56 protein-coding genes (1 of these 56 cut by a window edge) are annotated in these 56,125 nt (G+C 64.1%); 21 read left to right on the forward strand and 35 right to left on the reverse strand.

Translation table 11 applies throughout. The features are described 5' to 3' along the window. Positions 1–915 precede the first annotated feature (915 nt). Positions 916–4,044, reverse strand: a complete 3,129-nt coding sequence (locus OIN59_RS20795) for a WD40 repeat domain-containing protein (RefSeq protein WP_274113448.1) — start codon at positions 4,042–4,044, stop codon at positions 916–918. 106 nt (positions 4,045–4,150) lie between these two features. On the opposite strand from OIN59_RS20795, the gene OIN59_RS20800 reads away from it, so the two are divergent. After that, entirely contained in the window at positions 4,151–5,086 is a 936-nt protein-coding gene (locus tag OIN59_RS20800; RefSeq protein WP_274113450.1) for a M14 family metallopeptidase, read from the forward strand. A 69-nt stretch (positions 5,087–5,155) separates the two neighbouring features. Here OIN59_RS20800 and OIN59_RS20805 read toward each other — a convergent pair whose 3' ends face one another. The 6 genes from OIN59_RS20805 to OIN59_RS20830 form a co-directional block, all read right to left on the reverse strand. Continuing rightward, the gene (locus OIN59_RS20805; RefSeq protein ID WP_274113452.1) at positions 5,156–6,067 is read right to left on the reverse strand and encodes a DMT family transporter; all 912 of its coding nucleotides are present in this window, start codon (positions 6,065–6,067) and stop codon (positions 5,156–5,158) included. Between the two features lie 224 nt (positions 6,068–6,291). Beyond that, positions 6,292–9,897 (reverse strand): response regulator, encoded by a 3,606-nt coding sequence (locus OIN59_RS20810; RefSeq protein WP_274113454.1) that lies wholly within the window; start codon positions 9,895–9,897, stop codon positions 6,292–6,294. A gap of 58 nt (positions 9,898–9,955) precedes the next feature. Continuing rightward, a complete protein-coding gene (locus OIN59_RS20815; protein ID WP_274113456.1) occupies positions 9,956–10,639 on the reverse strand; it encodes a histidine phosphatase family protein in 684 nt (227 codons plus the stop codon). A 3-nt stretch (positions 10,640–10,642) separates the two neighbouring features. After that, complete coding sequence (locus tag OIN59_RS20820; RefSeq protein ID WP_274113458.1) at positions 10,643–11,821, reverse strand: response regulator; 1,179 nt, start codon at positions 11,819–11,821, stop codon at positions 10,643–10,645. A gap of 187 nt (positions 11,822–12,008) precedes the next feature. Continuing rightward, positions 12,009–12,959, reverse strand: coding sequence for an NAD(P)H-dependent flavin oxidoreductase (locus OIN59_RS20825; protein ID WP_274113460.1), 951 nt, complete (start codon positions 12,957–12,959; stop codon positions 12,009–12,011). Between the two features lie 69 nt (positions 12,960–13,028). Further along, the gene (locus OIN59_RS20830) at positions 13,029–13,820 is read right to left on the reverse strand and encodes a pseudouridine synthase (protein WP_274113461.1); all 792 of its coding nucleotides are present in this window, start codon (positions 13,818–13,820) and stop codon (positions 13,029–13,031) included. A gap of 115 nt (positions 13,821–13,935) precedes the next feature. Between OIN59_RS20830 and OIN59_RS20835 the strand changes: the two genes are divergently transcribed. Next, the gene (locus OIN59_RS20835) at positions 13,936–14,271 is read left to right on the forward strand and encodes an ankyrin repeat domain-containing protein (RefSeq protein WP_274113463.1); all 336 of its coding nucleotides are present in this window, start codon (positions 13,936–13,938) and stop codon (positions 14,269–14,271) included. Positions 14,272–14,361: 90 nt separating this feature from the next. Here OIN59_RS20835 and OIN59_RS20840 read toward each other — a convergent pair whose 3' ends face one another. Continuing rightward, positions 14,362–14,841, reverse strand: a complete 480-nt coding sequence (locus OIN59_RS20840; RefSeq protein WP_274113465.1) for a tellurite resistance TerB family protein — start codon at positions 14,839–14,841, stop codon at positions 14,362–14,364. Between the two features lie 128 nt (positions 14,842–14,969). Between OIN59_RS20840 and OIN59_RS20845 the strand changes: the two genes are divergently transcribed. Then, complete coding sequence (locus tag OIN59_RS20845; protein WP_274113467.1) at positions 14,970–15,887, forward strand: DHH family phosphoesterase; 918 nt, start codon at positions 14,970–14,972, stop codon at positions 15,885–15,887. Between the two features lie 98 nt (positions 15,888–15,985). Here OIN59_RS20845 and OIN59_RS20850 read toward each other — a convergent pair whose 3' ends face one another. Next, complete coding sequence (locus OIN59_RS20850; RefSeq protein WP_274113469.1) at positions 15,986–17,281, reverse strand: MFS transporter; 1,296 nt, start codon at positions 17,279–17,281, stop codon at positions 15,986–15,988. 200 nt (positions 17,282–17,481) lie between these two features. Beyond that, the gene (locus OIN59_RS20855) at positions 17,482–17,916 is read right to left on the reverse strand and encodes a thermonuclease family protein (RefSeq protein ID WP_274113471.1); all 435 of its coding nucleotides are present in this window, start codon (positions 17,914–17,916) and stop codon (positions 17,482–17,484) included. A 414-nt stretch (positions 17,917–18,330) separates the two neighbouring features. Between OIN59_RS20855 and OIN59_RS20860 the strand changes: the two genes are divergently transcribed. Beyond that, a complete protein-coding gene (locus tag OIN59_RS20860) occupies positions 18,331–18,909 on the forward strand; it encodes a DUF2242 domain-containing protein (protein ID WP_274113473.1) in 579 nt (192 codons plus the stop codon). A gap of 79 nt (positions 18,910–18,988) precedes the next feature. Here the strand turns inward: OIN59_RS20860 and OIN59_RS20865 are convergent, their stop codons facing one another. Then, entirely contained in the window at positions 18,989–19,537 is a 549-nt protein-coding gene (locus tag OIN59_RS20865) for an RBBP9/YdeN family alpha/beta hydrolase (protein WP_274113475.1), read from the reverse strand. A gap of 138 nt (positions 19,538–19,675) precedes the next feature. On the opposite strand from OIN59_RS20865, the gene OIN59_RS20870 reads away from it, so the two are divergent. Beyond that, positions 19,676–20,113: an Lrp/AsnC family transcriptional regulator gene (locus tag OIN59_RS20870; protein ID WP_274113477.1), complete on the forward strand. Its 438-nt coding sequence runs from the start codon at positions 19,676–19,678 to the stop codon at positions 20,111–20,113. A gap of 67 nt (positions 20,114–20,180) precedes the next feature. Here the strand turns inward: OIN59_RS20870 and OIN59_RS20875 are convergent, their stop codons facing one another. After that, positions 20,181–20,753 (reverse strand): dihydrofolate reductase family protein, encoded by a 573-nt coding sequence (locus tag OIN59_RS20875; protein WP_274113659.1) that lies wholly within the window; start codon positions 20,751–20,753, stop codon positions 20,181–20,183. A 250-nt stretch (positions 20,754–21,003) separates the two neighbouring features. On the opposite strand from OIN59_RS20875, the gene OIN59_RS20880 reads away from it, so the two are divergent. From OIN59_RS20880 to OIN59_RS20895, 4 genes are read left to right on the forward strand one after another with little or no spacing between them, the layout of a single operon-like run. Then, positions 21,004–22,554 carry an acyl-CoA synthetase gene (locus tag OIN59_RS20880; protein ID WP_274113479.1) on the forward strand — a complete coding sequence of 517 codons (1,551 nt, stop codon included), beginning with the start codon at positions 21,004–21,006 and terminating at the stop codon, positions 22,552–22,554. 50 nt (positions 22,555–22,604) lie between these two features. Beyond that, complete coding sequence (locus OIN59_RS20885) at positions 22,605–23,744, forward strand: FAS1-like dehydratase domain-containing protein (RefSeq protein ID WP_274113481.1); 1,140 nt, start codon at positions 22,605–22,607, stop codon at positions 23,742–23,744. 8 nt (positions 23,745–23,752) lie between these two features. Continuing rightward, the gene (locus OIN59_RS20890; protein ID WP_274113483.1) at positions 23,753–24,955 is read left to right on the forward strand and encodes a CaiB/BaiF CoA transferase family protein; all 1,203 of its coding nucleotides are present in this window, start codon (positions 23,753–23,755) and stop codon (positions 24,953–24,955) included. Positions 24,956–24,987: 32 nt separating this feature from the next. Then, positions 24,988–25,962 (forward strand): Bug family tripartite tricarboxylate transporter substrate binding protein, encoded by a 975-nt coding sequence (locus OIN59_RS20895; RefSeq protein WP_274113485.1) that lies wholly within the window; start codon positions 24,988–24,990, stop codon positions 25,960–25,962. Between the two features lie 13 nt (positions 25,963–25,975). Here OIN59_RS20895 and OIN59_RS20900 read toward each other — a convergent pair whose 3' ends face one another. From OIN59_RS20900 to OIN59_RS20915, 4 genes are all read right to left on the reverse strand, one after another. Next, on the reverse strand, positions 25,976–26,377 hold the full coding sequence (locus OIN59_RS20900) for a hotdog family protein (RefSeq protein WP_274113487.1): 402 nt from the start codon (positions 26,375–26,377) through the stop codon (positions 25,976–25,978). 2 nt (positions 26,378–26,379) lie between these two features. After that, positions 26,380–27,192: an IclR family transcriptional regulator gene (locus OIN59_RS20905; protein ID WP_274113489.1), complete on the reverse strand. Its 813-nt coding sequence runs from the start codon at positions 27,190–27,192 to the stop codon at positions 26,380–26,382. 217 nt (positions 27,193–27,409) lie between these two features. After that, positions 27,410–27,823 (reverse strand): PaaI family thioesterase, encoded by a 414-nt coding sequence (locus OIN59_RS20910; protein ID WP_274113491.1) that lies wholly within the window; start codon positions 27,821–27,823, stop codon positions 27,410–27,412. A gap of 194 nt (positions 27,824–28,017) precedes the next feature. Further along, a complete protein-coding gene (locus OIN59_RS20915) occupies positions 28,018–28,911 on the reverse strand; it encodes a LysR family transcriptional regulator (RefSeq protein ID WP_274113493.1) in 894 nt (297 codons plus the stop codon). 113 nt (positions 28,912–29,024) lie between these two features. On the opposite strand from OIN59_RS20915, the gene gstA reads away from it, so the two are divergent. Both gstA and OIN59_RS20925 read left to right on the forward strand, forming a co-directional pair. Continuing rightward, the gene (gstA, locus tag OIN59_RS20920; protein ID WP_274113495.1) at positions 29,025–29,633 is read left to right on the forward strand and encodes a glutathione transferase GstA; all 609 of its coding nucleotides are present in this window, start codon (positions 29,025–29,027) and stop codon (positions 29,631–29,633) included. Next, entirely contained in the window at positions 29,630–30,343 is a 714-nt protein-coding gene (locus tag OIN59_RS20925) for a glutathione S-transferase family protein (RefSeq protein ID WP_274113497.1), read from the forward strand. The genes gstA and OIN59_RS20925 overlap by 4 nt, the downstream gene beginning before the upstream one ends. A 19-nt stretch (positions 30,344–30,362) precedes the next feature. Here OIN59_RS20925 and OIN59_RS20930 read toward each other — a convergent pair whose 3' ends face one another. The 3 genes from OIN59_RS20930 to OIN59_RS20940 form a co-directional block, all read right to left on the reverse strand. Then, positions 30,363–30,899 carry a pseudouridine synthase gene (locus tag OIN59_RS20930; RefSeq protein WP_274113499.1) on the reverse strand — a complete coding sequence of 179 codons (537 nt, stop codon included), beginning with the start codon at positions 30,897–30,899 and terminating at the stop codon, positions 30,363–30,365. A 95-nt stretch (positions 30,900–30,994) separates the two neighbouring features. Further along, positions 30,995–31,921, reverse strand: a complete 927-nt coding sequence (locus OIN59_RS20935) for a peptidoglycan DD-metalloendopeptidase family protein (RefSeq protein ID WP_274113501.1) — start codon at positions 31,919–31,921, stop codon at positions 30,995–30,997. A gap of 90 nt (positions 31,922–32,011) precedes the next feature. Next, positions 32,012–32,260 (reverse strand): hypothetical protein, encoded by a 249-nt coding sequence (locus OIN59_RS20940; protein WP_274113503.1) that lies wholly within the window; start codon positions 32,258–32,260, stop codon positions 32,012–32,014. A 407-nt stretch (positions 32,261–32,667) separates the two neighbouring features. Between OIN59_RS20940 and OIN59_RS20945 the strand changes: the two genes are divergently transcribed. Further along, entirely contained in the window at positions 32,668–33,453 is a 786-nt protein-coding gene (locus OIN59_RS20945) for a transporter substrate-binding domain-containing protein (protein WP_274113505.1), read from the forward strand. A 21-nt stretch (positions 33,454–33,474) separates the two neighbouring features. On the opposite strand, the gene OIN59_RS20950 is transcribed toward OIN59_RS20945, so the two are convergent. The 5 genes from OIN59_RS20950 to OIN59_RS20970 form a co-directional block, all read right to left on the reverse strand. Next, positions 33,475–33,957 carry an SRPBCC family protein gene (locus tag OIN59_RS20950; RefSeq protein WP_274113507.1) on the reverse strand — a complete coding sequence of 161 codons (483 nt, stop codon included), beginning with the start codon at positions 33,955–33,957 and terminating at the stop codon, positions 33,475–33,477. Between the two features lie 173 nt (positions 33,958–34,130). Further along, positions 34,131–34,448 (reverse strand): DUF2322 family protein, encoded by a 318-nt coding sequence (locus OIN59_RS20955; RefSeq protein WP_274113509.1) that lies wholly within the window; start codon positions 34,446–34,448, stop codon positions 34,131–34,133. Positions 34,449–34,601: 153 nt separating this feature from the next. Further along, entirely contained in the window at positions 34,602–34,931 is a 330-nt protein-coding gene (locus OIN59_RS20960) for a hypothetical protein (protein WP_015014990.1), read from the reverse strand. A gap of 60 nt (positions 34,932–34,991) precedes the next feature. Beyond that, a complete protein-coding gene (locus tag OIN59_RS20965) occupies positions 34,992–35,990 on the reverse strand; it encodes an FHA domain-containing protein (protein ID WP_274113512.1) in 999 nt (332 codons plus the stop codon). Next, positions 35,987–37,414 carry a S1 family peptidase gene (locus tag OIN59_RS20970; RefSeq protein WP_274113514.1) on the reverse strand — a complete coding sequence of 476 codons (1,428 nt, stop codon included), beginning with the start codon at positions 37,412–37,414 and terminating at the stop codon, positions 35,987–35,989. The genes OIN59_RS20965 and OIN59_RS20970 overlap by 4 nt, the downstream gene beginning before the upstream one ends. A gap of 99 nt (positions 37,415–37,513) precedes the next feature. Between OIN59_RS20970 and OIN59_RS20975 the strand changes: the two genes are divergently transcribed. Next, positions 37,514–38,455: a M14 family metallopeptidase gene (locus OIN59_RS20975; protein WP_274113516.1), complete on the forward strand. Its 942-nt coding sequence runs from the start codon at positions 37,514–37,516 to the stop codon at positions 38,453–38,455. Positions 38,456–38,510: 55 nt separating this feature from the next. Here the strand turns inward: OIN59_RS20975 and OIN59_RS20980 are convergent, their stop codons facing one another. The 8 genes from OIN59_RS20980 to OIN59_RS21015 all read right to left on the reverse strand — a co-directional run bounded on the left by OIN59_RS20980 (position 38,511) and on the right by OIN59_RS21015 (position 44,775). Continuing rightward, on the reverse strand, positions 38,511–38,801 hold the full coding sequence (locus tag OIN59_RS20980) for a hypothetical protein (protein ID WP_274113518.1): 291 nt from the start codon (positions 38,799–38,801) through the stop codon (positions 38,511–38,513). Beyond that, complete coding sequence (locus OIN59_RS20985; RefSeq protein WP_274113519.1) at positions 38,798–39,142, reverse strand: HepT-like ribonuclease domain-containing protein; 345 nt, start codon at positions 39,140–39,142, stop codon at positions 38,798–38,800. The genes OIN59_RS20980 and OIN59_RS20985 overlap by 4 nt, the downstream gene beginning before the upstream one ends. Beyond that, positions 39,132–39,440 (reverse strand): nucleotidyltransferase family protein, encoded by a 309-nt coding sequence (locus OIN59_RS20990; protein ID WP_274113521.1) that lies wholly within the window; start codon positions 39,438–39,440, stop codon positions 39,132–39,134. The genes OIN59_RS20985 and OIN59_RS20990 overlap by 11 nt, the downstream gene beginning before the upstream one ends. A gap of 103 nt (positions 39,441–39,543) precedes the next feature. After that, positions 39,544–40,083 (reverse strand): DUF924 family protein, encoded by a 540-nt coding sequence (locus OIN59_RS20995; protein WP_274113523.1) that lies wholly within the window; start codon positions 40,081–40,083, stop codon positions 39,544–39,546. A gap of 19 nt (positions 40,084–40,102) precedes the next feature. After that, positions 40,103–41,272 (reverse strand): DNA cytosine methyltransferase, encoded by a 1,170-nt coding sequence (locus OIN59_RS21000; RefSeq protein ID WP_274113525.1) that lies wholly within the window; start codon positions 41,270–41,272, stop codon positions 40,103–40,105. Then, positions 41,273–42,292, reverse strand: a complete 1,020-nt coding sequence (locus OIN59_RS21005) for a DUF262 domain-containing protein (protein WP_274113527.1) — start codon at positions 42,290–42,292, stop codon at positions 41,273–41,275. Further along, positions 42,273–42,842: a hypothetical protein gene (locus OIN59_RS21010; protein ID WP_274113529.1), complete on the reverse strand. Its 570-nt coding sequence runs from the start codon at positions 42,840–42,842 to the stop codon at positions 42,273–42,275. The genes OIN59_RS21005 and OIN59_RS21010 overlap by 20 nt, the downstream gene beginning before the upstream one ends. A 70-nt stretch (positions 42,843–42,912) precedes the next feature. Next, entirely contained in the window at positions 42,913–44,775 is a 1,863-nt protein-coding gene (locus tag OIN59_RS21015) for a glutamine--tRNA ligase/YqeY domain fusion protein (protein ID WP_274113530.1), read from the reverse strand. 171 nt (positions 44,776–44,946) lie between these two features. On the opposite strand from OIN59_RS21015, the gene OIN59_RS21020 reads away from it, so the two are divergent. The 6 genes from OIN59_RS21020 to OIN59_RS21045 all read left to right on the forward strand — a co-directional run bounded on the left by OIN59_RS21020 (position 44,947) and on the right by OIN59_RS21045 (position 49,166). Next, positions 44,947–45,288: a hypothetical protein gene (locus OIN59_RS21020; RefSeq protein WP_274113532.1), complete on the forward strand. Its 342-nt coding sequence runs from the start codon at positions 44,947–44,949 to the stop codon at positions 45,286–45,288. 173 nt (positions 45,289–45,461) lie between these two features. Beyond that, complete coding sequence (gene aroQ / locus OIN59_RS21025) at positions 45,462–45,935, forward strand: type II 3-dehydroquinate dehydratase (protein WP_274113534.1); 474 nt, start codon at positions 45,462–45,464, stop codon at positions 45,933–45,935. Between the two features lie 29 nt (positions 45,936–45,964). Beyond that, positions 45,965–46,378, forward strand: a complete 414-nt coding sequence (arfB, locus tag OIN59_RS21030) for an alternative ribosome rescue aminoacyl-tRNA hydrolase ArfB (protein ID WP_274113536.1) — start codon at positions 45,965–45,967, stop codon at positions 46,376–46,378. Between the two features lie 152 nt (positions 46,379–46,530). Further along, positions 46,531–47,364, forward strand: coding sequence for a DODA-type extradiol aromatic ring-opening family dioxygenase (locus tag OIN59_RS21035; RefSeq protein WP_274113538.1), 834 nt, complete (start codon positions 46,531–46,533; stop codon positions 47,362–47,364). A 56-nt stretch (positions 47,365–47,420) separates the two neighbouring features. Further along, positions 47,421–48,092, forward strand: a complete 672-nt coding sequence (locus tag OIN59_RS21040; RefSeq protein ID WP_274113541.1) for an alpha/beta hydrolase — start codon at positions 47,421–47,423, stop codon at positions 48,090–48,092. A gap of 177 nt (positions 48,093–48,269) precedes the next feature. Next, a complete protein-coding gene (locus OIN59_RS21045; protein WP_274113543.1) occupies positions 48,270–49,166 on the forward strand; it encodes a DUF3014 domain-containing protein in 897 nt (298 codons plus the stop codon). A gap of 31 nt (positions 49,167–49,197) precedes the next feature. Here the strand turns inward: OIN59_RS21045 and OIN59_RS21050 are convergent, their stop codons facing one another. Then, a complete protein-coding gene (locus OIN59_RS21050; protein ID WP_274113545.1) occupies positions 49,198–49,665 on the reverse strand; it encodes an Lrp/AsnC family transcriptional regulator in 468 nt (155 codons plus the stop codon). Positions 49,666–49,810: 145 nt separating this feature from the next. On the opposite strand from OIN59_RS21050, the gene OIN59_RS21055 reads away from it, so the two are divergent. Then, positions 49,811–51,094, forward strand: a complete 1,284-nt coding sequence (locus OIN59_RS21055; protein ID WP_274113547.1) for a methionine gamma-lyase — start codon at positions 49,811–49,813, stop codon at positions 51,092–51,094. On the opposite strand, the gene OIN59_RS21060 is transcribed toward OIN59_RS21055, so the two are convergent. Next, the gene (locus OIN59_RS21060; RefSeq protein WP_274113549.1) at positions 51,042–51,515 is read right to left on the reverse strand and encodes an Lrp/AsnC family transcriptional regulator; all 474 of its coding nucleotides are present in this window, start codon (positions 51,513–51,515) and stop codon (positions 51,042–51,044) included. The genes OIN59_RS21055 and OIN59_RS21060 overlap by 53 nt on opposite strands. Positions 51,516–51,618: 103 nt before the next feature. On the opposite strand from OIN59_RS21060, the gene mdeB reads away from it, so the two are divergent. Next, positions 51,619–54,285: an alpha-ketoglutarate dehydrogenase gene (gene mdeB / locus OIN59_RS21065; protein ID WP_274113551.1), complete on the forward strand. Its 2,667-nt coding sequence runs from the start codon at positions 51,619–51,621 to the stop codon at positions 54,283–54,285. Between the two features lie 98 nt (positions 54,286–54,383). On the opposite strand, the gene OIN59_RS21070 is transcribed toward mdeB, so the two are convergent. After that, on the reverse strand, positions 54,384–56,125 hold the 3' portion of the coding sequence (locus OIN59_RS21070) for an NHL repeat-containing protein (protein ID WP_274113553.1). Its footprint extends 259 nt past the window's final position; the window shows 1,742 of its 2,001 coding nt (coding positions 260–2,001); the start codon falls outside the window, past its right edge — the gene reads right to left on this strand; its stop codon occupies positions 54,384–54,386.

The following is a 56,125-nucleotide window of genomic DNA, read 5'->3' on the forward strand; positions in this document are numbered from 1 at the left end:
CCACGCTCGGTCACCTGTTTGACGGCTTCTGCCTTGAACTCAGCCGGGTATCGCACTCTCTTCATTTCTCACTCTCCAGTTCAATTTCGACCTTGATAGGTGTCTATTGAACCGGGTGAAGTCCAAGGATCACGCATCCAGCAGTCGTGAGTCCCACGAACAGCAGAGCGACACCAACAACGAGTGCGGCAAGGGAAAACCAATGAATGAACTTCACGTACTTCCTTTCGATACATTGCGCGATGTCCGCTTCTGGCCGGATTCTGCCCCACGGCGAGGGGCGCTAGCGGGCCCAGAGCTGCCCTTGGCTAACCTACATTCTTGCAAGCATTGAGGGTCAATTGACCCGACTCGCTCTGGATTGGTCACAGGTTCGCAGCCATCCAAGATGACTACTTCACACTCAGTTCAAACTAGGCTCATTTTCTGCACACGAAAGGCTTCTACTATGCCTTTCATGCCAAAGCTCAAGCCGCCATCTCGTTTCCAATCTGTACTGGCTATCTTTGGTGCTGTCGTGTTTGCCAACGCTGCCCTGTGGGGGGTACTAAGTTCCAATTTAACAAGGGGAATTTATTCAGCAGACGCTGATTCGATAAGCATCCCCATCGGTTTCGCGTTCGCGGACTCAATGCTGATACTACTTTTGGGAGTCTCGGGATCACTGTTGCCCCAACGACGGATTGGATGGCGCATTGCGGCTTGCCTGTTGCTGTTAGTCGCCGGTTTACTTGGCACCGAGTTGGCCTACCGTTGGTTCTATCCAAATCACTATCTGGCAGGTTCGGCGTTTCTTCTTGTACCTATCGTGTGCGCGCTATCACTTTGGAAGCAATCAAGCGCTACACATCCTTGTTAGTACAACTTGCCCTTCCTCGTGGACGGCGGCTATTGGCCGTAAACAGACTTGCTCTGCTACCACCGCACCGGCGCCACATCATCACCCCAGAATATCCACCGCCGCGTCTCCACATACGGCGACGTGCCAATGGAGTGTGGGTCCATGCCCGCCTCGCTGCGCTCCAGCCGCACCAGATAGCCACCGTAGCTCGCTGCCCACAGAGTTTCTCCATCGGGGGATATGTCGATGGCGCTGATCGTGCTGCCGATGTGGTGGCGCCACAGGGTTTGACCCTCGTCGCTGAAGGCGTGCAGGTAGCCGTCAGCATCGCCCAGGATCACCTGGCCGGGTAGGGTGACAGAGGCGTATACGCGACAGCGTTCGTCCAGTGGTGGGGTGTCCTCGTCCGCCGCATCTTGTGGCGCCGCCCCGATGGGGATCGAGCAGGTACTGCCCCAATACAGATGGCATGAATTGGCAAACAGGCGTGTGCCGTCGTGCGAGAACACTGCATGGTGGGGGTAGGAAGATAGCGGCTCATGTTCGGCCACCACAGCGCCGCGCGCGTTCAGCAGGATATGGCGGCTGTCTTGGTCGCCCACGGCGATGTGGCGTTCGTCGGGCGACAGGGCCATGTGCAGCATGTCCAGCGCCAGCACCGTGACGGTCTCACCCGCAACCTCCTCATCCATCTGGTTCTTGGGCCAGGTGTAGGGGCCGTCTTCGTCGAACGTCTGCGGGTGCAGGCGTTGAATTGGGCTGTCACCACCTTGATCTGTGCGGGTCAGCAGATAGACCCCGGTGGGGTTGCGCAGCAGCACGCGCTGGCCGTCGTTGAAGGGGATGATTTCATCGCAGCGTTGCCCCTGCGGACCTGCGGAAACCTGTACCTGCGGTGGCAGGCCTTCGTTGCCGTGCGGCAGGGAAAATTGCGCGATCACGGGGCCATCCCATCCGTGGTGTGTGGTGATGTGCAGGCCGTCGCATTGGGCAAAGCAGCGGCGATCGGGCGAGCGGCCCAGGCCCTGGATGGTGGGCAGTAGCGTGTGCTCTGTGCCGTGCAGCAACACCCAGTGGACGTTGTCGTCATGGGCAGCGCCGATGCGCGCGACCACTCGGTCATCGTCCAACAAAAACACCGGGCCTATGAATTGCCCGGCCTTGGCGGCGCGCGCCACATACGCGTCCGGGGCAAAGGCAAAACGCTGGCGAAACCGCGCGGCAAGCTCTTCGTCGGCCCAGCCGCTCACCACGCGTGCCAGTTGCAGCACGGTGGGTGCATCGGCCTTGCGCGGGTCTTCGGGCAGGGCGTTGTCGTGTTCTTCGGCGCCGTTGTCTTCATCGCCGCCACCGGCTGTTGCCGAGGCCTCGGCGCGGTTGGCATCGTTGGCCAGCTGGTGTGCGCGGATGGCAGCTACATAGGCGTGCCCATCGGCCTGCCACTGCTCCGACAGCGTCATGAGTTCGACGGGAAACACGGCGGCATCCGGTAGATCGGGGGGCAATGGTGGGGTGGCCAGCAGTTGCACGGCGGCTTCGATGCGGCGGGCCTCGGCCTGTTGGGCCAGCGCCTCTTCATGCCGTGCTCGGATGCGGGCCTGCACCAGGCCATGAAAGCGCAGCAGGCGTGCAATGTGGTCGGCGGCGCAGCGGGGCAGGGGCGCGCGGCCGTCGCCCTGGCGCTGGGTGTAGCTGAACTCGACAACGGCAGGCCCTTCGCGCGCCTCGTCCACGTTGATCTGATAGGCGCTGTGGGCGTTGTCTTCGTCATCGCCCGGCGCGTCGTCACCGTTGCGCCAGCTGTATTTGAGCGCGCGGCCCCAGGGTTCGCCGTCGTGCATGCAGGGCTGGCGGGCACCCACCCAGACCTCGCCCTCCCAATAGCCGTTGCGGTCGCTGTCCCACCAGTCGTTGTACTGCTCAGTGAACACGGGCAGGCTGGTGCAGGCATCGATGTGCTCTGCCGTCAACGTGGCTTGCAGGCGCTGGTAGAGCGGGTAGCGCGCCCGGTGCTGGCCCACGGCCTTGCGCACATAGTCGAGCATGCCGCGCCAGGCGTTTTCGCAGGCCTTCCAGGCGTCGGGGTCGTGGCGGGTGTCTGTGGGGGCCGCCAGCACCTGCCAGTCGCCGGGCTTGCCCTGTGTGTAGCGGCGGTACAGCAGAGTGCGCTGCGCCGTGGTGGGCGCCACGCCGCGCCACACCTTGGCCGCCAACCGCTCCAGCCAGTTGCGGGGCGTGGGCACCTGCTCCACCGATAGGTAGAAGTCCCACGCTTTCCACACGGTGATGAACACATTGTCGTCGCGCGCGTCGCCTTCGTCATCCACATGCCGCTGGCACAGCGAAAAATCGGTCTGCTGGAACCAGCCGTAGGCTTTGTGTTCCTTGTGCGCAATCACCGGTGTGTGCACCACGGCCAGGATGTTTTCGATGCTGATGGCGTTGTCGGCACACAGGTCGTGGGCCATGGGCTGGTCGGCATCGATGTCAGCACTGCTGCGCACCGCGCTCTGGCCCGCCCGCACGGAGGCCAGCACCTGGCGGCGGTTGATCATGGCTGCCAGGCCGTCTTCGCCCGCGTCTACGCCGTCGTGGAACTCGGGGGCGAACACGGCGCCCACGAACTCGGCAGAGAACTCCGCACGGTGTGGCACACCGCGCACCTCATCCAGCAAAAACTCCACCTGCTCGGGGCCTTCAATGTGCAGGTGGTATTCGTCGGTGAACAGTGCCACCCGGGCCTGCAACCCGCCGCGCACGCGCAACTCGCCGTGGTTGTAGTGGCCCCACAGCAGCTCGTCCACGCGCAGCGTTCCCTGCACACACACCAGCTGCCCGCCGATCACTGCGTTGTGCAGGTGGGCGTTGCCGTTGACGATGAGATGCGTGGTGCCGTCGGTGTCGGCGCTGGTCAAGGCGCCGTCGATGCCCAGGTCTCCGTCCACCAGGATCAAAAAGGGCGCACGGGGCACGGGGGCGTTGCCGGGGCCATTCGACAGGTCTTGCAACCACTGGCGCAGCGGGCTGCCCTGGGCCAGAGGGGTGTCGAGGTGTAACGCGGGCCATTGCACCGCGCCCGTGATCCACAGCGCGGTTTCATTGGCCAGGGCTGCTGGGTCTTGCGCCAGGCGCTCGGCCATCCAGCAGTCAGGGGGGATGCGGTGGGCCACATCGGCCAGCGGGAAAAGTCGGGCAGTGGGCATGGTGCGGGGCGCAGAAGGGACTCAACCGGCGGGCATCGTACACCGCTGCCCAGCAATGATCTGGCTTTGCGCAGACAATGATGTGTCATCTTATTAATTCACCGCCATGACGCAGAACCCCCCCGTTTTTGAAGTCCTTCCCCGCGACCTCTCTGCCTACCGCCAGGGCAATGTCGGCATCGACTATGTGCACCGCTTCGAGTCGGGCAAACCCGGCCCCCATGTGCTCATCAACGCCCTCACACATGGCAACGAGATCTGCGGCATGGTGGCGGCTACCCACCTGCTGGACACGGGTGTGCGGCCCCTCATCGGCACGCTGACCATCAGCTTTGCCAACGTGGCCGCCTACGAATCGTTTGACCAGACCCGCCCGTTCGAGAGCCGCCAGCTGGTTCACAACCTCAACCGCATCTGGTCGGCGGCCGAGCTGGACGGCACGACAGACAGCCCTGAGCTGCAGCGCGCCCGCACCCTGCGCCCGGTGGTGGCTGCGGCCGATCACATCCTCGACATCCACTCCACCAGCCAGGACGTGCAGCCTTTCTGGGTGTACCCGGCTTACCCGCGCAATGCTGAGGTGGCGCTGGCGATTGGCCGCCCACCGGTGCACCTGGTGATGCCCAGTGGCCTGGGTTCGGGCACGCCGCTTATCCAGCACGGTCGCCACGGGCAGGCCGAGGGGGATGGTGTGGCGTTGGTCGTGGAGTGCGGTCAGCATTTCCGCCAGTCGGCGGCCGACATGGCCACGGCGGTGGCGCTGGACTTTCTGGCGCACTTCGGCCTCATCGCACCGGTGGCTAGCCGGCCCGCACCCGCCGAGCAACGCCGGTACGAGCTGCTGGAGACCTGCATGGTGCGCACTGCGGGCTTCCGTTTCACGCGGCCCCTGCTCGGGTTTGAGGTGTTTGCCAAGGGCGACCTCATTGCCACCGATGGCCCGCATGAGATCCGCGCGCTGTGCGACGACTGCACCATCCTCATGCCCACCCGCGAACCCATCGTGGGCCGCGAAGCGGTGTACCTCACGCGGCCGATCTGACCCTGGTACGGCGTCAGGCCGTCTACGGGCGCGTCGTCCGCAGGTCTGGATGCGGTGGCCTGACGTCGTTCAAGGAGGAACCACCGCCTGTGTGCGCTCCTGGCGCACCAGGTACAGGCCGCTGCCGATGATGATGGCGCCGCCCAGCAGCGTGCTGTAGCCTGGGACCGTCTGCCACAGCACCCAGTCCAGCCCCATGCCCCAGGCCAGCGCCGTGTATTCAAACGGCGCCACCACGGAAGCCTGCCCGTGGCGAAAGGCCTCGGTGATGGCCAACTGGCCCGCAAACCCTGTGATGGCGAGCCCCGCCACCAAAGGCCAGTGCGCCTGCGCCACGCCCACCCAGTGCGGCCAGGCCAGCGCGCCTGCACCCAGTGCCAGCAGCGTGGTGGTCCAGAACACCAGGCTGGCGCTGGAGTCGGTGCGGGTGAGCATGCGACCCGTGATGGCCGACACCGCATAACACGTGGCTGCCGCCAGCACGGCCAGCGCGCCCAGGGTAAAGAACGCCTCCTGGTTGGGCCGCAGAGCCACCAGCACGCCCACCATGCCCAGCGCAATGGCGACCCAGTGGGCAGCGCGCACTTTCTCGCGCAGCACCACGGTGGACAGCGCAGTGATGAGCAGCGGCGCAATGAAAAACAGCGTGTAGGCCTCGGCCAGCGCCAGTTCGCGGATGGCAAACGCAAACAGTGCCAGCATGGCCACGTTGAGCCCGCCACGCAGCAAGTGCAGGGGCCAGCGCACCTTGAGCAGCCGTGGCACCTCGCCACGCCACAGCGCATACAAGGCCACCAGCGGCAACGCGGCCCAGCCCCGCAGCGCCGCCACCTGCATGGCGGGGTAGTGGGCGGTCAGCGTCTTGAGCAATGCATCCATCAGCGAAAAGAACCCCACGGCAGCCACCATGGCGATGATGCCGCGCAGGTTGCCCGAGGGCCGTGCAAGGCCTGTGGAGGTGTTGCGCTGTGCGTCAGACATTGTGTGACCCAGCGGCTGCACGCCTGTTGGCAAAGCATCGCTGGCGGTAACGGGTGGCGGAGACCTCGGCGGCAAGAATGCGTGACGACGGCGGGCGTAGCAAGTGCATGGGGATGGTGGCCCTGCTAGGCCGGCGCGTGTGGTGGCCAGGCCGTTGCAGGGTGCGTGCGGCAAGGCCAAAAAGTGTAGCGCAGCCCTGCCGCTCCAAAGGCCGAGCCAGGTGGCTAAGGAGGGGGCGCAGGCGCGGGGGCGCCAAGGGCGTTCGCGGCGCCGTCCACCTGGGCCAGTGTGGCGTCCAGCAACGCCAGGGCCCGCACAAAGTCGAACCCGTCGATAGCCTGTGCCAAGGCCTGGGCGCGGTCCGGGTAGTGTTGCAGCATGGCCGGATGCAGCTCTGCATAGGCAGCGCTGGCATCCAGGTCGTCACTGGCCAGCAAAGGCCGGATTTTGCGCAGGCCATCTTGCAGGTGCGCGGCGTCAGTGGCGGGTGCGGTGCCCGCTACATCGGTGGCCTCCACCACAAAATGCAGGGACTGCACCAGTTGCTGGAGCCTCACATCCAGACTATGCAGGGCCTGCGCGGTGGCGTCGTCGCGGCCATCATGCTGTGGTGCTGCCTGCAACTTTGCCTCGGCCTGCTGCGCTGCCACCTGCAGGCCCGTGAGACCTGCCGTGCCCGCCAGGCCTTTGAGCGTGTGCACGATGCGCTGTGTTTCTGCCAGGTCACCGGTTTGCCACGCCTGCAGCGCGTTCTGGGCGTCCTGGTGGTGCTCGACCACGATGCGTTGCAGCAGCCGCACCAGGGCGGCAAAGTTGTTGCCTAGTGAGCGCAAGCCCTGCCGCATCTGAAAGCCTGCCACCGCCTGGAGCTGCGTGCGCATATGCGCTTCGTTTGCCAGTGCGGGGGGGGAGGGCGCAATTGCAGGGGGCGCAGGCGTGCCCGCAGCTTCAACCGCACCGGGCAGCAGGCGCGCCAGCACGCGCGCCAGTTGCGCAGGGTCCACCGGCTTGGGCAGGTGGTCGTTCATGCCTGCGGCCAGTGCGGCCGCGCGGTCTTCGGCGAAGGCGTTGGCCGTCATGGCCACGATGGGGGTCTGCGAGTGGCCCGGCAGCGCGCGGATCTGGCGGGTGGCTTGCAAGCCGTCCAGATGGGGCATCTGGATGTCCATCAGGATCAGGTCGTAGTGCTGCTGGCTGGCCAGTTCCACGGCAATCAGGCCATCGCCCGCCACGTCCACTGCAAAACCCAGTTGCCGCAACAGCTCACTCGCCACCTCCTGATTCAGTGCGTTGTCTTCGGCCAGCAGCAGGCGCAGCCCCGGGGTGAAATGCACGGGCTCATCGGTGGTCAGTGGGGGCGGCGGTGCTTCTGGTGTCTGGGCTCGGTTCCAGACGCGCAGCAGCACTTCCTCCAGCGCAGTGGGCAGCACTGGCTTGGGCAAAAAGGCGCCAAAGGGGCCCGCATCCACCTCATCGGCAGGGCAGCTCAGGCTGCCGCTGACCAGAATGCAGGCGGGGCGGTGCTGCAGCGGCATGGCGCAAATCTGGTGCCAGGTTTGGGTGCCGTTCAGGCCCGGCATCAGCCAGTCGGTGAGCACCAGCTCATACGGGTCGCCCACCTCGTCGGCCTGCGCTACGGCCTGCAGGGCCAGCGCGCCCGACGACACCGCGTCGGCCCGGGCACCCAGATGGGTGAGCATGTCGGCCAGCAGCTCGCGGGCCTCTTCCATGTCATCGACCACCAGAACGCGGGTGCCGGGCGGCAAGGCCTGCACGTTTTGGGGGGCTGCGGCCTGAGCGCTGATGCCGAAGGGGGCCTCGAACCAGAAGGTACTGCCCTTGCCAAGCTCGCTGCGCACCCCGACCTGCCCGCCCATGAGGTTGGACAGTCGGCGTGAGATGGCCAGCCCCAGGCCCGTGCCTCCATGGGTGCGGGTGGTGGATACATCGGCCTGCTGGAACGCAAGGAAGAGCTTGCTCTGCTGTTCCTGGCTCAGGCCGATGCCGGTGTCGCGCACTTCGAAGCGCAAGCGCACCTGGTCGCCTTCGCTGCGGGTGACAAAAGCGTGCAACGACACACTGCCGCGTTCGGTGAACTTGACCGCGTTGCCCATGAAGTTGGTCAGGATCTGCCCTAACCGCACTCCATCCCCATGCAGGATGGGCGGAACCCCCTTCAGCTCGGCCATCACCTCCAGGCCTTTGGCCTCGGCCTTGTCGCCGGTGATGGTGAACACGTTGCTCACCACCTTCTCCAGCTCGAAATCGGTGGGGTCCAGGGCCATCTTGCCCGCTTCGATCTTGGAAAAGTCCAGGATGTCGTTGATGACGGCCAGCAGGTGCATGGCGGCGCCCGACACCTTGTTCAGTTGCTGGCGCTGGTGCGGGTTTGTGGTGTCGCGCTGGATCAGGTGGGTCAGGCCGATGATGGCGTTCATGGGCGTGCGAATTTCGTGGCTCATGTTGGCCAGGAAGGCGCTCTTGGCCTGACTGGCCTCATCGGCCATCGCCTTGGCGCTGCGCAGCTGCGCATTGGTGTGCTGCAGCTCCAGCGTTTGCTGGGCCAGTGCCTGGCTGGTCTTTTCGAGGTCGAGCGTGCGTTCGGCCACCAGTTGTTCCAGTTCGTCACGGTAGCGGGTCAGTTCGCGCTCGGACTGCTTGCGGTTGGTGATGTCCACCCAGATGCCGGTCATGCAGTCGCGGTCATGCATGTGCAGCGGGCGCATGGACACCCAGAAATCCCGGATGTTGCCGTTCTTGTCGCGCCGCTGGGTCTCAAAGTCCTGGCCGCCCTCGGCCAGGATCTGCTGGAGCTTTTCATCGACCTTCCTGGTGTCGGGGTCCAGCTGCAGGTCGTACAGGCTCATCTGCGAAAACTCTTCACGCGTGTAGCCCAGCGATTCATTTGTGGCGTCGTTAAAGCTGACGAATTGCAGGGTTTGCATGTCCAGCACCACGATGCCAATGGGGGCCTGGCTGACGATGTTGACGTGCAGCTCCTCGCGGTCGTGGAGTTCGGTCAGTGCCAGGCGGCGTTCGTCCTGCGTCTTTTGAAAGGCCAGCACGGTATCTGCCATATCTCCAATGAGCGTGCCTTTGCGCGCGGCCACGGTCTTGATCTGGACAAAGGTTTTGTAGTCGCTGAACCCACTTTCGCCGCGCGCCAGTTTTTGCAGAATGTGGTTGAGCCGGTCCAGCTGCTGGGAGGTGGACCGCGACATTGCAAACCACAGGGCCAGAAACACCAGCGCTGCCAGCGTGCTGTACACCAGCACCTGGTTGTGAAAGTTCTGCAGTTCCTGGCGCGTGTCTGCTGCGTTCTGGATCGCATGGTCCATAAAGGTCTTGGCGATGTCGCCCATGCGCAGGGCGAAGGCACCGTAGTACGCCGTAGCGCTGATCAGGTGTTCGCCCGCCAGCGACTGGTCGATGGACATCTGGTCCGAGCTCATCAGTGCAAACTGGCGAAACTCCTGGAACGCGCTCAGCGCGGCGGGGTAGTGGGGCTGCACATGCGGGAAGTCATGGGTGGTGGTCAGCGCGGTCAGGTCTTTTTCGAGCGCGGCCATTTCATCCACGATGAGCGAGTGCAACTGGTAGGCCTGCGCCTCATCGACCCGTCGGGCCTTGGAGGCGGCCAGGGTCTGGGCCAGGCGCAGCTTGATCTCCAGCAGCTTGCGGCTGATGGCTTCGGCCTTGGCGGCGACCTGAATGTCCTCTTCCTGGGTCTGCAGCGCCTTCAGTTGAACCGTCTGGGTGCGCTGCTGCACCGCGTACTCCACCCCCGTGCTTAACAACAATGCCAGCACCACCGGCAAGAAAAATCGCAAAAAAAAGCGTTGACGTTTGAGCAGGGGAAGCATTGGGTACGGCGTGCGCTGGGTGGGATCAGTGTTTGGGATTGGGGGGGAGCAAGGTGCTCCAGTGCGACGGGGGAATGCTGCCCAGGTATTCGAAGCGGGACTGCCCCAGCGGGCGCAGCACCACCACGGTTCCTTCGGGTTTGACGAAATAGCCCATCAGGTCGGCCATGTTGGGGGCGTGCGCCACGATGACGCGGTTGGTGCCATCGGGGACGGGTGCAGACACCAGGGCCCGGGTGGCGGCAATCACGGGTTTTTTTTGCTCGCTGGTCAGGTTGGCGGTGTAGGCCAGCAGGGGCTCTGCACGCAACAACTGGGGTTGGGAGGCAAAGGTGAGCTGTGCGCTCTCGCGGGCCCGGCACAGTGGGCTGTGGATGACCTCACCCACCGGAACGCGCGCCCGCTGCAAGATGAGGCCCAACTCGCGCGCCTGCTGGCGTCCTTCGTCGCTGAGCACCCGCTGGGTGCTGCAGTCGTTCAGGTCCACCTGCGGAGCCCGGTCGGCCCGCGTGCCGTCGGTGACGCCATGGCGCAGGTACAGCACAAAGCCACCGTTGCGCAGCTGGGCGAGCAGTGCTGCATCCGCCAACTTTTCTTGAAAGGCCGGGGCCTGGCCAGCAGCACTACCTGCCCATGCCGTCATGCACGCTAGCGCCGTTCGGGCCAGGCGGTGCTGTGGTTTGGCTGCAGGTGGGCGGTGGGGTGGCATGGTTCAGTCCTCGGCGGGCGTCACGGGGTGGTCGGAAAATCGCTCGGCAACGACGGCAAGCTGCGGGACCATCTCCAGAAAAGCGTCGCAGATGTCGGGGTCGAAGTGTTCCCCACGGCCATTGCGGATGATGTTCACCGCATCGCCCAGCGTGAAGGCGCGCTTGTAGTGGCGGCGCGAGATCAGCGCGTCAAACACATCGGCGATGGCCATCAGCCGCGCGGGCAACGGTATGGCGTCGCCCTGCAGGCCTTCGGGGTAGCCTGAGCCGTCCCACTTTTCGTGATGGCTCGCTGCGATCTGGCGTGCGGTTTCCAAAAACTGCAGTGCCGGGTCGCCCAGCGCGGCATGGGCAGAAAAATGTTTGCTGCGACTGATCTCCAGCACGCTGCGAATGGCCTCCTCGATGGCGTCGGCGCCAATGCGGGCATGGGTTTTCATCACCTCAAACTCCTCGGGGGTGAGGCGTCCGGGCTTGAGCAAGATGGCGTCAGGGATGCCCACCTTGCCAATGTCGTGCAACGGCGCTGCCTTGGCGATCTGCTGGCGTTGGGGGGCGCTGCCCAGCAGGTGCTGAAAGCGCGGATGGCCCTGCAGGTGCAGCATCAGCACCTCGATATATGCCTGTGTGCGGTGCAGGTGGTTGCCGGTTTCGTTGTCGCGCTTTTCAGCCAGCGTGGCCATGGCGTGCAGGCTGAAGTCCTTGATGAGTTCGTTCTCGGCCATGCGCCGTTGCACTTCGGCGTCCAGGTAGCTGTTCTGGTCGGCCAGCCAGTCGCGCGCGGCCTTGAGCTCCAGATGGGTGCGCACCCGCGCCAGCAGCACTGCGGGCTTGATGGGCTTGGCCACGTAGTCCACGGCACCCGCCCGCAGGCCCCGCTCCTCATCCGAACTGTCGTCCAGGGCTGTCACAAAGATCACGGGGATCTCGCGGGTCTCGGGCGCCGCGCGCAGCGCCGCCAGAACCTCATAGCCGTCCATCTCCGGCATCATCACATCGAGCAGGATGATGTCGGGCACGGGCTGGGTATGGGCCACCTGCAAGGCCCGTTGCCCCGAGTTGGCCACCCGCACCTGGTAGTGAGGGCGCAGCAATTGGCCAATCACGGTCAGGTTTTCGCGGATGTCGTCCACAACCAGCACCGTCTTGAGCAAGGCTTTGTCATCGGCGGATAAGAGCATGGTCGTGGTGCTTTCGGGCTTCCTCGGCAGAACAGAGGGCAAAAGGTGCGGCAGGGTAACTACATGTTACCGGTGTTCTCTGTGTCGGGCCGCGTTTGTTCGCGCTGCTTGGTGGTGCCCGTGGGGTGCTGGCTTGCCGCCGCAGCGCACCCATGGCGGGGCTGCGCAGTACGTCGGCACCGGCGCCTCAGCCGAACGATCGCGCCGTGCCCATCGTACCCATGCGTTGGCTGATGGCAAAAAACTCCGCCACCGTGTCGTCAATGATCTGCTGCGCTGTCTTGACGGATTCGATGAGCCCCGCCGTCTGGCCCGCCAGTGCAGGGGCTGCCTCCATGTCGCCGTCAAAGTACACCCGCTGAATGCCTGCAAAACTGTCTGCGGGCATGAGGCCTGCCTCATGGATGGCCTGCGTGCGCTGAGATTTGAGCGCGCGGATGCAGGGGCTGGCCTTGGTGTTGAGCATCCAGGTGCCGGTCACGCCCGCATCAACGATGGCGTTCTTGTAGTTGGCGTGCACGGGGCTCTCGGCGCAGCTCACAAATCGTGTGCCCATCTGCACAGCCTCGGCCCCCAGCGCAAAGGCTGCCGCCATGCCGCGCCCGTCGCAAATGCCACCGGCTGCCACCAGTGGCACGTCCACCCGCGCGCGGATCGCCTGCAGCAGCACCAGGGTGGAGACCTCTTCAGGGTTCTTGAAGCCGCCACCCTCGCCGCCTTCGACCACCAGGCCGTCAATGCCAGCGTCCACGCACTTCAGCGCGGCGTCCACCGTGGGCACCGCGTGGTACACGGTGATGCCCGCATCCTTGAGCGGCGCAATGAACTTGGCCGGGCTGCCGGCCGAGGTGGTCACAAATTTCACGCCCGACGCACAGACAAAGCGCAGCATGGCGTCGTCCTTCAAAAAGCGGATGGGCAGGTTCACGCCAAACGGCAGGCCCAGCGCGCTCATCTTCGTGATCTCGGCCTGGCAGTTGGCCGTTTCGCCGGACGATGTCTCGATGATGCCCAAGCCGCCCGCGCGGGACACCGCCGAGGCCAGCTGCGTGCGCGCTATCCAGCCCATGGGCGCCTGGATGATGGGGTAGCGCGCACCGGTGTGGGCAAGGACGCGGTTGGCGGCGGGTGCGGTCATGGGCAGAGTCTCCTGATTTTTGGGATTGCCCATTATTTCGACGGGTGTGCCGTCGCCGTGTCGCCCGCGTTACGGGGCTACGCTGGGTGTCTCCTCCCAGGGCAACCGTGCAAACAGGTGTTGCCAGTCGGCGCTGGGCAGAACGGAGGAAATGTCGGCGGGGTCGTGCCCACCGCCCCAGCCCGCAGGTCCTGGCCATTGCAGCCCGCTGTCAAACGCCATCGCAACGCCCGACACCGGGTGGGGCACTGTCAGCTGCCAGGCATGCAGCCACAGCCTTTGTTGCCCCAGCCGCTCGGCCCACCAGCGGTTGAGGGGGCCTTTGCCGTGTGTGGCGTCGCCGATGATGGGGTGCGCCAGGTGCTTCAAATGGCGGCGGATCTGGTGCCGCCGCCCGGTGGTGGGGAGGGCCTCGACCAGCGAGGCGCGCGTGGTGGCAAAACGCGCATCGCAGGCCTCGGGCAGCGTGAGCTGCGCCAGGCGCCGAAAGCGCGTGTGGGCTTCCTGCACGGCCGCATCGGCAGGGGCGTCGTCGGGTTTGAGCGCATGGTCCACCTCAATGGCCTCGGGTGCCCAGCCGCGCACCATGGCCAGGTAGCGCTTGCGCGTGGCGCCGTGCTCAAAGGCTTGCGACAGAGCGCGTGCCGCATCGCTGTGGAGCGCCATCACCAGCACGCCGCAGGTGCCCTTGTCCAGCCGGTGCACGGGGAACACATGTTGGCCCAACTGGTCGCGCAGCGTCTGCATCACAAACCGTGTTTCGCCCGCGTCCAGCCCCGTGCGGTGCACCAGCCAGCCCGCAGGCTTGTAGACGGCCACCATGTGCTCGTCGCGCCAGAGGATGTGCAGGGGATGGTGCATGAAAGAAGGCGCGGCCGCCGGGGAAGGCAGGGAACGATAAGGGAAGGCGCGGATTGTGCCGCACGCGCTGCTGCCTACACTGGCCTGGCTCAACCCCCACAAAGGATGCCCCGGTATGTCCGCTGGAGACTGGAAAGACATGTACGCAGCAGCCGTGGCGGGCGACCTGGCGCTGGTGCACCACCACATCAGCGCGGGCGTCAACCCCAACTACCAGCATCCCGAGATTTTGTGCACGCCGCTGGTGGCGAGTCTGATCCACGGCCACAGCGCCATCGCGCACTACCTGCTGGCGCATGGGGCGGACCCAGAGCTCAAGTCCGACTTTGATGACATGACGCCCCTGCAGGCTGCCCGGCGCCATCAGCGCAGCGAGTTCATTGCGCTGCTGCAAGCGCAGGGCGCCAAGGACGAGAAAAAACCGTTCTGGTGGCGCTGGTTGCCAATCTAGACTCCCCCCTGAGTCGCTTCGCGCCTCCGTGCCGTCGCCCGTGCGGCGGGGGGGCCTTGCACGGCGGCACTGGCCTGGGCCACGCCAGTTTCAGCGAGGTGTTTGGAAAGGTTGCGCCGCTTCTTTCGCCCGCATCTTGGCGGCGATGTACTCGCCGTGCGTCACATGCAGCAACCCGGCCACCTTGCTGATGGTGTGGTTCTCGTTGGCGTCGATGTGGGCGTCGGCATAGGCCACCTGCCACATGGCTTCGACCAGCTGGATCTTCTGGTCCTGGGTGAAGTGCTCGTTCAGGCTGCTGGTAAAGCGCTGGTAGTCGTAGGCCGTTTTGGACGTGGTCACGGCCAGCTCCAGCAGGCGCTCCAGCTCATCGTCGCTCAGCGCAAATTTGCTGCGCAGCGCGGTCACCATGGTGGTGCGCTCGGCCTCGTCCATCGATGATTCGGACCGGACCACCTCCACCAGCAGCACGGCGGCTGCCAGTTGCACGGCATGCGCACGCGCGGTGGGCGACTGGGAGGGCGTGGGCTGCGTGAAGCTGTCAAACAGGTCTTTGAGGGTTCGGAACATCGGGTGCTTTTCGGTGTGCGGAGCGGATGGAGGTGGATGTGTGGCCGGGCCGGTTGGTTCCCGCAGGGCGCTCTTGCTGCGCACTTCGCGCTCGGTGCGACCTGCGCCCCCGGCGACAATCGGGGGGCATGACGAAGAAAACCATACTCCCCCTGCAACTGCTGGTTGCCCCCGACAAGAACGACCCTGCGCCGCTGATCCTCTACCACGGGCGCAATTGCCCTGATGGCTTTGGCGCGGCGCTGGCAGCATGGCTGTACTACGGCGACCAGGCCGAATACGTGGGGCTGGACCACGGCGATGTCAAGTCCGTGGACGACCTGCCGCCCCTGCAAGGCCGCGCGGTCTACATCCTGGACTTCTCGTTTGCCACCGAGGTGATGGCGGCCATCGACGAGCGCGCTGCCAAGCTGGTGATGCTGGACCACCACAAGAGCGCTGCCGAAAAGCTCACTGGCTTTGCCTGCCGCTGCGGTGTGGTGCACTTCGACATGAACAAGTCGGGTGCGCGCCTGGCGTGGGAGTTCTTTCACCCGCACGCACCCATCCCCGCGCTGCTGAAGTACGTGGAAGACCGCGACATCTGGAAGTGGGAGTTTGCCGAGAGCGCCGCGTTTCTGTCGGCTCTGGACATGGAAGAGCAAGGCTTTGCGCGCTGGCGCGAGATTGCCGACTTCACGCCCGAGCAGCTTCAACAGTTCATGGTGCGCGGCGAGGCCATGGACGAGAAGTACCGCAAGCTCTGCGCCGACATTGCCGAAGGCGCGCAGCCACTGGTGTTCAACGGCATTGCGGGCCTGATGGTCAATGCCCCCGGCATGTTCCACAGCCTGGTGGGTGACATCCTCTCGGCCAAAACGGGCACCTTTGCACTGATGTGGAGTGCGGGCGACAAGGGCGTGAAGGTGGGGCTGCGCGCGCAGCGCAACTTTGACTGCATTGCCTTGGCCGAAAGCATGGGCGGCGGCGGCCATGCGCAGGCCTGTGGTTTCAAGATGAAGGTGGAGCGCTTGCCCGAGCTGCTCACGGGCACGTTCAATGCCTGATGTAACGATGAATTTTGAATGAAAATGGCTGCTACCGCTTTGTGGATAAGCGCTGGCAGCTATCAAAATAGTAGTTTCTGAGTTCGGCGGGGCGCGGCCTACTGTGCTGGGCCAGTCGCTTGCGCCGCCTCTTCAAACCGGTCCACCTTGCGCAGCTGCTGGAACGCCAACATCCAGCCTCCCACCACACCCAGCGTGCACAGGCCGCCCACCACGGCGGCGGGCACCACGCCAAACCACGATGCGCTGGTGCCCGCGCGAAACTCGCCCAGTTCGTTGGACGAGCCGATGAACAACATGTTCACCGCGTTCACCCGTCCGCGCATGGTGTCGGGCGTGGAGAACTGCACCAGCGCGCCTCGGATGTACACGCTCACCATGTCGGCCGCGCCCGCCACCAGCAGCGCCGCAAACGACAGCCAGAACAGCGTGGACAGCGCAAACACCAGGTTGGCCACGCCAAACACCGCCACGGCGATGAACATGGTGCGGCCCACGTGGCGGTTGAAGGGCCGCATGCTCAGGTACAGCCCGGCGCTGACTTCACCCACGGCCATGGCGCTGCGCAGCGCGCCCAGGCCTGCCGGGCCCACATGCAGCACTTCTTGCGCATAGATGGGCAGCAGCGCCACCACGCCACCCAGCAACACGGCAAACAAGTCCAGCGAAATGGTGCCCAAAATGATTGGCCGCGTGCGGATGAAGGTGATGCCCGCGCCAAAGCGCTCGAACATCGTGCCCTGCATGGGGCCGGGCGCCGTGGCATGGGCCACCACCACGCGCAGCAGCAGTGCCACGCCCAGCACAAAACACGCGCAGCAGATGGCATAGGTCAGCTCGCCACCGCCCAGTGCGTACAGCAGCCCGCCCAGCAGCGGCCCGCCAATGCTGGCCACACGCATCAGCATGCTGTTGGCGGCAATGGCCTGCGCCAGCTGGGCGCGCGGCACGATCTGCGGCAACAGGCTCTGCATGGCCGGGCCCGAAAAAGCGCGTGCACAGCCATACAGCACCAGCACGGCATAGATGCCCGCCACACCGCTGCTGCCGTGGCCGGACAGCCACCAGAGCAGGGCGCTGCACACCGCGCCCACTGACCAGGCGATTGCCAGGATGCGCTTGCGGTCAAAGCGGTCGATCAGGTCGCCCGCTGGCAGTAGCAGGGCCAGCATGGGCAGAAACTGCGCCAGTCCCACATAGGCCAATGCCAGCGGCTGCCGCGTCAGGTCGTACACCTGCCAGGCCACCACCACGGCCTGTACCTGGGTGGCCACCACGGCCACCACGCGGGCGATCAGAAACGAAACAAAACCGGAGTGGCGGTAGACGCTTTCGGGCGTGGCGCCGGCATCAGGTGCGGGTGGTGCGGAGGGCGGGGCAGAAGGGGCTGTCACAGAGCGGGGCGAGGCAAGAGGTTGGCGGAGAAAGCAGAAAACCAGAGCACAGAAGCGAGGGGTGCAGCTGCCAAAGTGCAGTTTGCAGGGAGCCCTGGGCGGCCGATGCGAATCGGTGCGCAAAGGCAAGCAACCGCAAGCAAAGGCAAGCGGGCGATGCTATCGGTTTCGGGCCATGTCTGCTGAGCGTGCGGCGCCGCTCAACGCGTGCGCCGGTGCCGGTAGTCCCACGGCGCCAGGGGCCGCTTCTGTGACCACAACCCTGTTGCGTTGCTGCGTGCCTGGCGCTGCAATGTCACCAACTGCGGCCGGGATTCGGCGTAGGGTGTGTACACCCAGGCCAGGCCCGCGCGCACCTGGGCGGTGGCCACATCGGTGCTGCCGCAGCGCACATGGGCCACCGTGCGACCGTAGCTGTCTTCGTCCACCGGCTGCAAGGTGGCGCGCTGCCTGAAGCACAGCCGCGCCAGGTTCTGCCGCGACTTCTGTCCAAAGGCCTGGCGCGACTCAGGCGCATCGATGGCGGCAATGCGCACCTTCACCTGCTGGTAGGCACCGGGCGCACCGCAGCGGGCAGTGAGGGTATCGCCGTCGCTGATGGCGACGACGAGGCAGAGCAGGGAAGCAAGGGGCACGGCAGAAGGGGGGGGTGAGACGGGCAGTGAAAGGTGCGGAAGATGGCAGGTGACGGTTTTTTGTGTCAAATTGCCTCTTTGTGCTTGATGGATAAGCGCGAATAGCTATCAATAGTGTAGCATTTTGAGGGGCGACCTCTGCGGGCTGCTGCAAATTGACATCTTGAAGCGTGCGATGCCCGAAATGGTGTGCAGGGCGCGCCTGCAGGGGGGCTGTTGCCGCCGCGCCTTCGGCCCTTCCATGCGAAAGGGCGTTGTGCCGGGCCGGGCGAGGGGCTTTTTAGAATCAGCGGGAACCGGGTTTGGTGCAGACTGTCAGAACTCCATGGCAGCAGTCCCGCGATGGCGACTGGAAATGCCCCCGCAATGACGATTTTCTTGATGATGTTGATGACCCCGAAGGAGTGCCCACCCTTGCGTTTCCGCCTTTTCCCGACCCGTTTCACTGTTCGTTCTGGCGTTGCTGCAGGTGGCGTGGCCCTGGCCGTGTTGTTGGCTGGCTGTGCGAGCACCACGCCCAAGACGTTTGGGGTGCAGGAAAGTTTTGGTTCGGTGGCCACCTACTCGCGCCTGTTTGACGCCACGCCCCAGCAGACGTGCGAGGCATCGCGCCGCGCGCTGCTGAGTCAGGGCTTCATCATCTCCACCCACCAGCCGGAGATGGTGGAGGGTAAAAAAAGCTTTCAGCCCGAAGCCGAATCGCACCTGCAGATGGTGGTGCGCGTGGTGTGTGTGCCCGAGGCCAATGACGGCAAGGTCAGCCTGGGCTTTGTGACGGCGCTGCAGGACACCTATGCCCTGCGCAAGACCAACAACTCCGCCAGCTTGGGGGTGGGCGCCATCGGCTCGGTGTCGCTGCCGGTGTCTTCCAGCAGCGAATCGCTGGTCAAAGTGGGCAGCGAGACCATCTCCAAGGACACGTTCTACGAGAGCTTCTTCGACCTGGTCAAACGCTATCTCGTGATAGACCAGGCGCAAGCCATCGGCGGCTGACGTTGAAGGCCTGGGCGCTGGTTGCGGCGCCCTCTGCGGGCATGGAACGCGCGCTGCACCACGCCCCTGCCGCCCGTTTTTACTCAATGCGCCAGCGCACCACCTGCTCCCATCCCTGCGGCCAGTCGCCCAGGCCGCTGTCGGCATTGACGTGGCCCAGCGCGCCCAGCACCACATGCTCGGCGCTCCAGGCGTGCGCGCGCTGGGCTGAAAAAGCGGGGGTGGAATATGGGTCGCTGGTGCTGCTCATCAGCACCCGCCTTGGCAAGACGGGCAGGGCGGGCAGCGTCGGGGGCAGTGGGGCAAATCCCTTGGCATCTGCCGGAAAATTCGGCCCGTCGGGGTCTGGCACCGCCACCAGCAGCAGCGCATGCACGGGCCGGTGGTGGCGTGCGGCCCAGTGCACCGCCACCAGACAGCCCAGGCTGTGTGCCACCAGGATAGGGGGCTGGGGCGATGCGGCAATGGTGTCGTCCAGCGTGCGCACCCAGGTGTCGCAATCGGGGTGGTCCCAGTCTGCCTGCTGCACCCGCGCCACGCCCGCGTGCCGGGTTTGCCACAATGACTGCCAATGCTGGGGGCCCGAGTTGTAGATGCCCGGAATGAGCAAAACAGGTCGCGTCGTCATCAAACTTCCTTGTTGTCAAAGCAGATCCATCACTGCCCGCCCACGATAGAAAACCGCCGTTGGTTCGACCAGTGGAAGCCATCGGAAATCGCCCGCCCAAACCTTGAAGTCATCGCAAAAGTCAAAGGAAGCATTGCAGTGGAACTGGACAAAAAAGACCGGCAGATCCTCATGGCCCTGCAGCACGATGCGCGGCAAAGCCTGTCGGCGCTGGGCAAGCAGATCGGCCTGTCTCAGCCTGCGATGAGCGAGCGTGTCAAAAAGCTCGAAGACGCGGGCGTGATTGCAGGCTACGCCGCCCGAATCAACCTGGCTGCCGTGGGCCTGGGCCTGCAGGCCGTGGTGCGGGTGCGCACCACGCACGAACACATCCAGCGCTACGTCGAACTGTTTCAGACCATGCCGGAGGTGCTGGATGCTGTGCGGGTGACGGGTGAAGACTGTTTTGTAGTGCGCTGCGCGTTTGGCCAGCCGGCTGAACTGGAGCGCGTAGTGGATGCGCTCGCGGCGTTTGGCAGCGTGTCCACATCGCTGGTGCTGTCGCACCCGGTGAACAAGGTGGTGCCGCTGGGGTGAGCCGCCTTGGTGCAAAAAATGCCGCTGGCGCTTGATGGATAAGCGCAAATAGCTATGAAAATAATAGCTATTGTCTCAATGCCGAAGCCTGTGGCACCTTGTACCTCAGCTCTGCAAAGATGCCGCCCAGCGTGGTGACCGATTGCAGGCGCAGCGCTGGTTGTTTGATCCGGCGCGGCAACAGCGGCGTGCCCGCACCCAGCGTGACGGGGGCCATCTGCACGATCAACTCATCGAGCAGGCCTGCGCCGTAAAACTGCCCCACCAGGTCACCCCCGCCCACGATCCACACATTGCGCCCCGCTGCGGCCTGCACCATGGCCCGGTGCACGGGCTGCACATTGCCGCGCACAAAGCGCACATCAGCGGCCGCAATGCTGCGCAGCGTGCGTGTGCTGAACACCCAGGTGGGCTGTGTGTAAGGCCAGGGCTGGCCTGCGTCGATGGCGTGTTGCAGCATCCATTCGTAGGTGTGCGATCCCATGGCCAGCGCGCCCACGTCGCGGATGAATGCCGGGTAGCTGGAGCCCTCGATCTCGCCAAACTGCAGCAGCCAGCCAAGGTCATGGTCGGGCGTGGCGAGGAAGCCGTCGAGGCTGGATGCGCCGTAGAACTGGGTGTCATGCGCTGTCCTTCCGATCGTTGTGCCAGCTGGGAAATGTGTCGATGGCTGGTGACAACGTACCGGCAGCAATGTCGCTCCACGCAGGCGTTGTACGCGACTTTCAACGCCGTTGAACTGTCTGTCCGCTCGCGTGTTCGCGCGAATAGCGTTTTAGATCGCTGACGCGTCAATTTTCAAATTGTATTTGGACAATTAATGGTCGTATTTGACAATAATTGTCGAAAAATTGAGACTGCATGCACCGCCACAGAGAGCCCATGCAGCCATGAAAAGTCTGACCGAATACACCAGCTACGCAGATGCCCAGACCCACTTTGCGCCCGAGCGTTTGTGGGATCTTTTTGATGGAGACCGGACCGCGTTCAACATCGCACATGAGTGTGTGGACCGCCACGCCGGTGCGGGCCGCGATGCGGTGATCGTCTGCCGTGCCGACGGCGTGGACGAGACCATCACCTTTGACGAACTCTCTCGGGACTCCGCCCGGTTTGCGCACTTCCTGGAAGGCCAGGGTGTCCAGCGCGGCGACCGTGTGGCGATCATGCTGGAGCCGTCGCGGGCCTTCTACACGGCCATGTTCGGCGTGATCAAGCGGGGCGCGATTGCCGTGCCGCTGTTCACCCTGTTTGGGCCCGACGGCGTGCGCCTGCGGGTGGGCGACTGCAAGCCGAGCCTGCTCATCACCAATGAAGAAAAGCGCGAAGTGGTCGCGGGTCTCGGTACCACGCCGTTTGAAGTGTTTGATGACGCCCTGTGGCGCAAGCTTGAGGCGCTGCCCTCCACTTACACAGCCCGTTCGCAGCCCGACGACCTTGCGGTTTTTCAGTACACGTCAGGCACCACCCGCGAGCTGCCCGAAGCCGTCAAGCACACCCACAAGGCCCTGGTCACGCTGATGGTGGCCGCTCTGTACGGCACAGGCCTGCGACCTGGCGACCGCTTCATGTGCCCTTCGTCTCCCGCCTGGGGCCATGGCCTGTGGCATGGCACGCTAGCGCCGCTGGCACTGGGGCTCACCATTGGTTGCTACAGCGGTCGGTTCAACCCCGAGCGGTTGCTGCAGGCGCTGTCGGTCCACCGGTTCACCAACATGTCAGCCGCCGCCACGCACTACCGCATGATGAAGAACTGTGGCAAAGCGGGTGACCACAGCTACTACTTCACCAAGCTGTCCTTCACCGGCGAGCCCATCGACGACGACACGGCCAACTTCGTCCACGAGCGCTTTGGCCTCCCCGTGTGCAGCATGTATGGCACCACCGAGATCGGTGTGGTGCTGGTGAGCTACCCAGGTGCCAGCGACTTCCCGGTCAAACGCGGCTCGCTGGGCAAGGCCGTGCCGGGCATGCGGGTCGAGGTGCATGACGCACAAGGGAATATCTGCCCGCCCGGCACCACGGGGCAGCTCATGGTCTTGCGGCGCGGCCAGTGGATTCCCACCAAGGACCTGGGCCGCTCCGATGAAGACGGCTACTTCTTCCACGGCGGCCGCGCCGACGACGTGATCATTTCTGCTGGCTGGACCATGAGCGCCGTGGAGATCGAGAACGTCATCCTGATGCATGAAGACGTGCTCGAAGCCGCCGTGATCGGTGTGCCCGACGAACTGCGCGGGCAGGTCGTCAAGGCCTTCGTTGTGTCCGGCCGCGAGCGCAGCGACGGCTTCATCGAAGAGGTCCAGAACCTCGTCAAGACCAAGCTCAGCCAGCACGAATACCCGCGCCACATCGTGTTCGTGGCAGAGCTGCCAAAAACCCCCGCAGGCAAGGTGCACCGCAAGGTGTTGCGGGACCGCGAAGCGGTCGCCTGCCCCTGAATCCCTCACTGTTCCCTTCATCCCACCATCCACCACAAGGAGACTTCCCTATGTCCACCGTTCCGCAGCGCAACTTCCCCAAAATCACCGACAGCGGCCTCGACGAATTGCGTGAGCGCATTGGCATCAAGATCGGCCAGCCGGCCGAGCCGTGGTGCCATGAGGCCACGCGTGACAACATCCGCCACTATGCGCATGGCATTGGCGACGACAACCCGCTGTGGTGCGACCCCGACTATGCGGCCAAAACCCACTATGGCGGCATCGTGGCCTTGCCAAGCTTTCTGTTTGCCACCAGCCGCATCGTGTCGGGCTACGTGGGCGGCCTGCCCGGTGTGCACGCCATGTGGTCGGGTGCGGACTGGACATGGCACAAGCCCGTCCGCCGCAACGACGTGATTTCTACCGAATCGTCGCTCAAGGACCTGATCGAGCACCAGACGCGTTTTGCGGGCCGCGCCATCCAGCAGATCTACCACGTGGACTTCTTCAACCAAGATGGCGACAAGGTCGCCGAGGCTGACAGCTGGTGCTTCCGCACCGAGCGCGACCATGCCCGGGAGCAGGGCAGCAAGTACCTCAACGTGCGCGAACGCGGCCCGCGCCAGTACACCGACGAGGAGCTGAACGAGGCCTACAAGCTCTACCGCAACGAGGAAGTGCGCGGCGCTGTGCCGCGTTATTGGGAGGATGTGAACGTGGGCGATGAGTTGCCCACCATGTTCAAGGGGCCGATGACCGTGACGGGCTTCATCGCCTATGCGCAGGGCTGGGGCGGCCTGTATATCCGCGCCAACAAGCTGGCCTGGAAGCTGATCGACGCGCATCCTGGCGTAGGCATCAAAAACCGCTTCGGTGTTCCTGACGTGCCAGAGCGCGTGCACTGGGAAGAAGACTTTGCCCTCGAAGTGGGGGCCCCCGGTGCGTATGACTACGGGCCAGAGCGCACCTCGTGGCTGACGCACCACCTCACCAACTGGATGGGCGACACGGGCTTTCTGCACAAAGCAAGCTGCAAGATCCGCCGCCACAACCCCGAGGGCGACATGCTGTTCATCAAGGGCAAAGTCACGCGCAAGTTCGTGGAGAACGGCAAACACCTGGTCGAGATCGAGCAGGAGGCGCACAACCAGGACGGCGAGCTGTCCGTGCTCGGTGGTGGTGTGGTGGTGTTGCCCAGCCGCGGGTGAATAGCCGCATGACAAGCTTCAGCGCCACGGCGCTGGAGGGCCTGCGGGTGGTGGACCTCACCCGCGTGCTCGCTGGCCCCCTTTGCACCCAGATGCTTGCCGACAACGGCGCCCAGGTGATCAAGGTCGAACCGCCAGGCGGTGACGAAACGCGGCACCTGGGGCCTCCGTACGACGAGATGGGCCACTCCGCATACTTTGCCGCGCTCAACCGGGGCAAGAAAGCCATCAGTCTGGACCTGAGCCAGCCTGATGCGCAGGGGGTGCTGCACCGCCTGCTGCAGGAGGCCGATGTGCTGGTGGAGAACTTCCTGCCGGGCACCATGGAGAAGTGGGGCCTGGGCTACGAAGATGTGCTGGCCCGTCGTTACCCGCGCCTCATCTACTGCGCCATCTCGGGCTTCGGCCGCGACGGGCCGCTGGGCGGGCTGCCGGGCTATGACGCGGTGCTGCAGGCGCAATGCGGCCTGATGAGCATCAACGGTGAATCGGCCACAGGCGCCACACGCGTGGGTATCCCCATCGTGGACCACCTCACCGGTTACGTGGCGCTCACTGGCATCCTCATGGCACTGTGCAGCCGACACCAAAGTGGTGTCGGGCAGCGGGTGGAAGCCACGCTGTATGACACGGCGCTCAGTCTGCTGCTGCCGCATGCGTCGAATTGGTTCGCATCCAAAAAGACGCCGGGCCTGCTGGGCAGCGCACACCCCAACATTGCCCCGTACGATAAGTTCAAGGCACGCGACGGCCACGTGTTCATCGGCATTCTGAACGACGGCCAGTTCCGTAGGTTCTGCCAGCACATCGGGTGCACCAGTCTGCCCGGGGACCCGAGGTTTCTTTCCAACGCGGACCGCATCGAACACCGCCAGGCGCTCAAGGACCTCATCGAGACGGCCATTGCCAGCACAGACAGCGAGCCGTTGTGCGAGGCTCTGATGCGTGTGGGTGTGCCCGCCGGGGTGGTGAACGATGTTTCGCAGGCCTTGACCCAGGCGCATTGTGCGCACCGCCAGATGGTCATCCGGCAGGGGGCTTTCACGGCGCTGCGGGGACCGGCGCGGCTGTACGGAACCCCGGCCATGCCGGGGGCTCCGCCACCGGATTTCAGCCAACATGCCGATGAGGTGCTGGCCGATCTCGGATTCAATGACGCCCAGAGGCAGGACTTGTACAGCCGGGGCATTGCCCGCACTCGCCCTCTCTGATCTGCAGACCAAAAAAATACCAGGAGACAAGCATGCGATCCATCGCTGCCATCATGACGGCTGCCAGTTTGATTTCAACAGCTGCGGCCACCCAGGCGCAAGCCCAGCTACCCCCTTACCCCGCCAAACCCATCCGAATCATCGTGGCCTACGCGGCGGGGCAGGGCACTGATGTGGCGACCCGGCTGCTGGGTGAGCAGCTCTCCCGAGAGCTGGGCCAGCCCTTTGTGGTGGAGAACAAGGCCGGCGCGGGCGGCATCCTGGGGACTGAGCTGGCCGCGCAGGCGGCCGGGGACGGCTACACCCTGACGATGGGTACTAATGCCACCCATGTCCTGAACCAGTATCTCTATGCCAAGATGCCGTTCGACCCCGAGAAGGACTTCGAGCCGGTTGTGATGGTGGGCACCTTCCCGATGGTGATTGCGGCGGGCTCCGGCACACCGTACCGTGCGGTGGGTGACGTACTGGATGCCGTAAAACGCACGCCAGGCTCCAGCGATATAGCCATGCCCAGCACCTCCGCGCGTTTGGTGCTGGAGTTTCTGAAAGAGCGCTCGGGCGTCCCGCTGTTCGGCATACCGTACAAGGGCTCGGGCAGCGCGATGACCGATGTGCTCGGTGGCCAGCTGGCGGTGACGATAGACACTCCGCTGGCATTGCGCCCGCACCTGGCTGCGGGCAAGCTGCGCGCCATCGGCGTTACCTCTGCGTCGGCGAGCAGCCTGGTGCCCGGGGTCAAGCCGGTGGCCGAGCAAGGGTATCCCGGCTTTGAATTTGTCGCCTGGAATGCGCTCTACGCCCCCAAGGGTACGCCCGCCGAAATCACCAAGCTGCTCAATGCCGCTGTCAACAAGGTGCTGGCCCGGCCCGAAGTGCGCCAGCGCCTGCTGGAACTGGGCTTTGAACCTGCCGGAGGCACTCCGGCAGCGCTGGGTGATTTTGCAAAGAAGGAGCGCCAGCGTTGGGCGCCCATCATCAAGGCGGCGGGCATTCGGGCGGATTGAAAGCCCCGTCCGCTCAAGAGTCCACTTGAAAAGTGCCTGGGAAGAGGTTCCCGGGCACTTCTATGGTGGCTGGTGCGTAGCGCAGTTGGGCGCGCATCAACGGGGTGCCACTCGTCTGGCCACGTTCTTCGCACCAGGCCTCGATGGCAACACACGCATCCCGCGCGCTGCTGGACAACAGATGGCCGGTGAAGGTCACACATTGGCCCAGCCGAGGCCGGGCCAACAGCGTGACATCCGCCAGCCCTACCAATTCAACCGGGGCCCGAAAATGTTGCCCTGGGAGCACAGCCCCCGCTTGGTCCATTTTGGCCAGCAGCCAGCCCGTGGGCACCTGGCCGCTGGCGTCGATGTCAGCGGGCATGGTGATAGTTTTGAGCAGGGTCTGCACCGCTGCTGCGTGGTGCGCCGACATCGTCAACTCCCTCCCAGCAGGCGCGCCAGATCGGCCGCCTCCCGCTGCATCACCTGGGCCAGTTGCTGCACCACGGCCGCACCCATCTGGCTGCTGAGTCCGACCACCACCAGGGTGTGAACCAGTCGCCCCCCAGGCGCAAACACGGGCACAGCCACCACCGTGATGCCCGCCATGAAGTTGTCGCGGTCCAGGCTCCAGCCCCGGGACCGCGTCAGCTCGACCTCCTTCTTCCAGCCGGTGAAGGTGGGGGACTTGTCCCACACCACCTGGGCAAATTTTTCTTTCAGTGAGGGCCAGGTTTCACCGCTGTAAGCCGCAATCAGCCGCCCGGTGGCGCTGACCAGCGTGTCGAACTGGCTGCCCACGTCGGTGTGTACGCGAAACGGCTGGCTGGAGCGCGACAGCGCCAGCACCATCACCGTTTGCCGCGCGGTGATCTCCACGCCCATGGCCGTCACGCCGAACTGCGCGGCCAGGCGATCGAGCACCGGCTGCACCAACTGCGTGAAGCCGCCGCCCTCCAGCACGCTGCGCGCCAGGCTGATCATGCCGGTGCCCAGCGCGTAGCGCTTGGTGCCGGGGTCGAGCGTGACCAGGTCTTCAGCCACCAGTACCCGCAGGATGTGCAGGCAGGTGCTCGGCACCAGGTGCAATGCCTCGGCCACTGTCTTCAGTGTGAGCGGCTGCTTGTGCTCACCCAGCAGCCGCAGGATGGCGATGGAGCGCGTGACGGCGGGCACGGGCCGCACTCGCACACCTTTGGCGGGCTTGGATTCGGCAGGCTGCGGTGCGGGCTTGGAGCGGGTGGCCATGTGGGTATTCTTGGGCTTCAAACCCGCAAGCGTAAACCCATTTATGGCTGTATCAACCGCAGCGCTGTGGTGCGGTCGGGTGCCGAACATGGCCATCAGGCTGTGGTGTGCGGGAATGTCCAAGGCGCGCTCCTTGTCTGGATACAAAGAAATTTCAGCTGCAATGTGGCGGCCGGGTGGGGCCGTTGAGTGGCAGGCCGACTCCCATTTCGCGGCTTCACGGCTTCATGACTTTCAGCAGGGCATGGGCCGTGAGCACCAGGCTCTCGCCCGTGCGCAACTCTCCCCGCATAAAGACCAGGCTGCCGGTGCGCTGTATCACTTCGGCCCGTGCTTCGACAAACTGGCCGGGCCGCACAGGGCTCACAAAGTGGGAGTCCAGCTGCAGCGTGACGCAGGGGGTGCGATCACAGGCTTCCCAGGCCACTGCACTGAGTGCATGGTCCACCAAGGTCATCAGTGCGCCACCATGGGCCGTACCAGCAGGGTTGAGGTGCTCGGAGTCAACCGCAATGCCGTAGGCCCAGCCATGCTCTTCTCGCTTGGCCCACAGCGGTCCTGCATGTTGGATGAAACCGGTCAGGTGGCGGGCCTTCCAGCCCACGCCTGGGAGAGAGAGGGTATCGGGCACTTGGGGACTCCTCACACCTGTTGGCACAGCATAAATGAAATTGTACTAACAAATAAAAATTGTATTAGTACAATAAAATCTAAAACGTGCGCAAGCGTCGCTGGTGCGCTCAAACCATCGGGAGCGTGGAAGACCAGGGGGCGTCCGGCCGTGAAGGCCGGGACGCAGGAACCGCTACGGGGTTTGTGAACAGGCTATTGAGGCAGCTGCACCGTCTCCGCCAGATGCCCGTACACCGTTGCAATGCGCCGCAGGTGCCGAGACTCGGGGTGCGTCAGCAGCCACAGCTCGTTGTCGCATTCGGGTAGCGACCCGGTGAGCGGACGCAGGTCGCTGCGGCCCTGCGCCAGGAAGGTGGGCAACACGCCCACGCCCGCGCCCCGGGCCACCAGTTCCATCACGGTGAGCAGGCTGTTCACGCGGTAGGTGGGTTGTACCTTGGGGTATTGCTTTTTGCGCCACCGCACCGAGGGGTGATCGGGCATGGAGTCGTCGGGTGCTATCCAGGCCGCGCGGCCAGCTTCTACAGCAGACAGGGCCACCGGGCTTGCGGCAGCGGTGTACAGCGCCGAGCGGATCATGCCCAGTTGCCGCCCCACCAGGTGCTGCGGCGGGCGCTTGGTGGCGCGCACGGCAATGTCGGTGTCGCGCCGCGTCAGGCTCACCAGCTCGTTACCTGCATGCAGTTCGTACACCAGGGCCGGGTGGCGGGGCTGCAGCACCTGCAGCGCGGGAGCGATCAGGCCCTGCAGGATGGTGTCGGTGGTGGAGATGCGCACCGTGCCCGAGACCTGCTCGGGCTGCGCCTGCGCGGCAGTGCGGGCGGCCTCCAGGGCGGCTTCCACGCGCTCGGCCTGCTCGGCCAGGGCCTGGGCCAGCTCCGAGGCGCGGTAGCCCGCGCGCGAGCGCTCGAACAGCGGCTGGCCCAGCCCACGTTCGATGCGCTGGATGGCGCGGAACACGGTGGACGCATCCACGTCCAGCCGCTCACCGGCCGCCGCCAGCGTGCCGGTGCGCGCCATCGCCAGCAGCACCTCCAGCTCGGCGGCGCCCAGGCGGTATTGCGATGATGCAATGGTTGATTTCATGGGTGCTTATTTTGTTTGCGCAGGTGCAATCATAAATTCTGCCTGTCGCCCTTGCCACCGTGTGTTCAGGGGCGATGTTTTCAACCCCTTTTTTGCACAGAAAGCCCCGCCACATGAAGCTCTACTACGCCCCCGGCGCCTGCTCGCTCGCCGTCCACATCGCGCTGCGCGAGGTGGGCGTTTCGTTCGATCTGGTCAAAGTCGATTTGGCGCACCACTCCACCGAGACCGGTGCCAGCTACCTCGACATCTCCCCGCGCGGCTATGTGCCCTTGCTGGAACTGGACGACCAGTCTCGCCACACCGAAGGCGCGGCGCTGCTGCAGTACGTGGCCGACCTGGACCCGGCGCAGGCGCTGATCGGCAAGCCCGGCTCGCGCGAGCGCCTGGCCGTGCTGGAGTGGCTCACCTTCATCAGCACCGAGCTGCACAAGGGCTTCAGCCCCTGGCTGTGGCACAAGGAAACGGCCGACTCCACGCGCCAAGCTGCCAAGGCCAAGCTGGCCGCGCGTTTTGCGGAGATGGATGGCGTGCTGTCGCGCAGCGACTTCCTGGCGGGCGCCTACAGCGTGGCCGATGCGTATGGCTTCACCATCGTCAACTGGGCCCACCTGCTGGGCATGCCGCTCACGGCCTACCCACACCTGCAGGCCTGGATGGCGCGCGTGGCGGCCCGCCCGCAGGTGCAGGCTGCGCTGCGCGCCGAGGGGCTGGCATCGTGAGCGCAGAAGCCGCTGGCGCACCCGCGCTCACGCTGGTCTCGCACGCGCTGTGCCCGTATGTGCAGCGTGTGGCCATCGTGTTGCACGAAAAGGGCCTGGCGTTCGAGCGCCGCACCATCGACCTGGCGCACAAGCCCGACTGGTTTCTGGCGATCTCTCCGCTGGGCAAGACGCCGGTATTGCAGGTGCGGGGCCAGAGCCTGTTTGAGTCCGCCGTGATCTGCGAATACCTGGACGAAGTGGCCATGCCCATGCTGCACCCGCAAGACCCACTGCAGCGCGCCCGCCACCGCGCCTGGATGGAGTTTGGCTCCACGGTGCTCAACACCATTGGCGCGTTTTACGCCGCGCCGGACGAGGCCACTCTGCAGGCCCGCGCGCAGGATCTGCGCAGCCGCTTTGCGCAGGTCGAAGAAGCGCTGGGCCCGCGCAGCGCGCCGGGGCCGTACTTTGCCGGTGCGGACTTTGGCATGGTGGATGTGGTGTTCGGCCCCGTGTTTCGGTACTTTGACGTCATCGACACGTTGCCGGGCGTGGATGACCTGGGGCTCTGGCAGGGCTTGCCGCGTGTGCTGCACTGGCGCGCTGCGCTGGCCGCGCGCGCCTCGGTGCAGCAGGCCGTCCGTGCGGACTACGCCGAGGGGCTGCGCGTGTTCTTGCGGGCGCGTAACTCGGCGTTGTCACGGCGCATGGAGGCCGTCGCCGTTTAGGCCCGCGAGGACTCCCCGCTCAATCCGCCCAGGTTCCGGGCGCCAGCCCGTCGAGCGTGTACGGGCCTATGGCCGCGCGGATGAGCCGCAGCGTGGGGTGGCCCACCGCAGCCGTCATGCGCCGCACCTGGCGGTTACGGCCTTCGCGGATGACGAGTTCGATCCAGGCGGTGGGGATGGCCTTGCGCTCGCGGATGGGCGGGGTGCGCGGCCACACGGCAGGCGCGGGCTCCAGCAGGCGTGCGCGGGCGGGCAGGGTGGGGCCGTCGTTCAGCACCACACCGCTGCGCAGTGCGGCCAGCGCGGTGTCGCTGGGCATGCCCTCCACCTGCACCCAGTAGGTCTTCTCCATCTTGAAGCGCGGGTCGGCGATGCGGGCCTGTTGCTTGCCGTCGTTGGTCAGCAGCAGCAGCCCCTCGCTGTCCGCATCCAGCCGCCCGGCCACATACACGCCGGGCAGGTCGATGTAGTCTTTCAGGCCCTGCCACTTGCCCTCGGGCGTGAACTGGCTCAGCACGCCATAGGGTTTGTTGAAGCGGATCAGGCGCGAGGTCATGCGTGGAAAGGTTTGGATAAAAATGGCCTCTAGCGCCTGATGAATAAGCGGTAGTTGCTATTAATTCGATAGTATTTGGCGGTATACCCTACGCCTTATGCTGGCACGAACAGTGCCGGGTCCACCATGGTGCGGTTGAGCATCGCGCCCCAGTGCAGGTGCGGGCCGGTCACGCGGCCGGTGGCGCCCACCTTGCAGAACGCGTCGCCCGCCTGCAGCACATCGCCCACGCGCACGTCCATGCTGCTCAGGTGGCAGTACATGGTGAGCAGGCCCTGGCCGTGGTCCAGCCACACCGTGCCGCCGTTGAAGAAGTAGTCGCCCACGTCAATCACCCGGCCCGGCAGCGGCGCCACGATGGGCGTACCCGTGGCGGCGGCGATGTCCATGCCACTGTGCGGATTGCGCGGCTGGCCGTTGAACACGCGGCGCAGCCCGAACGAGCTGGACCGCCGCCCCGGCACGGGCACGCGCATGCGCAGCGATGGTAGGGCCACACCGGCAGGTTGCTCGGTGAAGGTCGCCATCACCTGGGCCTGGTGGTCGCGCTCGCGCTCGTAGCGGGCCTGGTCCTCGGGCGAGAGGTCCACCGTGCGGGGCGACACCTTCAGGTGCTGCTCCTTGTATTGCTTGTGTGCCACGGTGTAGTGCACCAGGCGCGGGCTGCCGCCGCCTTCGGCCAGCACGGTGATGAACGCATCGCCGGGTGCAGCGGCCAGCGGTATGCCCACGATGGCTGTCCACTCGATGGCATCGCCCACCACCCGCAGCGGCACATCCACATCGCCCTGGCGCACCTGCGCCACGGGCCGCGTGGGCGCAGGGCCCAGCGACAACCGCGCCACGCCCCCCGGTACCTGCAGCGCCTGGGGCCACACCGTGGGCGCCGGTGGCAAGGGCTTGGCGTGCAGTGGCGCCACCAGGGCGGGCTGTGCGAGTAGGCCCGCCGTGCCGATCAAGGCGCGGCGACGGTTGATGGGGGTGGTGGGGTGGACGAGGGCAGTGCGGGCAGATTCAGACACGGCAGAACAACAGTAAAAAAACGCGGTGGGGTGTGCGGGGGGCAAGCGCGCTGCAGGGCGCTTGCACGGCAGGCAATTCCGCCTTGTGGATCAGTGCGTCACAAACTCGTACGTCACCGCTTCGCTGTCCACCATGTCGAGGATGTCGTCCAGCACGTCCTCGTCTTCGGTGCTGGCCCACAGGTCTTCCGGGTCGGTGGCAAACAGGGGTTCGATGGCGATGTCCATGAACTTGCCATCGGGTAGCTTGATGACGGGCGTGCCCTCGGAGGTATCGGCCAGCTCCCAGTCGTCGGGTACGGTCATTTCGAGTTGGATGGTGACGTTGAGTTTTTTCATGGCGAATCCTTGTTGCAGAACCGGGCAGGGTAACCCAGTTTGGTGCCAGATGGGTATCTGGCGCCGAACGGATAAGCCTGATGCGCTATAAAAATTAGAGCATTTGAGCAGGCCTGCCCTTGCTGGCCCTGGCGTCGGCGCCGTGCGGGTGCCGCGAGTTCGCGTTTGGCACGCCCTTTGCGTCATACCGGACACACAGCACAACGGCACGACAGCCCGCCATCGCGCGCCAAGGCTTCACAGGCCATCACGTGTCGCGGTGCGGACCGTGGCCTGCAGATGAGTTCGCGTCCGGCGTGCCGTTTGCGGTAACGTGTCTGGCCCAGGCCTCTGGCCGTTCGCATTCCCCGCGGGCTATGGACATGTCTGTCCATGGCCCATCTTTTGACCTCCTGGAGAACCTGCTCATGATCATCAAGAAACCCCTGGCCCTTGCCGCAGCCGCTGCCGTGGTCGCCAGCCTCGCATTCACCCAGGCCGCGCAGGCGGGCCCCCGGCTCGACAAGATCATGGAGGCCAAGGTCATCCGCGTGGGCACGCCCGGCGACTACCGCCCGTTTGCCATCAAGACCGACGCGGGCTACAGCGGCCACGACATCGATGTGATCGAAACCATGGCCAAGGAGCTGGGCGTGAAGATCGAATACGTGCCCACCACCTGGCCCAACCTGGTGAAGGACCTGCAGGGCGACAAGTTTGACGTGGCGGTGGGCGGCATCACCCGCAACGTCAACCGCATGCGCATCTTTGACATGCTGCCCGGCTACGCTCCCTTTGGCAAAGTGGCCCTGGTGCGCGCGGCCGACAAGGCCAAGTTCACCAGCGTGGACGCCATGAACCAGCCCGCCGTGCGCGTCATCAAGAACCCCGGCGGCACCAACGAAACCTATGTGCTGGCCAACCTCAAGGCCGCTCAGGTCAGCACACACGACAAGAACGCCGAGATCCCCGCGCTGATCGCCGAGGGCAAGGGCGACGTGATGATCACCGAAACCTATGAAGCCCTGCACTACGCCAAGGCCGACCCGCGCCTGGCTGCCGCGTTTGTGGACGCACCGCTGACGCCCAAGAACTACCTGGGCTTCATGCTGCCCACCGACGACGCCGACTATGTGCGTGTGATGGGCTTTGTGTGGGGCCTGGTGGACAGCCGGGGCACCATCAAGCAGGCCGCAGACAAGTGGCTGAAGTAACGCGGCTGCAGTGAACAGGCCCTACTCGCCCGGAATCTCAGGCTCCACCAGCAGCGCCAGCAGCTGCAGTGACTCCTGCCAGCCCAGGTAGCAGGCCTCGGTCGGGATCACCGCCGGGATGCCCTGCTGCACGATGGACACCTCCGTGCCCACGATCACCTTCTTGAACTGGATGGTGGTGCGCATTTCGCCCGGCAGGTTGGGGTCGTCAAACCGGTCGGTGTGCACGATGCGCTCGCCCGGCACCAGCTCCACATACTCGCCGCCAAACGCATGCGTGCCGCCACTGCTCATGTTGGTGAACTGCATGCGGTAGGTGCCACCCACGCGTGCATCCAGGCTTAGCACCCGGCCGGTAAAGCCGTGGGGTGGCAGCCACTTGCACATGGCGTCGGCATCCAGAAACGCGCGGTAGATGCGCTCGGCCGGGGCGCGCAGCACGCGGTGCAGGGTGACGGTGCCGGTGGTGGCTGCGGAAGGCGCGGAGGTGTTGGGGGTCGTCATGCAGGTTCTCCTTGGGTGAATCAGGGGGAGGATGGATGACAGCGTGAGCCCCAAAACCATCGCGGTCAATGGCCTGGGGCTTTCACGCGTTCACACCCCTACGACGAACGGGCTGGTGCGTTTTCGACAACCCGCCGGTGTCCGCATCCATTTTTTTGCAAGGTGGTGCCGCCTCAGGCTGCGACGGTGCGCACCGCAAAGTGCTCGCTGCCCTGGGCCCAGCCCAGCAGCCGGTCAATGTTGGGGTGCTTGCCGGGGAAGGCGCGTGCATCCGCCACGTGCTCCGCATACCACTCCAGCCCCAGGCTGGCGGCTGCAGGCGTGATCTGCCCGCCATACAGCGCCGCCAGTGCCGCATACACCACCAGCGACCCGGTCTGGCCGGGTTTGTTCTCGATGGTGGCCAGCACCTGGCCGTCCACGCCCAGCAGTTGCAGGGCGGCGAGGTGGCTGGCGGAGGGGAGTTGCTTCAGGCGGTCTGCGAAGTTCATGGCAGTCAAATTAAAGTGAAATGTGCCGCAAGCGATAGAAGATCATGCGCGAGCAGCTATAAAAAAGTGAGTAACGGAATCAGCGGGGCGGAATCTTAAGGGATGCGCCACGGGGCCAAGACGTTGAACAGGCTCTAACTTTTGAACCGGCACTCACGCCTGCCACACCCCAAACCCCGCCGAGCGCAGGTCGATGCCAATCTCGATCTCCCGGTCCACCGCCTCCTCGTAGGTCATGGGGTTGAAACCCTCGTACAAGTCCGGCAGCAGCCGCAGGCCATACTGCGTCACAAACCGGTTGGCCTGGATGCCCGCCTTGTGCTTGTCAAACCGCACATCCGGGTCCAGCCCCGTCATGCCCACGTACACGCAGGGCTTGCCGTCGATGTAGCCGGGGTTGCATTTGCGAAAGCGCGGCTCCAGCAGCACGTCTTTGGAGAGTTCGACCACATAGACGTGGTGGTGGGGCTTGCGGCGGCGCATGGGGGCTGGTGGGGTGGGGCGGTGCGGGGTTGGGCAGCTTTACGCGGTCCGTCTGACGGGCTACTCGTCGTCCTCGTCCGCCAGCCCGTCGTCCCGCAGGCGCCGGTCCAGCTTGCCGCGCAGCGCGTCTGCGTCTTGCAGGAACTGGTCCACCGGCACCGCAGGGGCCACGCGCAGGGCGGGCGGGAACAGGCTGCTCATGTACAGCTCGTTGCCCAGCCGCATGCGGTTGAGCCACTGCGCGCCCAACCACGACGGCACACCCAGCAGCACCACAGCCGCCATGGCCCAGGCCAGGCCCACGCGGCGGCGGGGCAGCACGGTGGCCAGGTGGGCGTACAGCGCGCCGGCCAGCACCAGCACCATCAGCACCGGGGCAAACCGCGATAACGACTCCAGCGAAAACGTGAACGCCGTCAGATAGCTCAGCAGCTGCACCGCGTCGGCCACCAGCACTGCGGCGCACGCGATGCGCACGTGGCGCCAGAACCGCAGCTGGCTGCCAAACAGCTTGTTAGCCACAGCCCATGCGCCCGACCACAAGGTCACTACTGCCAGCGTGGTCAGCAGCAACAGGGGCAGCGCCTTCAGGTATTGCGCGGCGTCGCGCGCCTCCAGCCACGACTCTCCCAGCCCGGCCAGCAGCACCAGCACCGCCAGCACTGCCGTGGTGCCCACGGTGCGCCACGGAAACTGCGGCAGCGCCTGCTCCTCGGCAATGGGCGCATCGGCCAGGCGCAGGCTGAGGTGGGTGTGGCCCAGGTCGATGGGCATGCCATCGGGCCAGTCAAAGCGCTCGCCCTGCGCATGCTGCTTGCGCTGCAGGCGTGCGCCGTTGCGGGTCTCCAGCACCTCGACTTGCACGGTGCGGGGCTCGTCCACCGCGCGGTCAATGCGCAGGTGCCGGGGCGCCACAAAGGGGTCGTCCAGCACCAGGTCGCAGTCCAGCGCGCGGCCCACCGTCACGGGCCAGCGGGTGATGGGCGCACGCGCCAGCAGCGCGCCGTGGCGGTCAAACGCCTCGATCAGCCCCAGGGTGGTGGTTGGCATCGCGCTCATGGTGCGGCCTCCCAGCGAAAGGCCTTGAGGTAGTGGCTGGCGAGCTTCATGCCGTTGTCAAACGCAATGCCCTGCACATCCAGGCGGCCCAGCACGCCCTGTGTGGGCTGGTTGACCGAGGTGGCCAGCACCGTCATGTTGTACAGGCCGGTCAGCTTGCGGTAGGCGGACAGGCACACCACCGCTCGCAGCGGCACGGTGCCGGGGTCCACAAACCGCTCGGTGCACTCGGCCGCCGTCTGGTGGCGGTTGCCCCGTGTGGGCAGGCGCTCATTAGCAAAACTTTGCGAGTACATGCGGGCAAACCGGGCTGCGCCCAGCGTGGGGGCGTTGTAGGCCTCATAAGACAGGCGCACCGCGCCGGTACTGAAGTCGCCCGCCACCACATCGCTGTCGGCCTGGCACTGCGTGCGCTCCAGGTTCAGCCCGGGGAAGGCCGGGTCACGCCCCGATCCCCAGCACCGCGCCAGCGCATCGTCGGGCACGGGCAGGCGGTAGTTGCCATGGCGCTGTTCGCGAAACGGCGCTTTCAAAAACCGGTCCGTCAGCAGTTGCTGGTGCTCCATCAGCTGCCGCGTCATCTCGGCGTGCGCGGCCTGCGTGATGGGCTGGGCATTGGCTGCGCGCTGCACCAGCGCCTGCGCAAACTCGGCCGGTATCAAGAAGCTCACCTGCTCGCCGTCGAGCCGCTTGGCCACGTTGACGCCCAACACCCGGCCTGCGTCGTCCACGGCGGGGCCGCCGCTCATGCCGGGGTTGAGCGCGCCACCAAAAAAGATGCGCGGGTAAAAGCTGCGCTTGACCAGGCCGTTGTAGGTGCCCTCGGTCACGGCAAAGCCAATGTCCAGCGGGTTGCCCAGCGAGTAGATGCGTTCGCCCTGCGCCAGCGCGTCGGTGGTGGGCCGAAAGCCCAGCACCGGCGCCGCTGCCGTGCGCCCTTTGGCGCGCAGCACGGCCAGGTCGCGCTGCACGTCAAACGCCAGCAGCTCCACCTCGCCCTCCTGCCCCTCCATCGTCACGTACACGCCCCGGTAGCGCTCGGGCTCCAGCGCGAGCTGGCTGGCCACGTGAAAGTTGGTGACGATCAGCCCATCGGCCGACACAAAAAAGCCCGAGCCAATCGACGCTTGCGTGTTGGCGTTGCGCAGCAGCGTGCGGATCTGCACCAGCTTGTCGCGCGACAGCTCGTAAATGCGCCGCGCATCGCGCGACAGCAAGGCTGCATCGGCCGCTGTGGGCGCGGCGGCTGCGGCGCCCCCCGGTGTGGGTGTTGTGCCATCCACAGGGGCACTGCCCGCCGGGCGCATGGCCGGGGTGCTGGCAGCTGCGGGTTGGGGGGCGGGCTGTGCGTGCGCCAGCGCACACAGCAGCAAAAGCAGCGACGAGGTCGCCAGCCGCAAGGGCCGAATCAAAGGGAAGGGCATCGCGGTATTCTATGAACGCCCTGCGACAAGCCGTTTGATGTTGTCCTTTCTGTCGGCCCTGTTTGCAACCAATCACCCGCCACTCCATCCCACGCACCCATGCAACCCACCCCCACCTATCCCATCGGCACACCCGGCCAAGCCTGGGGCGCTGCAGAACGCGACCAGTGGCGCGCACGCCAGGTGCGCCAGCGCAGCTACGCCGACGACGTGCTCATGGCCATCGAGGCACTGCGGGGCCGGTTTGACGTGGAGATGTATGGCGACGTGATTTATGCCGACGCACAGCACCCGGCAGAGCGCTTTCCCCTGCGGGCCCTGCGCAGCCGCGAGTGGCAGCCCGGCCTGCCCACCGTGCTGGTGACCGGGGGAGTGCACGGCTACGAGACCAGCGGTGTGCACGGCGCTCTGCGGTTTGTGGACACGCAGGCCGAGCGCTTTGCAGGCCGCGCCAATCTGCTGGTGGTGCCGTGCGTGAGCCCCTGGGCGTACGAGCGGTTTCAGCGCTGGAACTTCGACGCCATCGACCCCAACCGCTCGTTTCGCGACGGATCGCCCGCGCAAGAGTCCGCTGCCCTCATGCGCCTGGTGGCGCCACTGCACGGCCAGTTTGCCGCCCACATCGACCTGCACGAAACCACCAACACCGACGAATCCGAATACCGCCCCGCCGTGGCCGCGCGCGACGGCAAGGTGTTCGAGCCCGGCAGCATCCCCGACGGTTTTTACCTGGTGGACGACACCGACAACCCGCAGCCCGCCTTCCAGCAAGCCATCATCGACGCCGTCAGCCGCGTCACACACATCGCGCCTGCGGACGAGAAGAATGAAATCATCGGCTCGCCCGTGGTGGCGCCGGGTGTCATCCACTACCCGATGAAGCAGTGGGGCCTGTGCGCGGGCATCAGCGGCGCGCGCTACACCACCACAACGGAGGTCTACCCCGACAGCCCCCGCGCCACGCCCGAGCAGTGCATTGAGGCGCAGGTGGCTGCGGCGCGTGCGGCGGTGGAATTTGTGCTGGCCGACGCGCAACTCTGAGAGTCGCGGCCCTGTGCGGCACGGCTCGCAATTTTTAGCGCTCGCTTAGCGCTTTTTATCGAGCGCTTCCCAAAGCACCCAGCAGCCGGGCGCTCACCTCGGCTGTATCCAGCGTGGCGAACGCCATGTTGTGCTGCTCCGTCAGCGGCCCATGGCCTGGTTCCATGCGCCCGGCGGCGTCGTAGCCCATGGCCTTGAACTTCCACACCCCGCCAACCAACTTGAGCGAGCCCACATGCGCGCCATCGGCAGTGTGGACTGACACCACGCCAGCGTTGACGGGCACCAGCTGCAATGGCCCTGCCACCGGGCCTGGCGGTATGTGGGCGAAGGTGGGGTGTTTCAATCCTGCTCGTCCAGCAGAGTCTGTACCGCGCGCAGCAAGGCGGGCAGCGCCGTTTGGGTGATGTTCCACACGGTACTCACGTTCACCGTGGCGTAGCCGTGGATGAGTTGGTTGCGAAACGCCACGATCTGCGCCAGGTCGGGAATGCGGGCGGCCATGGCCGTATCCAGCTTGGACAGTTGGTTGAGTGCTTCGCCAATGATTTCAAACTTGCGCTCTACCGCCGCCTGGGCCATGGCATTGGTGCCATAGGCTGCTGCATCCATGCCCTGGGTAAAAGACTCAATGGCGGCAGCTGCCTCGCGCACATCCCACAAAAAGGCGCGCGGGTCACGCTGCATACACAGCCTCGCGGTGGCGGTTGATTTTGGCTAGCACGTACGGGTTGCGCACAGCGCCGGGTTCCACCAGGTCCACGCCCCGGCCCAGCAGGGCTTCCAGATCGGCCTTGGCGCCAAAAATGGAGTGGAGCCCGGGCTCAACGCCCGGGGCAAACTCCACCAGAAAGTCTGCGTCGCTGTGGGTGGGATCAAAGTCACTGGCCCGTGCCGCCGAGCCAAACACCTCCAGCCGCCGAATGCCGTAGCGCTGGCAGATAGCGGCAATGCCGGAGCGGTATTGGGCGATGGCGGGATGCATAGGCGCAGTTTAATCGAGCACCTGATTGACTGCCATATTGGCCTGTAGCGCTTGCGTCATAAGCGCAAGATGCTATGAAAAATATAGCTAATCAGTGCGATGCCTAAAACGACGACCCCGGCTCGCTCAAAAACGCCAGCTCTTCGGCTGTGGAGGTGCGGCCCAGCACCACGTTGCGATGCGGGTAGCGTCCAAAGCGGTCGATGATGGTTTTGTGCCGGCGCTCAAAGTCCAGGTTGTTTTCCATGCCCGGCTGCGCAAACAGCTCCAGGGCTTGTTCATGAATCACGGCAGATTCGCTGTGCATGTACGGCATGTAGGCAAACACGCGCTGCGCGGTGGGCAGGCTGCGGTCATGCCCGTTGGCCACCAGTTCTTGCGCCAGGGCGAGGGCCAATGCGTCTTGCGCAAAGGCACGGGGCGTGTCGCGCCACACATTGCGCGAGAACTGGTCCAGCACCAGGATTTCTGCCAAGCGGCCTTCTGGGGCGGCGCGCCAAGCAAACAACTCACACTTCGCCGCCGCTTCCAGCGTGTTGCCAAACCGCGTGCGGATGGTTTCGTCCAGCGCGGCGTCTTTGACGAAGTGCTGCTTGGGAGTTAGTTCTGCGAACCAGAAGTGGAGGATGGCTTGCGGTTGCATGAGGCGGGGATACTACTTTTCAAAACTGCTCGGCGCTCAAGGCTGAGTTTTTCAGGCAAAAGTCCCGTGGCGACGGACGGATGCCAGTTTCAACCCAAGAAATCAGCCATGCGAGCTGATGTGAGATTAGAGGTGGGACTGCATCACCTATCTGTCTGTAGCAGTTGGAAAGCTGACTACCAGCAAACTTAAACTGGATTGGAAAGCCTTGCAGAAAAGCCATTTCACCGACAGACAGTAGACGATTTTCGGTAGGGTGTGTGTATCGACCGTTTCCCACGTGACTACATTCGCGCTTAATCGTTGGCGCTGGTTGCTTCAGCGCCATACGCCCGTATACATCACCATAAGACCCCGTATTTCCATTTTTAATTTTCTTCTTCATTGAAGGGATAAGTAGTTCCTGATGAGTCGTTGCGATGTCAGTCCACGATCCGCCATCTTTGGGGATCGCCATGATTCTCTTCAATACCTCTTCAGTAAGCTGTGGAAATCTTTTATCCAAAGATTGAGGGACTTCTAGATCCAGAACGGAAAGCCGCTCCAACGCACCACCAACTGTTGCCGCAGTCTTTATTGACAGACCTTGCCAAAGATCTCTCAGGTTGCGGACTTCTCGATCTCGGCTCGCAATAAGAATAACTCTCTCTCTTTGTTGCGGGAGTCCAAAATCATTTAGATTGAGGATTTCAACTTTGTATGAGTAACCGATACTTTGGAGTACGTGCAGTATGGTTTCGAGATGTTGGGCGTGATTTCCTTGCAGTGCCTCCCGAGCATTCTCATACGCAAAATACTTAGGACGAATTTTGAAAATAAGGTTGGCAACTGCACTAGTTAGTTCATTTCGATTGCCATCAATGAGATGATTTTCAGGCTTTGCACGCGTGAAGTCAGTGCATGGTGGACAGGCAAGCAGAACTCCATCGAAAACGTCGTTTGGCCAAAGCTCCGCGCCAATTTCAAGAATGTTCTCGTAATTCAAGACCTCGTTTCGAGGGTGAATATTGCAGTTCGCGAAGTATGTTTTGTTGCAGTCGCTGGATTGATCCTTTGCAGACGGCTTAGTTAGCTCAGCATCAACAGCTGCAACAAGCTTGAAGCCTGGATGGCAGTGAAAACCATAGGACATCCCACCCGCGCCAGAGAAAAAGTCGATTGTGGGCAGGGCATTTTCATTTCTGACCACTTATGTTGCCTTTAACAGGATCGCGCGCAACACTTCTGCGCGGCCAATGCGATTAGTTCTATCAGCCGTAGCTTGAACTGTGGTTTTGAAATACTTCTGCAAGCTTTGATCACCCGAAGAACTCTTCATCTCTTTGTCAACGGCACTGTAGAAATCAAGCAAGAGTGTACGCAACGTCTGCAGATTTAGAGCAATCTTCTCTAGATTGACTATCCGGTCCAACTCAATGATGAGCACAAAAAGATCAGCCTTTTTCCAGACACGTAGTTCCTTAGGAAGGCGAATAACACGAAGTACCGCCACTACCTTTGCAAATCGCTTCAGGAGGTCCTCAGCCTCAGGTAGTTCATCGTTGTACTTTTCAAGGTACGGTTGGACTTCAGATTCCCTATGAAAGTAGGTGCTCATCATCGTAATAAGTAACGACAGTGAAAAAACAATATCACTCATGCGGCGAACTTCACGGTCACTGAACACGTTGTATTTTTCGAAAACATACGAATCAGCCACACGCTCACCTAGTCTTTTGAGTGCCCCTTGAAACTCGGCGTTCTGACGTTCCATTTTGTTCAGGCCGTGTGACGTCCTGTTAATGCGTTTGAACACGTCGCGCACGATCTCAATGTCAGCTATTCCGAGATTGCGAACTGCCACTTGGTAATTCAGAAACTCAGTCTTTTGTTCTTTTGAAAGAGCCTGATATGGGAGGATATCTTTCTCAAGTTTTAGGGCTAGCGACCCTTTGAAATACTGATGAATTGTTGTAATTCTTTGCTGCCCATCAACAAGAGCCTCAGTGCTTTTTGCTGTCTCCAAGTCGGCGGCCATCACGGCAAGATAGATCTCGGGAAATGGGTAAGATTTAAGAACCGTTCGCAGGAATTCATTTTTGTCCTTTTGATCCCAAACCAACCGCCTTTGAAAATCCGGTCGTGGAATCAAGGCGCCGGAGTCCAGTTTCTCCAACAGCTCCATAATTCGGCGCGTTGATGCCGATGTGTTAAGTTTGGGCTCGGTCATTTTTTTCCTTAATTTTTCTAATTCCGTTGGCGTGATAGCCCATTAGAAATTTGTCATCAAAGTAAAGTCCAACCTTTACCGGAACACTGACTATTTTCTTCTTATTGATTTCATTGACTCTGGCTTGCCATGCTTGTCTTTGATCGTAGTCACCAGTCCCAGGCAAATAGTCTGGTCTGACCCAGCCGTGCGTAAGGAAATAACTAAAGTCGTTAGATTCTGGATTTCCTACCCAGTTGCCACGGGACGTGTATCCACCATCACTAAAGAATTCGTAGACCTTGCGCCAATGGGATAAGAAAGTGCCCTGAGATATAACAGCGACATCCACATCTGAGTAGTCGTCAAAAGCAGAAAACTGCGCACGTTCTGGTGTATCTTTTTTGACGTTTGGAGCTTTGCGAAATAGCCGAAACCCTAGTTTCGCGGATCCAACTACGCATACAGCTGTCACGGGCACTTTGAAGCTGTCTGAAACTGCAATTCGCAGATCCCGTTCTTGATCGTTACTGAGATTTTCACTGCGCGCCGCAAGAATGTGCTTTTGCACGATGCGCTCATTTGGCATCCTGCTCTTGATGTCGTCTAGAAATGACTCTAATCTTTCCATTATTCGTCCCTCACTTTCCCCAGCTGTCCTTCAACCCCACCGCCAAGTTAAACACCGGCTTCCCCGCCGCGTGATCCACCCGGTCCGCCACAAAGTACCCATGGCGCTCAAACTGGAACTTGTCATCCGCCTTGGCATTGGCCAATGATGGTTCCACGATGGACGTCACCACCTTCAAGCTGTTCGGGTTCAGGCTTTCGATGAAGTCCTTGCCGCCTGCGTCGGGGTGGGCGTCGAGGAACAGGCGGTCGTACATGCGCACTTCGGCGTTTACGCCGTCGGCCACGCCCACCCAGGTGATGGCGGCTTTGACCTTCACGCTGTCGGCGCCGGGGGTGCCGCTCTTGGTGTCTGGCACCACGGTGGCCAGCACTTCGGTGATGACTCCGTTGGCGTCTTTGGTGCAGCCGGTGCACTCGATGACGTAGCCGCCCTTCAGGCGCACCTTGTTGCCGGGGAAGAGGCGCTTGTAGCCTTTGGGGGGCACTTCTTCAAAGTCTTCGCGCTCGATCCAGACTTCTTTGCCGATGGTGAAGTGGCGCACGGGGCTTTCCACGCCTTCGGGTGGGTGGGGCAGGGCGGGCAGGCTGCAGGGCTCCAGGTGGCCTGCGCCCATTACGTCGTCCCAGTTGGTGAGCACCAGCTTGACGGGGTTGAGCACGGCCATGCCGCGGTGAGCCTTCAGCTCCAGGTCTTCGCGCAGGCAGCCTTCCAGGGTGCTGTAGTCGATCCAGCTGTCGGACTTGGTCACGCCAATGCGGTCGGCAAAGGTCTGGATGGCGGCGGGCGTGTAGCCACGGCGGCGCAGGCCCACGATGGTGGGCATGCGGGGGTCGTCCCAGCCGCTCACTTTATGGTCGTACACCAGCTGGGCCAGCTTGCGCTTGCTGGTGATGACGTAGGTGAGGTTCAGGCGCGCAAATTCGTATTGCTTGGGTGGGGGCGATGCCAGCAGGCCGCCCACAACGCGACCATCGGGAAGTGTTACCACTTCCGTCAGGCGCTCCAGCAGCCAGTCGTAGAAGGGGCGTTGGTCTTCAAATTCCAGCGTGCACAGGCTGTGGGTGATTTGCTCTAGCGCGTCCTCGATGGGGTGCGCGTAGGTGTACATGGGGTAGATGCACCAGGTGTCGCCCGTGTTGTGGTGGGTGGCGCGGCGGATGCGGTAGATGGCCGGGTCGCGCATGTTGATGTTGGGGCTGGCCATGTCGATCTTGGCGCGCAGCACCATGCTTCCGTCTTCATGCTTGCCGTCGCGCATCTCGCGGAAGATGCGCAGGTTTTCCGCCGGGGTGCGGCTGCGGAAGGGGCTGTCTACGCCGGGCTTGCCAAAGTCGCCACGGTTCACGCGCATTTGTTCGGCGGTTTGCTCGTCCACGTAGGCGTAGCCGGCTTCGATCAAATATTCCGCCGCGCGGTACATGAAGCCGAAGTAGTCGCTGGCCTGGTAAGGGGCGGCGCTGTAGTCGCCCTGGCTGCCGTTCCAGTCAAAACCGAGCCATTTCACGGCGTCGATGATGCTGTTGACGTATTCGGTGTCTTCTTTTTCGGGGTTGGTGTCGTCAAAGCGCAGGTGGCACACGCCGCCGTAGTCGCGCGCTAGGCCAAAGTTGATGCAAATGCTCTTGGCGTGGCCCACGTGCAGGTAGCCGTTGGGTTCGGGCGGGAAGCGGGTGCGGATTTTGGCGGGGTCGGGCTCGCCAGCGGCTTGGTGGGCGGCGTCGCCGGGGGTGCCAGCCCAGCGGCGGGTGGCGTAGGTGCTTTTTTCCAGGTCATGCTCGATGATCTGGCGCAAAAAGTTGCTGGGCTTGACGGTTTCGGGGGCCGCAGAAGTGGCAGTGGCGGCGGTATTGGCGGGGGAGGGGGTGCTCATCCAGCCATTTTAGGCGGCGGTTTCGTGACGGTTTACGCATTAAAACCAGCGCGTGTACGTTCAGACACAACGTAAAGACGCTTTTGTGCCATCCTTTTAGGCACTTGGTGCGTTGTGTACCGGTGAGGCAAGTCCATTTGGCTGGCTGCCCTCATTCAAAAGGAGATTTCCATGACGAAAACCCGTTCTGTTTCTACTGCGGCCGCTGTGGCGGGTGTGGCGCTGGCCCTGTTGGCTGGTGCTGGCTCCGCCCAGGCCCGTGATGTCAATTGGTCGGTGGGCATTGGCGTGCCCGGCGTGGTGGTGGGGGCCAGCAATGGCTACTATGCGCCCGCCCCCGTGTATGTGGCGCCACCCCCACCCGTGTACTACGCTCCCCCTCCACGCCCTGTGTATTACAACGCCCCCCCGGTGTACTACACACCACCCCCACCGGTGTATTACGGCGGTTATGGCTATGGCTACGGCCATCGCCACCACGGGCACGGCCACGGTCGCCACTGGGACCGTTGACCCACCCCGGCGGCTGGTCTGTCACCCACCTCTTGGGCGCGAGTCGCTCACAGGCAGCGTTGCACAGGCTGCCTTTTACAGCGGTCCTCTGGGGCCGCTTTTTTCTTGGCGCCGCATAATCCCGCACTCTGGCCTGCCAGCGTGGCAGGCGCATTGCCCCGGAGACCCTGTCTGTGACCGCTAAGAAAACCGTTTTTGTCCTCAATGGCCCCAACCTGAACCTGCTGGGCACGCGCGAGCCCGCTGTGTACGGCGCAGCTACGCTGGCCGATGTGGAAAAGCTCTGCGCCGATGCCTGCGACCGCCATGGTTTTGCGCTGCGGTTTCACCAAAGCAACCACGAAGGCGCGCTGGTGGACTGGATTCACGAGGCCGGTCGCCTGCACGCGGCGGGCGAACTGGCGGGTGTGGTCATCAACGCCGGGGCCTACACCCACACCAGCATTGCGCTGCACGATGCCACCAAGGGTACGGGCATCACGCTGATCGAGCTGCACATCAGCAACGTGCATGCGCGCGAGGCGTTCCGTCACCATTCCTACATGGCCGCAGCCGCAAAGGCGGTGATGTGTGGCTTTGGCGTGCTGGGCTATGGCCTGGCCATTGACGGCCTGGCACAACTGCTGGCCCAGCAGCCTGCGGCCTGAGCCCCCGGCGCACGCGGGATTTGCCCCTGATGGCCCCGCCGCCCCTGCAAATCTCTGAGGACGAGGTAGAAATCACCGCCATGCGCGCGCAGGGCGCGGGCGGGCAAAACGTCAACAAGGTATCGAGCGCAGTGCACTTGCGCTTTGACGTGGCGGCATCGTCGCTGCCTGAGGATGTGAAAGAGCGCCTGCTGGCCCTGCGTGACACCCGCATCACGCAAGAAGGCGTGGTGGTCATCAAGGCCCAGCAGTACCGCAGCCAAGAGCAAAACCGTGCCGACGCCCTGGAGCGGCTTACCGCGCTGGTCAACACCGTGGCCGTGCCGCCCAGGGTGCGGCGAGCCACCAAGCCCACCTATGGGTCAAAACAGCGGCGCCTGCAAACCAAGACGCAGCGGGGTGAGACCAAGGCGCTGCGGGGCCGGGTGCGCGACGGCTCCTGACGCTTGAGCGCCGGGGTGGGGGTTCCCCATTGCGCGCCATCGATCTGTCAATGTTTGATTGGCATCGCCAGTAGAACAATCTGTCTGCCTTGCAGGGCTTGGTATCACGGGCCATCAGTCCTACATTCATGGCATTCCTTGTTGGAGTTGTCATGTCTGCCTCTGCCCAAGCCCCTGTCTCCGCTGTCTCTGCTGTAGTCCCCGCTCTTTTTGTGTCGCATGGCGCGCCATTGTTTGCGCTGGACGCTGGCACCACCGGCCCGGCGCTCACGCAATGGGGCCAGAGCCTGAAGGCGCAATACCCCGGCCTGCGCGGCGTGGTGGTGATGTCCCCGCACTGGATGGCGCGGACCGCCCAGGTCATGACCGGGCCACAGCCTGCCACCTGGCACGACTTTGGCGGGTTTCCGCCTGCGCTGTACCAGCTGCAATACCCCGCCTCGGGCTCGCCCGCGCTGGCGCAAGAGGTGCTGGGCCTGTTGCAGGCCGCCGGTGTGGCGGCCCAGGGCGATGCGGCCCGTCCCTTTGACCATGGCGCCTGGGTGCCGCTGATGCACTTGTTCCCTAAGGCCGATGTGCCCGTGGTACAGGTGGCCCTGCCCGTGGGGGCTGGCCCGGCCGATGTGTATGCGCTGGGCGCCGCCTTGCGCAGCCTGCGCAGCCAGGGCGTGCTGGTGGTGGGATCGGGCAGCATGACGCACAACCTGGCCGAGTTTTTTGGCGGCGCGCGCGAACCCGCTCCGTATGTGCTGGAGTTCAGCCGCTGGATCGAGGACGCGCTGGCCCGTGGCGACATGGCCGCACTGCTCAACTACCGCAGCCAGGCCCCCCACGCCCACCGCGCCCACCCGACCGAAGACCACTTTTTACCCATCTTCTTTGCACTGGGCGCGGCGGGCGACGACCTGCGTGCAAACTACTTGAGCCGCGAGGTGATGTACAGCATGCTGTCGATGGACGCTTTTGCCCTGGAGTCGGTGCACTGACACCCCCTCGTATCTCCCCCTGTTTTTTGCCCCAAAACCGATCGAGGCGCACACATATGCTTACCTTGCCGCTCACATTTTTGCAGCGCCCCGCTGCCGCCACCACGCCCCGCCCCTGGCTGCTGGTGCTGATGCATGGCGTGGGCAGCAACGAGCAAGACCTGTTCAGCCTGGCATCGCAGATCCCGGACCGGTTTCATGTGCTGAGCCTGCGAGCGCCGTTTCGCATGGGGCCGGGTTCGCACGCGTGGTTTGATTTTTCCATCGAGCCGAGCGGCGAGCGCTCCATCAACGAAGAGCAGGAGGCGCAAAGCCGCGCCTTGGTGGCCCAGGTGGTCGAATCTGCCGCCGAGCAACTGGGCATTCCGCCCGAGCGCGTGGTGGTGGGCGGCTTCAGCCAGGGCGGCATCATGGCGCTGTCGCTGCTGCTGACCAAGCCTGCGTTGATGCATGCAGGCCTGGTGTGGCACAGCCGCCTGCTGTCCCAGGTGGTGCCGCTCACAGCGCCCGCCGATGCGCTGCGCGGCAAGCAGCTGTGGCTGAGCCACGGTACCCACGACAACGTGATCCCACTGGCCCATGCCCAGGCCATTGCGCACCACATGGCGCCGCTGCCGGTGACGGTGACGTACCGCGAGTTCCCGAGCGCGCACGAAATTCGCCCGTCCGAGCTGGCGGCCACGGTAGCTTGGCTGGAGTCGTTGTCTACGACACCGACGGCGTTTTAAGCGCGGTTGCCCACGCACGCTGCCCCGGTACTGGCTGCATTGCGTTGCCGGGAGGGCACGGCGTACGGTTGTCCCATCGGGCAGCCCCATGCGGGGCTGGGACTGCGGGGATTGTTAGGGAACGCTTGACGTCGTGGCGGCTCGGACCAGGGTTGTTTCTGTGTTGAAGGAGACCTGATGCCTGATCAAGACACTGCCGAGTTCCGCCCCGCGCCAGAGCGCACATCCCCCACGCCCTGGATCACGCTTGCCGCGCTGGTGTGCGCCATGGCTGCTGGCGCTGCGTGGTGGTTCTGGCTGCGGCCAGTGGCGCCTGCTGCAGCGCCCGCCCCTGTAGCTGCAGCCCCCGAGGCGCTGGTAGCGCCGCCCCCCGCACCCGAGGCGTCGGGCCCCCAGAACCTGATAGATGCGCTGGCGCCGCCCGACGCCGCATTGCCCGCGCTGGCCGAGTCCGACAAGCGTGTGACGGAACTGCTGGCCGAATTGCTGGGCCGCGACCAGCTCACCATGTTTGTGTTGACCGATGGATTCGTCCGCCGCGTGGTGGCCACCGTGGACAACCTGGGCCGTGCCCACGCGCCCTCACGCATGTGGCCCGTGCAGCCCACGCCGCAGCGGTTTGTGGTGGACGGCACTGGCGACGCGCCCACCACCGTCGCGGCCGCCAATGCCGCACGCTACAGCGCTTTCTTGGCGTTTGCCGAGGCCGTACCGATGGAGCCCGCCGTGGCGTTGTACGCGCGGCTGTACCCGCTGTTTCAGCAGGCGTATGAGGAGCTGGGCTACCCCAAGCGCTACTTCAACGACCGGCTGGTGGCCGTGCTGGACCAGCTGTTGCTGGCGCCTGAGCCTCGGGGCCCGCTGCAGGTCAAGCTCACGCCAGTGAACACCGAGGTGCCCAACCTGCGCCCTTGGGTGCGCTACGAGTATGCAGACCCGGCGCTTGAAGCGCTGCCGAGCGGTCAGAAGATCCTGCTGCGCATGGGCCCCGCCAACGAGGCACGGGCCAAGGCACTGATCCGCGAGCTGCGCAAGCGTGTGGCGACTGGCGAGCTGCACCTCCCGCCGCGCTGAAGGGGTGGAGCGGTGGCTGCCGCGCAGCGGGCTACAGCGGCAGCGCCATGGTGCGCTTGACCTCCTTGAGCGAAAAACTCGTCGAAATCTCGCGCACCCCCGGCAGGCTGCGCACATGGGTGCGCACGTATTCGGCAAACGATTCCAGGTCGGCCGCCACCACTTCCAGCTGGTAGTCATACCGGCCCGAGAGGTTGTGGCACGACAGCACCTGAGGCATGGCCATCACCTCGCGCTCCAGGGCCGTGGTGGTCTCTGCCGTGTGGTCGTGCAGCGCCAGCTGCACAAAGCCCAGCACGCCCCAGCCCACGCGCTGGCGGTGCAGGTGGGCGTGGTAGCCCGCAATCACTCCGGCTTCTTCCAGCGCCCGCACCCGCCGCCAGCAGGGCGAGGTGGACAGCGACACCGCCTCGGCCAGGTCGCCCACGGTGGCGCGGCCATCGCGCTGCAGGGCGTTGAGCAGGGTGCGGTCCACAGGGTCGAGCGGGTAGGGGTGCATGGTGTCTTGCAGAGTGATTGGGGCAAATTTTGCCCTTGTGTTTGAATTTTTGGGCAAAGAAGGCGAAATTTTGCCCGCCAATGGGGACAAGAATCTCCGCATCCGACCCTCACCTTGTCTGTGGTCGGCCCACCAGGAGACACGCATGACCCGCACCACTGACCTCAGCCCCGCCACCGGCTTCAGCACCCGCGCCATCCACCACGGCTACAACCCCGCCGACCACCAGGGCGCACTGGTGCCGCCCATCCACACCTCGGCCACCTACGCCTTTCCGGACGTGGCCTATGGCGCGCGCTGCTTTGCGGGCCAGGAGCCGGGCTACTTCTACACCCGAATCGCCAACCCCACGCTGGCGCTGCTCGAAGGGCGGCTCGCAGCGCTGGAAGAGGGCGCTGGCGCCGTGGTGTTCGGTTCGGGCATGGGCGCTATCACGGCCACGCTGTGGTCCATGCTGGAGCCGGGCGACGAGATCCTGGCCGACCTCACGCTCTATGGCTGCACCTTCTCGTTTTTGCACCATGGCCTGGGCCGCTTTGGCGTGACGGTGCGCCATGTGGACATGACAGACCCTGCCCGCGTGGCCGAGGCGCTGACCTCCAAGACCCGCGTGGTGTACCTGGAAACCCCCGCCAACCCCAACATGCGGCTGGTGGACATTGCCGCCGTTTCGGCCCTGGCCCGCGCCAAAGGGGCAAAGGTGGTGGTGGACAACACCTACTGCACCCCTTACCTGCAGCAGCCCCTGCTGCTGGGTGCCGATGTGAGCGTGCATTCCATGACGAAGTACCTCGGCGGCCATGGTGACCTGACCGCAGGCGCGGCCGTGTTTGCCGATGCCGAACTGGCCCAGCGCGTGCGCCTGTACGGCCTCAAGGACATGACCGGCGCCGTGATGTCGGCACAAGACGCCCACCTGGTGATGCGTGGCCTGAAGACCCTGGCCCTGCGCATGGACCGCCACTGCCAGAGTGCGCAGAAGGTGGCCGAATTCATCGCCGCCCACCCCGCTGCGGCGGCCGTGCACTACCCCGGCCTGCCCAGCTTTGCGCAGCATGCGCTGGCCAAGCAGCAGATGCGCCAGATGGGCGGCATGATCGCTTTTGAGCTGCGCGGCGGCCTGCAGGCGGGCGTGCGCTTCATGGACGCATTGCAGCTCGTCACCCGCGCCGTGAGCCTGGGTGATGCCGAGACGCTGGCCCAGCACCCGGCCAGCATGACGCATTCCACCTACACGCCCGAGCAGCGTGCCGCGCACGGTATCCCGGAAGGTCTGGTGCGCCTGTCGGTCGGCCTGGAGGACCTGGATGACCTGCTGGCCGATATTGGCCAGGCACTGGACCTGGTGCAGGCGCTGGATTTCAAGGCCGAGCCCACTATGGGGAAGACTGCGGCAGCGGCAGCGCCGTCTTATAACGCACCTGCTTGAGCGCGAAGCTGGAGCGGATCTTCTCGAGCCCCGGAATGGGGGAAAGCTGTTCGACGATGAACCGCTCCAGCGCCGCAATGTCGGGCAGTGCCACGCGGATGAGGTAGTCCGAGTCGCCGCTCATCAGATAGCACTCCATCACCTCATCGTGCTCTGCAATGCGTTGTTCAAAGTCGGCCAGTGCTTCCTTGCTCTGGCTTTTCAGGCTGATGCTGATGAACACGTTTAGTCCCAGCCCCAGTGCGGCGGCGTTGGCCAGCGCCACATAACGGGCGATGACGCCCGCAGCCTCCAGTGCTTTCACGCGTGCCAGGCAGGGCGACGGCGAGAGATGCACGCGCCGGGCCAGCTCCACGTTGGAGAGCGAGCCATCGGCCTGCAGTTCGGCGAGTATGCGCAGATCGGTGGTGTCAAGCTTCATGTGCTGTCATATCGGTTTTTGGCGGAATATTGTGCTGCTAAAAGTGATTGATCTTCGTGATTCGGCATCACATTTTTTGCAAATCCTTCTAGAGTGTGCTCCTATGAACGCCCCATTGCCTTCCCATCTGCTCCACACCCAGGATGCCCTGGCCGACACTGACCCCCAGGAGACCGCCGAATGGCGCGACGCCTTTCTGGCCCTGGTCGCCACCCAAGGCCCCGAGCGGGCGCGGCACATGCTGCAGGAGCTGGTGCGGGTGGCGCGCGCGCAGCGCATAGGCTGGCAGCCGGACCTGAACACGCCGTATGTGAACACGGTGGCGGTGCAGGACCAGCCCGTCTTCCCCGGCGACCTTGCCATCGAGGAGCGCGTGGCCTCCATCGTGCGCTGGAATGCACTGGCCATGGTGGTGCGGGCCAACCAGGCCTATGGCGAGCTGGGTGGCCACATCGCGAGCTACGCCAGCGCGGCGGATCTTTTCGAAAGCGGCTTCAACCACTTCTTCCGTGCCCGCGAGGGGCTGGGCGAGGGGCAACACCGGGGCGATCTGGTGTTCTTCCAGCCACACAGCGCGCCGGGTGTGTATGCGCGGGCTTTTCTGGAAGGGCGTTTGTCCGAGCTGGACCTGCAGCACTACCGCCAGGAGCTGACGGCGCCGGGCGCAGGCGCACAAGGCCTGTCGAGCTACCCACACCCCTGGCTGATGCCGGACTTCTGGCAGTTCCCGACCGGCTCCATGGGCATCGGCCCCATCAGCAGCATCTACCACGCGCGTTTCATGCGCTACCTCACGCACCGCAACCTGCTGAACTGCGAGGGGCGCAAGGTGTGGGGCGTGTTTGGCGACGGTGAGATGGACGAGCCCGAATCCATGAGCGCCCTGACCCTGGCCGCGCGCGAGGGGCTCGACAACCTGGTCTGGGTGGTCAACTGCAACCTGCAGCGGCTGGACGGCCCGGTGCGCGGCAATGGCCGCATCATCGACGAGCTGGAGCGCCTGTTCGCCGGTGCGGGCTGGAATGTGGTCAAGCTGGTGTGGGGTAGCGACTGGGACGGCCTGTTCGCCCGCGACCTGACCGGCGCGCTGGTGCGTACGCTGCAAGGCACGGTGGATGGGCAAATGCAGACCTTTGCGGCCAAGGACGGCCGCTTCAACCGCGACAACTTCTTCGGCCAGAACCCCGAGCTGGCGGCCCTGGCACAGGGCATGACGGACGAGCAGATCGATCGCCTCAAGCGCGGCGGGCACGACCTGGTGAAGATCCATGCCGCGTATGCCGCAGCCAGCGCGCACAAGGGCCAGCCCACCGTCATCCTGGCCCACACCAAAAAGGGCTATGGCATGGGCACCGCAGGGCAGGGCAAGATGACCACGCACAGCCAGAAGAAGCTGGACGAGACCGACCTCATCGAATTTCGCAACCGCTTCAACCTGCCGCTCACCGACCAGCAGGCGACCAGCCTCGCCTTCTTCAAGCCTGCGGAGGACAGCCCCGAGATGCGCTACCTGCGCAGCCACCGCGACGCGCTGGGCGGCTACCTGCCACGCCGCGAGACCACCTGCGCCGCGCTGCCCGTGCCTGCCATAGAAAGCTATGCGCAGTTCGCGCTGCAGGCTGACGGCAAGGAGATGAGCACCACCATGGCCTTCGTGCGCATGCTGGGCAGCTTGCTCAAGGACGCCTCCCTGGGCCCGCGCATCGTGCCCATCGTGGCCGACGAGGCGCGCACCTTTGGCATGGCCAACTTGTTCAAGCAGGTCGGCATCTACAGCAGCGTGGGCCAGCGCTATGCGCCCGAGGACATCGGCTCGGTGCTGAGCTACCGCGAGGCGCTGGACGGCCAGATCCTGGAAGAGGGCATCAGCGAGGCTGGCGCCATCGCCAGTTGGACGGCTGCCGCCACCAGCTACAGCGTGCACGGCCTGGCGATGCTGCCGTTCTATATCTACTACTCCATGTTCGGCTTTCAGCGCGTGGGCGACGCCATCTGGGCAGCGGCGGACCAGCGCGCGCGGGGCTTTTTGCTGGGGGCTACGTCGGGCCGTACCACGCTGGGCGGCGAGGGCTTGCAGCACCAGGACGGCAGCAGCCACCTGGTGGCCGCCACCATCCCCAACTGCAAGGCCTACGACCCGGCCTACGCGGGCGAAATGGCCGTCATCATCGACGCCGGCATGCGCGAGATGGTGACCGAGCAGCGCGACGTTTTCTACTACGTCACTCTGATGAACGAGAACTACGCGCAGCCTGATCTGCCTGCTGATGCGGCAGACGGGGTCTTGCGTGGTTGCTATGTTTTCAGGAGCTATCAGGGCAATGTGGACGCGCGCAAGGGCCTGATTTATTCTCAAAGTTCCGTCACCCTGATGGGTTCCGGCGCCATCCTGACCGAAGTGGTCAAGGCCGCAGAACAACTCGCCATCGAAGGCGTGGATGTGACCGTGCTCAGCGTCACCAGCTGGAGCGAACTGGCCCGCGACGGCGTGGCCTGCGAACAGAGCGCGCTGGCGGGTGAAGAAGGGGTTGACCCCGGCACCCCCTGGCTTGCCGCCCAACTGGCCGCCACCAGCGGGCCCGTGGTGGCCGCCACCGACTACGTGCGCGCCGTGCCCGAGACCGTGCGCGCGTTCATCCCCGAAGGGCGCAAGTACATCACCCTGGGCACCGACGGCTTTGGCCGCAGCGACACGCGGGCGGCGCTGCGGGAGTTCTTTGGGGTGGATGCTGCACACATTGCGCGCGTGGCGCGGGCCGGGCTGCGGTAGCAGCGGTCCAGGCGGCATCCCGCAAGCGAAACAAAGAAGCCCCCAGACGCCATTCGATGGCATGGCGTCCGGGGGCTTTTGGTCTTACGTCTTTTCCGTCAGGGGAGCTTGACCTGCAGCACTGCGTTCGGGACGGTGATGTACATCATCGAATCACGTACGGCAATGCCCGCTGGGCTGTTAATCATGCCAGGCAGATCGCCCGCCGCAAATCCTTGGCGCCACGCCTGCCCCACGGGGGTGGTGACTCGACCATCCGGCGCAATCTTGCGGATGACATGGTTGATGGGGTCGGAGACATACACGTTGCCCTTGCTGTCCGCCGCGATACTGGCTCTCAGGTCGGTGGACACAATGGGTGTTTGATCAACAGTGAACACAGCGCCAGTTCCTGAGCCGTCTGAATATCCTGGTGCGGCAGCGGGATTGCCAGCCAGAGTACTCACCAGCCCAGATGGCGTGATCTTGCGGATAGTGGGTCCAACCCTGTAATTGTCATAAAAAAGACCATCCACTACGTAGATGTTGCCAGCCGCATCCGTGGCCATGTTGCCCAGCCCCGCAAACCTCGCTGCCGTCCCTTGTCCGTCCATGTGTCCCGTTGTTCCTGCATTGCCTGCAAACAGTGTGACTTCTCCTTTGGTATCGACCTTGAAGATGGCGCCATCGAAAGTGGACACGTAGACGTTGCCAATGCTGTCGGCGGCAATACTGCTGATGCTCTTCCAAAGGATGCTGGTCGGATTGTTCAGGAACGGAGTGAGGTCCGCCAGGACCACGACTTCGCAGTTCCTCATCTTGAGTACGCGTTGGCCCACGATTGAGTACAGATTGCCTGCCCCATCGGTTGCGAGGGGGCCGTAGTAGTTGGACAACATTTCTACGCTCAGACCCGAGACGGCTGTGCAGTGTCCATCTGGTTTGCCCAGCGTGCGCACCAGACCGTCAGCTTGCACTGTACGGATGGTGCTATAGCCGTTGTCGCCTTTGTCACGCACATACAGCGCGCCGGCTGGGTTGAGTGCCAGTGATCCGGGCGTGTCGAAGCGCGCGCTGCTGCCTTGGCCATCGTTTGCGCCTTCTGCTGTCGGTCGACCCACGACCACGGTGGATGCACCCTGCTGCGTGTAGCTACGCAATTGCGCGTACCTGGCGACTGTGAAGGGGCGTGTGCCGATTTCGTTCACGAGGAATTGGCCGTCGGCCTTGACCACCATCTGGGTTGCAGTGCACAAGGTGCCGGGAGCATTGTGGGTGCTGCAGGACTGGGCGCGAACCAAGGTCGTGACGCTTCCGTCGCTGCCAATCCTGCGGATTGCGGGTTGGTAGTCGATGCGGTCCAGAACAAAGAGGCGATCCGAAGAGTCGAACGCAATAGTCTTTAGCTCGGAGAACTGTGCAGTAGCAGCGCCTCCGTCTGTGCCACCTTGGTTGCGAGGTCCCACCGTGCCAGACAATACTGTGGCTTGGCCATCTGCTGCGTACTTGCGGATCACATGGTCGTTCGGGTCAGCCACGTGGAGGGTTCCGGTTGAATCTATGGCCAAGTGCACAGGGTTGTAGACGTCGACCGTCACAGGGCCAGAAATGCCTAGCGCGGTAGGGTACGTGCTGGCCTTGCTGGTGAGCGTGCTGACCTGACCTGCAGGGGTGATCTTGCGGATGGGGTTTGCCAGCGATGAGTGCGATTTTTCTTCGAGTTTTACTTCCGACACATACACGTTGCCCGCTTTGTCCACTGCAATGCCCGTAGGCCTGCAGAAGGTGGCTGAGTTGCCTGCGCCATCCTGGTTCCCGCAAACGCCGACTTTGCCAGCCAGGGTGGTCACTGTTCCCGATG

The organism is Acidovorax benzenivorans (assembly GCF_028680575.1).
In the GTDB taxonomy this organism is placed as follows: domain Bacteria; phylum Pseudomonadota; class Gammaproteobacteria; order Burkholderiales; family Burkholderiaceae_C; genus Acidovorax; species Acidovorax benzenivorans.

Bases quoted from the DNA above. Each gene is read 5' to 3' on its own strand.
- OIN59_RS20795 (WP_274113448.1), bottom strand. From the start codon at position 4,044: ATGCCCACTGCCCGACTTTTCCCGCTGGCCGATGTGGCCCACCGCATC.
- OIN59_RS20800 (WP_274113450.1), top strand. From the start codon at position 4,151: ATGACGCAGAACCCCCCCGTTTTTGAAGTCCTTCCCCGCGACCTCTCT.
- OIN59_RS20805 (WP_274113452.1), bottom strand. From the start codon at position 6,067: ATGTCTGACGCACAGCGCAACACCTCCACAGGCCTTGCACGGCCCTCG.
- OIN59_RS20815 (WP_274113456.1), bottom strand. From the start codon at position 10,639: ATGCCACCCCACCGCCCACCTGCAGCCAAACCACAGCACCGCCTGGCC.
- OIN59_RS20820 (WP_274113458.1), bottom strand. From the start codon at position 11,821: ATGCTCTTATCCGCCGATGACAAAGCCTTGCTCAAGACGGTGCTGGTT.
- OIN59_RS20825 (WP_274113460.1), bottom strand. From the start codon at position 12,959: ATGACCGCACCCGCCGCCAACCGCGTCCTTGCCCACACCGGTGCGCGC.
- OIN59_RS20830 (WP_274113461.1), bottom strand. From the start codon at position 13,820: ATGCACCATCCCCTGCACATCCTCTGGCGCGACGAGCACATGGTGGCC.
- OIN59_RS20835 (WP_274113463.1), top strand. From the start codon at position 13,936: ATGTCCGCTGGAGACTGGAAAGACATGTACGCAGCAGCCGTGGCGGGC.
- OIN59_RS20840 (WP_274113465.1), bottom strand. From the start codon at position 14,841: ATGTTCCGAACCCTCAAAGACCTGTTTGACAGCTTCACGCAGCCCACG.
- OIN59_RS20845 (WP_274113467.1), top strand. From the start codon at position 14,970: ATGACGAAGAAAACCATACTCCCCCTGCAACTGCTGGTTGCCCCCGAC.
- OIN59_RS20865 (WP_274113475.1), bottom strand. From the start codon at position 19,537: ATGACGACGCGACCTGTTTTGCTCATTCCGGGCATCTACAACTCGGGC.
- OIN59_RS20880 (WP_274113479.1), top strand. From the start codon at position 21,004: ATGAAAAGTCTGACCGAATACACCAGCTACGCAGATGCCCAGACCCAC.
- OIN59_RS20885 (WP_274113481.1), top strand. From the start codon at position 22,605: ATGTCCACCGTTCCGCAGCGCAACTTCCCCAAAATCACCGACAGCGGC.
- OIN59_RS20890 (WP_274113483.1), top strand. From the start codon at position 23,753: ATGACAAGCTTCAGCGCCACGGCGCTGGAGGGCCTGCGGGTGGTGGAC.
- OIN59_RS20895 (WP_274113485.1), top strand. From the start codon at position 24,988: ATGCGATCCATCGCTGCCATCATGACGGCTGCCAGTTTGATTTCAACA.
- OIN59_RS20900 (WP_274113487.1), bottom strand. From the start codon at position 26,377: ATGTCGGCGCACCACGCAGCAGCGGTGCAGACCCTGCTCAAAACTATC.
- OIN59_RS20905 (WP_274113489.1), bottom strand. From the start codon at position 27,192: ATGGCCACCCGCTCCAAGCCCGCACCGCAGCCTGCCGAATCCAAGCCC.
- OIN59_RS20915 (WP_274113493.1), bottom strand. From the start codon at position 28,911: ATGAAATCAACCATTGCATCATCGCAATACCGCCTGGGCGCCGCCGAG.
- gstA (WP_274113495.1), top strand. From the start codon at position 29,025: ATGAAGCTCTACTACGCCCCCGGCGCCTGCTCGCTCGCCGTCCACATC.
- OIN59_RS20930 (WP_274113499.1), bottom strand. From the start codon at position 30,899: ATGACCTCGCGCCTGATCCGCTTCAACAAACCCTATGGCGTGCTGAGC.
- OIN59_RS20940 (WP_274113503.1), bottom strand. From the start codon at position 32,260: ATGAAAAAACTCAACGTCACCATCCAACTCGAAATGACCGTACCCGAC.
- OIN59_RS20945 (WP_274113505.1), top strand. From the start codon at position 32,668: ATGATCATCAAGAAACCCCTGGCCCTTGCCGCAGCCGCTGCCGTGGTC.
- OIN59_RS20950 (WP_274113507.1), bottom strand. From the start codon at position 33,957: ATGACGACCCCCAACACCTCCGCGCCTTCCGCAGCCACCACCGGCACC.
- OIN59_RS20955 (WP_274113509.1), bottom strand. From the start codon at position 34,448: ATGAACTTCGCAGACCGCCTGAAGCAACTCCCCTCCGCCAGCCACCTC.
- OIN59_RS20960 (WP_015014990.1), bottom strand. From the start codon at position 34,931: ATGCGCCGCCGCAAGCCCCACCACCACGTCTATGTGGTCGAACTCTCC.
- OIN59_RS20965 (WP_274113512.1), bottom strand. From the start codon at position 35,990: ATGAGCGCGATGCCAACCACCACCCTGGGGCTGATCGAGGCGTTTGAC.
- OIN59_RS20970 (WP_274113514.1), bottom strand. From the start codon at position 37,414: ATGCCCTTCCCTTTGATTCGGCCCTTGCGGCTGGCGACCTCGTCGCTG.
- OIN59_RS20975 (WP_274113516.1), top strand. From the start codon at position 37,514: ATGCAACCCACCCCCACCTATCCCATCGGCACACCCGGCCAAGCCTGG.
- OIN59_RS20985 (WP_274113519.1), bottom strand. From the start codon at position 39,142: ATGCAGCGTGACCCGCGCGCCTTTTTGTGGGATGTGCGCGAGGCAGCT.
- OIN59_RS20990 (WP_274113521.1), bottom strand. From the start codon at position 39,440: ATGCATCCCGCCATCGCCCAATACCGCTCCGGCATTGCCGCTATCTGC.
- OIN59_RS20995 (WP_274113523.1), bottom strand. From the start codon at position 40,083: ATGCAACCGCAAGCCATCCTCCACTTCTGGTTCGCAGAACTAACTCCC.
- OIN59_RS21005 (WP_274113527.1), bottom strand. From the start codon at position 42,292: ATGACCGAGCCCAAACTTAACACATCGGCATCAACGCGCCGAATTATG.
- OIN59_RS21015 (WP_274113530.1), bottom strand. From the start codon at position 44,775: ATGAGCACCCCCTCCCCCGCCAATACCGCCGCCACTGCCACTTCTGCG.
- OIN59_RS21020 (WP_274113532.1), top strand. From the start codon at position 44,947: ATGACGAAAACCCGTTCTGTTTCTACTGCGGCCGCTGTGGCGGGTGTG.
- arfB (WP_274113536.1), top strand. From the start codon at position 45,965: ATGGCCCCGCCGCCCCTGCAAATCTCTGAGGACGAGGTAGAAATCACC.
- OIN59_RS21035 (WP_274113538.1), top strand. From the start codon at position 46,531: ATGTCTGCCTCTGCCCAAGCCCCTGTCTCCGCTGTCTCTGCTGTAGTC.
- OIN59_RS21040 (WP_274113541.1), top strand. From the start codon at position 47,421: ATGCTTACCTTGCCGCTCACATTTTTGCAGCGCCCCGCTGCCGCCACC.
- OIN59_RS21045 (WP_274113543.1), top strand. From the start codon at position 48,270: ATGCCTGATCAAGACACTGCCGAGTTCCGCCCCGCGCCAGAGCGCACA.
- OIN59_RS21050 (WP_274113545.1), bottom strand. From the start codon at position 49,665: ATGCACCCCTACCCGCTCGACCCTGTGGACCGCACCCTGCTCAACGCC.
- OIN59_RS21055 (WP_274113547.1), top strand. From the start codon at position 49,811: ATGACCCGCACCACTGACCTCAGCCCCGCCACCGGCTTCAGCACCCGC.
- OIN59_RS21060 (WP_274113549.1), bottom strand. From the start codon at position 51,515: ATGAAGCTTGACACCACCGATCTGCGCATACTCGCCGAACTGCAGGCC.
- mdeB (WP_274113551.1), top strand. From the start codon at position 51,619: ATGAACGCCCCATTGCCTTCCCATCTGCTCCACACCCAGGATGCCCTG.